The following is a 57,671-nucleotide window of genomic DNA, read 5'->3' on the forward strand; positions in this document are numbered from 1 at the left end:
GACAAACAGATAGCAGTGATAGCGGAGGGACTTATATAACCTATAAAACTATTGTTAAATATAAATACCAACCAAAAGGAAGTCATAATACGTTAATAGGAAAAAGAATCTATAGAATTAACTCTAACGGTTTCACGACAAATAGAAGTGAACAACATTACACCTACCTTAAACTAACCAAAAACACCAAGCTAAAAGTATATTACAGCCCTACAAACCATGCCAAATGTTGTTTAATACAAAAAACAAATTACAACATCTATTATACTTTAGTTATTGGCATTGTATTACTAGGAATTGGCTTAGGTATATACATACAACACCCAGAAAATGATGGAATACATTTACTTATAGACACCATTAAAATACCAAAATAAAACTTTTAAATTTTAAAAGCTTAAGCATTTTTATACAAATCTATACTTTTGACTTCCTGATTAAACAATCATAAACTGACCAACAAAATTAATTATGACCAGACTAATTTTTATTTCACTTATATTATTTTCTACTATCTCATTAAGCCAAAACAGAAGAGGCAGTCTTAAAATAAATAATACAACCAAAAAGCAAGACGCTGTTTTTAAAGAACTAAAAGACAATAATGACGCTAATAAGTTAATGTACGTTGCTTTTCAAAAAAATCTTATGGAAGCATTAACTAAAGAACACCTCGATATTCTTCGTAACAGTACTATTAATGACACTTTAGTTATCTCTTTAGATCTAACACTTAACAAAAAAGGAATAATAACAAATCAGTACCTAAAAGATTCGAGGAATAACACCATTTTTACTGACACGGAGGTCACTGTTAAGAACTTGACATCATCCAAATTTTATATTGATAAAACAATAAAGAAAAACAGATCTTATTTCTATATTAACTACGATTTGTTGTTTACCTGGACTGACAAAAACAAATTAAACCTTTCACCTATTCCATTTGAAACCAAATACACTATTCCTAGACAATATATCATTAAAAACAATCCTGAAAGAATCAATTTAGTATTCAAGGAATGTACTGACACACAAGATGTAAAACTCTGTTTTTATAACACCATACAAGAGGCTATATTTTTACAATTACAGAATGCGAACAAAACTATTTTATTAAACGATGCTAATGATAATATTTTATCCGTCTTTATAAATATATACGCTAACAAAAAAGATTTACTGCTAAAAGACATATCCTTCCCAAATAACACTACATCCGACAAAATAATCCAAGATTACAATAGCCTTTTTAAAGATAAAACACTTGCTCACTTAAGCAAAATCATGCCTAATAATCTAAATTATTACAGCTCTGAGTTTAATGTCTTTTTCAAACTAGACACATTAGAGGATGGCACTTTAAAAATCGACAAGCTTCCTTTTGATTACACTCAAAAATTCTACAGAAATAAAACTGGAACAACAAGAAAAAACACACCTCCTATCCATCCTAATTGTATTAATTTGGATAACAATACTGCACAATTAAATTGTTTAGACAACACACTAAAACAACTAATTAACAGACAATTTAGGGTGCCTGAAAATGACAATTCAAATAGTTCTAATATGGATGAGCGTTTTATCTTAAAGCTATTTGTCAACAAAGAAGGTATTATAGATGTCCTTTCTGCTTATGGAGAAAAGAAGATAGAAAATCTAGAACAAGTTATTAGTATCATTCAAGGCATTCCTAAAATGACGCCAGCAAAGGACCAAAAAGGCAATCCTGCTATAAGTTTTTTAAGACTCCCTTTTAGACTGGTATATGATTAACAAACACTATAGGCAATTAACAATCCTTTAATAGTATTGTCTTTTGTTACTTTGTATCTTTAATCATAACGTCTTTATTATTTACAACACCCTTTTTATGACAGCAAACACAGGATTAACAATCGATTTCGGAAAGAACAAATCAGGAGATGATTGGCGTATTGTTAATGATGGTGTCATGGGAGGATTATCAAAATCCATCACGACTTTATCAGAAAACAGTATGGTCTTTAAAGGCGAAATCAGTCTAGAGAACAATGGTGGATTTGCAAGTATACGCACCTTAATTACTGCAGGCGCATTAACCCGTTGTAAAACAGTTAGTATCCGCTATAAAAGTAACCGTACAGATCGCACGTTTGGGGTGTCCTTAAAAAATAGTCAACAGTATTATATCCCCTATTACAAATCTTTGTTTACGCCAAACACAACAGATTGGATAGTTTTAACACTTAACTTATCTGACTTTAAACATTACCGTATTGGTGAAATTATTGGTGATCAAATGCCAACAAAAGCTTTAGATGACGTTTTTAATATAGTGATAATTATTAGTGATAAAAAGGCAGGTGCTTTTGATATTGAAATTGATTATATAACGTTTGAGTAAGCCATCTTTTTAAAACTAACATCTTATCTTCTAATTCTAAAACAACATTAATGGCAATAGAAAACATACCTGAAATCTACATAAAAGATAGCACAAAAAACTCAGATTTATTCGTGTATGATTTTAAAATGAGTAATGATGTTGTTAAAAGTAAGGTTAATTTAGGGATGAATATGTTTAGCTTTTTACAAGTAGGCAAAAAACAGGTTCACTTTTCAGGTAATACGGTTGCAGTAAACAAAGATCAATCCTTACTCTTAAAAAAAGGAAATTGGCTTTGGACAGAATTACTAGACACAGAAACTATTTACTATTGTAAACTCTTCTTCTTTTCTGAACAAAAACTCACTGATTTTTTAAGCAAATACACCAACAATGTCAAACCTTACAAAGAAGAAGTCCCTTATTTTGTCATTGAAAATGACGATTACATTGCTACTTTTATAAGCTCTCTATCTTCAAAAGCATTCGAAAAAAACAATTATAGCTCTGCTCTATTATCTTTAAAGTTTGACGAAATAATGTTATACCTACTTGATAAATATGGGAATCCATTTGAGTACTATTTACATGCTTTGATTTCAAAAGAAATATCCCCTTTTAACAGCACAATAGAAAACCATATTAATTCTAATCTTAAAGTTGAAGAAATTGCTTTTTTATGCAATATGAGTTTATCGACTTTTAAACGCCATTTTATTGCAGCTTACAATAGCCCTCCGGGACAATGGTTTCAAGATAAACGTCTTCAAAAAGCAAAAATATTATTACAGGAAGGTCATCTAAAACCTTCCGATATTTACTTAGATATTGGATACAACAATCTATCAAATTTCAGTACTGCCTTTAAAAACAAGTTTGGAATCAATCCAACAGAAATCTCTAATTAAGCACGCGCCTCTCCTTTTGTTACTTCATTAACAACCAAAGCTATGGCACCGTCCCCTGTAACATTACAAGCAGTACCAAAACTATCCATTGCAATATATAAAGCGATCATTAACCCTAACATTTCTTCAGAAAAACCTAACATTGATTGTAGGATACCCACAGCTGCCATTATAGCGCCTCCAGGCACTCCTGGTGCTGCAATCATAGCTATTCCTAACACAAAAATAAATCCTGCAAAGAGTGTGAAATTAAAAGGCATGCCTTGCAAAACCATTAAAGCCATAGCACAAGCAGTAATTTTCATAATACTTCCTGAAAGATGAATGGTAGCACATAATGGAATAACAAAGCCTGCTATTTTTTCAGAAACCCCATTCTTTAATGCTTGTTCTAAGGTTACAGGAATCGTAGCTGCTGAAGACTGAGTCCCTAATGCGGTAAAATAAGCAGGCATCATCGTTGCTAACAACTTTAAAGGATTCTTTTTTGTAAGAATACCTGCAATAGTATATTGAAGTAATAACAATAGAATATGTAAGGCAAAAATGACTCCAATAATACTTATAAATATAGAAAGGATTGAGAATACCTTTCCACTAAAAGACATACTTGCAAATATCCCTAAAATAAACAGAGGTAATAAAGGTACAATCACGTTTTCTATTAATTGCATTATAATTTTTTGAAAATCTTTTACCACTAATTTCAAACTAGATTGTTCCTGCGAGGCAAGTCCTAAACCAATTACAAATGCTAAGACTAAAGCTGTCATGACATCTAATGCTGGCGGAATATTAATACTAAAATAAGGTAATAATTCAAGACCTGAATCAGTAATCTGAGTTGCTTCATTGACATGAGACTCTAAAAGCATTGGAAAGATATTAGAAGCTGTAAAATAGGTCATAAAGCCAGAAAACAAGGTAGACCCATAAGCAATACCGGCCGTTAGCAATAACAGCTTACCGGCACCTTTGCCTAAGTCGGAAATGGCAGGCATTATCAAGCCCATTATTATTAACGGAATAGCAAAATTTAAAAATTGCCCAAAAAAAGCATTAAAAGTTGCAAACACACGGTTTATAGATTCCGGGAGATAATGTCCAAAAACAATACCTAATACTATGGCTAGAAAAACTTTAAATAATAAGTTTGAAAATATGCGCTTCATAAGATCTACTAATTGGTACAAAAAATAATAGTTTTTTATACGTTATTTTTAAGCTCGCTAATATACAACCAATCGCAGGATTGAACATTTAATAAGTTATTTATTTAAATTTTATACGTCCATAGCTTCGCTTTATAAAATAAGATTTAACGCAGATAATATTATTGCCACAAACCCTTTATTAGATCATCAATTTATGACTCTTAACACCTATAAAAGGCCAAACTACTTTTATAGGTACTTCAAAACCCCACAATCAGTCCATAAAACTCTAAAACAAAAAACACATAAATAGTAACAACCACAAAGTCAACACGCTACAATCTACACTTAATTTATTTAATAAGTAGCACAAAATATTGACCTGTTTTCATAAGTTAATGAACCATTTCAATAAATAAAGAACAAACAACCAAACTTACATTTGCACTATACTTACAAACATTAGTTTTTTGTAAGATTCAATTAAATAATAATTTAAAACATATAATTATGGCAAATGTAACAAAGCCTGTATTTAAAGAAAAATACGGGAATTTTATTGGAGGTAAATTCGTTGCTCCTGTTAACGGTCAATATTTTGATAACGTCTCCCCTGTAGATGGTAAAGTATTCACGCAAGCAGCACGTTCTTCTCAAGAAGATATAGATCTTGCTTTAGATGCAGCACATGACGCGTTTCCTGCCTGGAGTACATCTTCAGCTACAGAGCGTAGTAATATGCTATTAAAAATCGCTCAAGTTATGGAGGATAACTTCGAGTACTTAGCAACTTTAGAAACCATTGATAACGGTAAACCAATTAGAGAGTCTCGAGCAGCAGACATCCCTTACTGTATTGATCACTTCCGTTATTTTGCTGGAGTTATCCGCGCAGACGAAGGTAGTATTTCAGAACATGACAAAGACACCGTTAGTATTGTATTACATGAGCCTGTAGGTGTTGTTGGTGAAATTATCCCTTGGAACTTCCCAATGTTAATGTTAGCTTGGAAAATTGCTCCGGCATTAGCTGCAGGTTGTACTGCTGTTGTTAAGCCCGCAGAACAAACACCTACAAGTGTTATTATGCTAATGGAACTTATTGGTGACATTTTACCAGCAGGTGTATTAAACATTGTAACTGGTTTTGGTGCAGAAGCTGGTGCAGCTTTAGCAACCTCAAAACGTATTGCAAAATTATCGTTTACTGGCTCTACTGAGACTGGACGAAAAGTATTACACAATGCAGCAGAAAATATTATTCCTGTAACAATGGAATTAGGTGGTAAATCTCCAAACGTATTTTTCCCATCTGTAGCTGCTCATGATGATGACTTTTTTAGCAAAGCTATTGAAGGAGCGTTAATGTTTTCTTTAAATCAAGGTGAAATTTGTACAGCTCCATCTCGAATTTTAGTACACGAAGATATTGCAGATCTATTTATCGAAAAAATGAAAGTGCGCTTAAAAGCAATCAAAACAGGAAACCCATTAGATCCTGAAACAATGATTGGATCTCAAGTCTCTAAACCACAATACGATAAAATCCTTGATTATATCAAAATAGGAAAAGATGAAGGTGCAGAAGTCGTTGCTGGTGGGAGCGCTGGTAATTATGACGGTGAGCTTTCTGAAGGTTATTATATACAACCTACCGTTTTAAAAGGACATAATAAGATGCGTATTTTCCAAGAAGAAATTTTTGGGCCAGTTGTAGCATTAACAACATTCAGCTCTACTGAAGAAGCTATTGCAATTGCAAACGACACACCTTATGGCTTAGGTGCTGGGGTTTGGTCTCGTGATGCTCACGAATTATACCAAGTACCACGTGCGATACAAGCAGGTAGAGTCTGGGTCAATCAATACCATACCTACCCTGCTCATGCTCCTTTTGGAGGCGTTAAGGAGTCTGGTTTTGGTCGTGAAAACCATAAAATGGCTTTAGATCATTACCGTGTTGTAAAAAACATGTTAATCTCTTACGACAAGAAACCGATGGGCTTCTTTTAATAAAGACCTAATTATTTATATTTTACCTAAAACCTCAGAGACCTCTGAGGTTTTATTTTTCTTTTACAAGAAGATTGCGACGTCACACTTCTATGTAATGACAATCATATAAAAAACCGCTTTCAATTACTTGAAAGCGGTTTTTTACGTGTTCTATTTTTTGTCTACAATCTAAAATCCAAATCCTACAGAAAACTGCCATACTCTATTTTTAGGAGAGCCATCATCATAAATATCTCCTAATCCCAGATGGTAGCGCACCCCTAACGTCACGTTAGACTCTGTTTTAAAACCCACTCCAAAATTAACACCATAATCAAAATTGTTTGGCTCAAACTCTTGAGACGTGTCAAACAAATTAAAATTACTATCGTATGTTTCTTTATGAGAAATAGCATAACCTATTTGTGGCCCAGCTTCTAAATAAAACGTACTTACTGGATACAGTTTTAAAGACAACGGTAGATTTATATAATTTAATTTTTGTGTAAATGTCCCACCGTCCGTTTCAATTTGATACCCTTGTTGAGAATACAAAGCTTCTATTTGTATAGACGCAAAATCTGTAATATAAGATTCGCCATAAACACCAACATGAAAACCACTACGTTGTCCCGTTTCTGTATCGCCGTCATATTGTACAGCTGCTAAATTATATCCCGCTTTAATACCTCCGTTAGATTTGCTTTTAATGGTTTGTTCTTGTCCGTTTACTGAAAATAGAGCACCAAAAAATAGGGCCATTATTATATATTGCTTTTTCATAAGTAATTGTTTTAAGTAAATAAAATGTAATGTTTGCTTTAGTTATTTCCCGCCATTTGCCTGCAGATCTGCAATACATTGTGCATCTAATTGTGGTATCGTACCACCAGAGATCATGCCCATAGCACCGCCACCTGTTTCGGCCTGCCAGTACATTAAGCAACTATCAACATCACAATGTTTTGGATGGTCTGCATCTTCATGACTAGATTGCAACGCACTTCCTAAGTTTGTCAATCCTAATATATGTCCAAACTCGTGCGTGATTACCGTAGATTCTAATATTGGTGTTGTATTTGTAAAAGTTCCGGAGGTTAACTCCTCAATCGTTTCTTGGTAGATCACAAAAGAGGTATTGCGATAAGCGGTACCAAGTACGACACCTGTATCGGTATTATTTCCTGACTCACCATCCGCAAAAAAGGCCCAAACTGCAATTTGATTATTGTTATTATATAAGGTTCTATTATCGTCTTCGATAGCAGCTATTTCTTCATTAGAATAAGGAGATTGTCCTGGAGATGAGATTGCCCGTTTTTGTACCGTAACTCCGTCTGGCTTATGTGTTCTAGCCTCTAAAAAAGCAACAAAATTATTTACTGCTGTTTCGGAAGGTTCAAAGCCTTCAACATAAACAAGCTCTATAACTAAGCTAGAAAAGGTTGTATCAGACAACAAATCGTTTGCAGACACTCCCACAGATAATTGGTTTGCCATCTCAGTAGTATTAGAATCCGATGGCGTATCGTCATTACTACATGATAACAATACAAACAACACTATACTTAAAACGCTTATCTTTTTCATCTTTATCCTTTTGTTTTTTAACGGTACTGCTACACGATTAAGTATAGCAGCACTGTTAAAAGTAATAATAACCACTTAACTTAACGACTTTATATTTGGGTTAACACTAAAGTTAACGCTGCATTTGTTGTGCTTTGTAAAGAAATTGAAGTACTACTAAAACTAGTCACTGCCCAGTTTTGATTTAATAAATTAAAAGCTAAGTTTCCTGTAAACGATAAGTTTAAAAAGACTTCTGTCTCAGAGGTTACTTGGTAAGTCCCTAATACATCTTGTACTGTTGTACTTACTACATTCTCCGCAACTACTGATAAATCGTTAGCAAAATCTAAAGTAAACTCTGCAAAATCTATAGCTGTATCCACTCCTGCGTCAATAACAGATTCTACTTGAAAAACACCATCTACTAAAATAAGTTCTAATTCATCTGCTGTATTTTGTGCTTGCTCCTCTAGTCCTTCAATACCAAGACAATCTGTAATGGCAGCCTGTAATTCGGCATCACTATTAAAAGCTAAAGATTGTGTACTATCACCTTCAACAGTTGCTGTAATTGGGTAATTAATTGCAAATAATTGATCATTACCAAAGTCATTCATATACGTATATAATTGTTGCTCAGTATCGACAACAACACTACCGGTTTGTTCTAAACCTAAACTATACGTTAAAATAGTGATAGGAAAATCAAAGGTTACACATGCTATTGCAGATTCGCCCGCTGCCTCTAAACCCTCACAAACTGCAAGAATTTCGTCATAATCGGATTGGCTAGCAATAACTACCTCTGTATAGTTACTTAGTGTTACAGCAAATGGAAACTGTAATACAACAGAATCGTCATCCGTATTAAACTGCCCTAAAATATCGATAACCTGTTGGTAATCCGATTGGCTTATAATTGACACTTGCACACCATTAACTGTAGCTACAACAGGTAATACTACAGAAGAGCAAGACGTATCATCTAAAAAGTCGTCAAAAGACCCATCATATGCAGAAGCACGTTCTAGATTTTTTGCTGTTTCAGAATTAGCTGAATTTGTATTTGGGTTATTTCCGTTTTCGTTATCAATTTCATCTTGACAAGATGTAAACGTTAATAATGACGTTAAAAATAATGCTGTAAATAATTTAAGATTTTTCATAATTTAAAAGTTTGTAAAGTTAATTCTTCTTTTGTTGAATTGTAAATTTCTTTTTGAGAGCCTTTTTATTGCCTGTCTATAAGTAAGACAACTGGGTTATTTTTTACCCTACCCTAAAATGTTAAATAATTGATTTATAATATAAATTGAAGCTGCACAGCTTGATAATAGTATGATCAATAAAAAAGTTTCTACTATTGTGATTAATTTTTCGGTTTCCATTTCTTATCTTTTGGATTAATACGACCTTAAGACAACACAAAATAATTTTACCCTACTTTTACAAAAAAATAATTCCCAAAAAAGAGTATTGAATCGCTTAACCTAATTTATGATTGACAGTAAAAACAACCTTTGCGAAGAGCATTACTTCAGTAATTTTTATTTAGAGCACCTCCAATCGGCAAGTAACTTTGCCTATTACAAATGCGGAGACAATGCCAGATCTTTAGATTTAGTACAGGATGCTTTTTCTAAAATATGGGAAAATTGTTCTAAAATAGAGTTCACAAAAGCAAAGACGTATCTGTTTACCTCTATTAATAATATGTTTTTAAATACCATCAAACATAATAAGGTGGTTATGGATTACGCCAAAGCAGCACCTTATATAGATCAAGACAATCAAAGTCCAGAATACTTATTAGAAGAAGAAGAATTTAAAGTGAAGCTACAAAATGCTATTGCTTTATTGACGGATGGACAGCGTGAAGTGTTTTTATTAAATAGAATTGAAGGCAAAAAGTATCGTGAAATTGCTGTACTATTAGACCTCTCTCAAAAAGCGGTTGAAAAACGAATGTCTGCTGCCTTAAAAACATTAAAGCAACACATAGAAAACATTTAATAAAGTAGGGTAAACTAGTATTTAATTGTCTTAAGATTGAAGGATTTATAAAATGAAAGAAGAAAACAACATATTAAAATGGTTTAATAATGACTTGTCTAAACAGGAGCTTGACGATTTAAAACAATCCGAGGACTTTAAAACTTTAGAAAAAATCAAGCATTATAGTGCACAAATGCAAGCTCCAAAAGTGGATGCACAACACGCATTAGAGGCTTTTAATAATAGAAAACTAACTAAAACAGAACCTAAAGTCATTCCGTTGCACTTTAAAACCTTTTTTAAAGTTGCTGCTATGGTTATTGTTTTATTGGGCGTATCCTACTTTGCCTTTTTTAATAACACGACCAATTTTACCACACAAATTGCAGAGACAGAAACGTTACAGTTACCAGATCAATCCGAAGTGATATTAAACGCAAAGTCTAGTTTATCTTATAATAAAAAAACTTGGGATGATCATCGCGATTTAACTTTAGACGGAGAAGCCTTTTTCAAGGTTAGTAAAGGCCAAAAATTTACTGTGACCACAGACGCCGGAATTGTTCAAGTGTTAGGAACACAGTTTAACGTCAAAGAGCGTGACCATTATTTTGAAGTCATTTGTTACGAAGGTTTAGTTAGTGTCACCCATAATAATAAAACTGTAAAATTATCAAAAGGCAAAGGCTTTAAGGTGGTTAATGGTGTTATCCAATTAATAGACAACGATACTACCACAATGCCATCATGGTTGCAGGCCGAAAGTAGTTTTAATAAAATAGCACTACAAGAGGTCATTGCAGAGTTAGAGCGCCAATACGACGTGACTATCAAGGCACCAGCTATTGATATCAAACAATTATTTACCGGTACGTTTACACACAACAACCTAAATACCGCTTTACAATCTATTACAATCCCTCTTAAAATAAGTTTTAAAATTGAAGGAAAAACAGTCACATTTTATAAATATGAAGGGTAATTTCTGGCTAACCTGTTTTTGTTTAGTCTTAGTTACTGTCAGTTTTAGTCAGACAGAAAAACTGCCACTTGCAGACTACATTAAAACGCTTCAATCAGAATTTAATGTCAAGTTCTCTTACGCGGTGGAGGATGTTGCTAATATTATAATTACAAAACCAGATACCGTATTAAATCTAGACGACACGCTGGATTATTTAAACGCCAATACACTTTTAAATTTTAAGACTATTGACCAACGTTACATTACGGTTTCGGTATTAGAAAAAACAATTTCTATTTGCGGTACGGTATATTCTGCAACAGCAAACCAAAGTCTATTAGGCGCTTCTGTAATTATAAAAGGGACCACCAAAGGGACGACAACAAACTATAATGGTCAATTTCAGTTTAGTGATCTGCCATTAAATGCTACGCTTTCTATTTCTTACTTAGGGTATGAATCACAAGATGTGCTTGCTAAATATTTTTTCTCCGACAGTGAGCCCTGCAAACCAGTACGTCTAATTGAAAATAACGAAATGCTTAACGAGGTACTAATCACCAAGTATCTAACCACCGGTTTACAAAAGCTAATGGACGGAAGTCTGTTATTAAACACGGACCAATTTGGTATTTTACCAGGATTGATAGCGCCTGATATTTTACAATCCATACAAGCTCTCCCGGGAATAGAAAGTGTTAATGAAAGCATTGCCAATATTAATGTAAGAGGTGGTACTAACGACCAAAACCTTATGCTTTGGGACGGTATTAAAATGTACCATTCAGGACACTTTTTTGGATTAATATCCGCTTACAATCCCAACTTAACCAATAAAGTTGTGGTTACTAAAAACGGAACAAGTAGCCAATATAGCGATGGGGTATCTAGTACCATTAATATGTTTACAAAAGACGAGCTTTCGCATACCATCTCCGGAGGTGCTGGTATAAACTTAATAAGCGCAGATGCTTTTTTAGAATTACCGATTACCAAAAAACTAGAGTTACACCTTTCCGGAAGACGGTCTATCACAGATGTATTTACCACACCGACTTACGATAATTATTTTGAAAGAAGTTTTCAGGATAGTGATATTAATACCAACGCTAGTATTACAAATAGTAACACCCAATCCGATTTTGTGTTTTATGACTATTCTGCAAAAGTATTATTCGATTTAAATAAAAACCACAAGTTTAGAGCTAATGTTATTGGTATTAATAACACTTTAGATTATGCCGAAAGTATTACTGATAGCGAAAATACAACCACATTAAAAACTAGTAACCTCTCACAAAACAATTTAGGTTACGGCGGAAATTGGCAAGCACAATGGACCGATAAATTCAGCACTATTGTGGCAGGAAGTTACTCGCTATACAATGTAGATGCTTCAGATTTACGTGTCCAAACGGATCAACGTTTAACGCAAGCTAACGAGGTTTTAGAAACTGGAGTTCAGTTAAAAACCCAGTGGGCAATCACTAGTAATCTATCCTTTTTAAATGGATACCAGTTTGACGAAATCGGTATTCTAAACGAAACCACAGTTACAGCACCGTCTTATGACCGTACTAAAAAAGACGTCTTACTTAATCACGCCTTATTTTCTGAAGTCGAATACAATAAAAACAACACCTATTTCAGGATCGGTGTCCGTGCCAATTACTTTCAAAAGTTTAACCAGTTATTAATTGAACCTCGCTTAAATATCAGACAAAAACTAAATAACCAATTCGCTTTAAAATTGGAAGGCGAATTTAAAAATCAGTCTGCCACACAAATAGTCGATTTTCAAGATGATTTTTTAGGTGTGGAAAATAGACGTTGGATTTTAGCGGATAATGAGGCCATACCAATCTCTAAAAGTAAACAAGCCTCCTTTGGTGTCGATTTTAAACAGCATAATTTTAGTATTGATGTGACTAGTTTTTACAAAGTCGTTAACGGTATTACTGCCAGAAACCAAGGCTTCTATAACAACTTTCAATACCTCAACGCAACGGGTAATTACACCGCTAAAGGTCTCGAGTTTCTAGCCAATAAAACGGCGGATAATTTCAGTACTTGGCTAAGTTACACGTATAGTATTAACGATTACGAGTTTGAAAGTTTTACGCCTTCCGTATTCCCAAACAATGTTGATATCCGACACTCCGTATCCTTGGCATTTAACTACACCGTATTAGATAACTTACAACTCTCCCTTGGTGGGACTTGGCGCTCTGGTCAACCCTACACTAAACCTTTGGAGGATAATCAAACCATTAAAATCAACAATAATTACTATGTTAATTATGACCAGCCCAACAGTCATAATGTAGCTCCCTTTTTTAGGATTGACACCTCTGTTAGTTACGACATAAACCTATCCGAGCAAACTAAATTGACTTTAAGAGCAGGTGTTAGAAATCTGACGAATCAAAATAATATAATCAATCGGTATTTTGAAGTCGATCCAGAAGACACTAACCAAACGATTGAAATCAACAACAAATCTTTAGGCTTAACCCCAAACGTTAGTTTGCGTGTTAGTTTTTAATGGGCTACCTTTCTACATAGCAAACGGTTACAACAATAACCCCGTAAACTTACAGACTAATAATCCATATGCCTTTTTAAGATGAATAAAATCCTAACACTACTCCTCTTTCTTTTAACAGTAACGTCTTGTAAAAACAACAGCGTCCAAGAAACGCCAACCACAGCTGAAACTCCGGATTATATAGAACTTATAGAAACCGATTACCAATTGTATAAACCAACACAAAAAGCAAAAGCGGTACTAGTGCTTTTTGGAGGATTCCCTGAAACAGCAGAAGACATAAAAAGAGAATTCAAAATTCTTGACCTTGCCAAACAAAATAGTATTGCTGTTATTTTTTCTAACTACAACAAAAAATCATGGTTAGAAACGCAAGAAAAACACCAACTAGCCGCACAATTACAAAAAATTATAGCCGATAACCAATTACCAACAGATGCCATTTATATTGGTGGATTTTCTAGCGGTGGCGTGGTAAGTCTGCTATTAAGTGATTTTATAATCGGTTTAAAACAGTATTATATTGATCCAAAAGGCGTGTTTATTGTAGATTCTCCAATAGATTTAGCAGCTTTATATACCTCATCAGAAAAAAATGTAAAACGTACAGATCCTAATATTTCCAATGAAGAAAGCCAATGGATATTAAACACATTAACAGATGCTTTTGGTCATCCGGACCAACACCTTGAAAACTACCAGAAACATGCCGTTTACACGTCTAGAAGTAATTACACCACTAACCTAAAACGCTTAAAAGACACCAAAATCAGACTCTATACTGAGCCAGATACACTTTGGTGGAAAACCAACCGTAAGGCAAATTACGACCAACTAAATGCTTATTACATTAAAAAGCTATCCCAAAGTTTAGAAGCACAACAATTTAAACAGGTAGAATATATTCCGACTACTAATAAAGGCTACCGATCAAACGGAGACAGACACCCACATAGCTGGTCGATTATTGACACAGACGATTTGATTGATTGGATTTTAAAGGACTAAAGACGTATAAAAAAATAGTAGAAGACTTATTAAACACTGTTAAATGAATTTAACTAACAATATGAGACTTCACTATATATTCCTATTAATTACAATTTGCTCTTTGAATTCCTGCAAACAAGAAAAAAAAATATAACGATTTAACTTACAAGAAAGAAAATGTTAATACAACGTTTTTAGATTTTATCGCAATGGAAGGTATTAAAATCATATATTTCATTGATCATGATTTATAAAAGTAATTTACCCTACTAAAAATACTAAATATTTTATTCGAGAGAATAAATTTGTTGAAAAAATAAATTATGATCGCGAACATAAAGAACTAGAGATTCAGTACGATGACAACCTAGATAGTATAACCGCTAACGCTTATGAAAATATAGTTTCTGCAATAAAATTCACCTACCTAGATAAAATATCAAAAGTTGAATATTATACCGATATAGAAAAACGAAAAAAGCATAAAACCTTAGCCTTGCAAGAGTATTATCTTAATGGAAATATTGAAAAAGTTATATTTGAAACAGATAGCTTGGTGAATAATAAAATAGATAGTTTACCATGCCATAACCTTGTTAGTACGTATTTCCAAAATGGGCAACTAAAATCGAAAGGTTGTGGAACAAATTATAAGGCATTAATGACGGGAGGAACTCCTGTCGCGTTTTACAACTATTATGATTCTACCGGACTAGAAAAAAATCAATCTTTTATCATGTAAATGATAAAGTATTTAAAGGTTACAAAATAATAACACAATATGATAAAAAAGGAACCATAATATCTAAAGTAAAAACATTAAATGAATGGTTAGATGATATTGATGCCGACACTTTAAAAGTTTACAAATAATGTCATACTTGCTAACAAAGAAAAGCAAGACTATTTATAATGCCATTATAAATCTAATAAAATGAAAACAACAATTTTAATATTCGCATTAATCATTTTGAGTTCTTGTAAACATCAAAATCAAGTAAAGAGAAACGACAATTCTAATATTCCCTCAACAGAAATAAAAGAAAAAGACAGCTTACTTATATCTGAAAAAAAAATAAAACAATTTTTAGCAAACACTAAAGACATAAGAATAATAGAATTTAACAAAAGCATGATAGAAACCTCTATGCCTGATAGTGTCGTTTGTAAAAAATGGAACTTAAAAAAAGAGGACGTCATTGAAATAATAAAAAAAAACAAATCAATTAGCAAGGAAGAGCTACATTACCTATTTGATATGAATACCTGTGTCTATAATGGAAAAATGACTTACAACAACAAAAACTACGATTTCACCATTAACTCCGGAGGTTATATTTATATAAATTACAACAACATACTCCTAGGTTGCTTTACAGGTGATTGCACTAAATACTTTTTAACTACTGGAGAGGATTAAATAATCTAATTATAACCAATTTAAAAAACAGGAAATAGAACTAATCATTATTTATTATCCTATATAGGATCTGGAGGGTAATACGTTTAAAATAAGCAGCTAAAAGACTAACCACCCCGCAATCACCTCCAACCCCAATACAAAAACCAAGACCAATCCTACATTAAAACGAACCTAAAATAGACCAACTACAATAATTAAAAAAAGTTGATTATTTGACTTACATCAAACAATTTGATCAAATACAACTTTAATTTTGCATTTAAATTAATACTAAAAATTTAAAATGGCACTTACAGAATTAAAGACACTAGAAAGCGTTGACACCACAAGTCAAGAACGTGTAGAAAACGCACTAAATCATATTCAAAATGGTCACGGCGTTATTTTAACTGATGATAAAGACAGAGAAAATGAAGGCGACTTGATATTCTCTGCGCACCATATGACTAACACTAATATGGCACTCATGATTAGAAAATGTAGCGGTATCGTTTGCCTGTGCTTAACTAATAAAAAAGCTGACTTACTAGAACTGCCCTATATGGTAAAAGAAAACACTAGTAGTTTTCAAACCCCTTTCACTATTTCTATTGAAGCAAAAAAAGGAGTCACCACAGGAGTATCGGCTAGTGACCGACTAAAAACCATCCAAGAAGCGTGTCATGATAATGCCACAAGCGACGACTTAGCAAGACCAGGTCATATCTTTCCTTTACGAGCCCGTGACAATGGTGTGCTTGAAAGAAAAGGCCATACTGAAGGCAGCGTAGACTTAATGAAACTAGCAGGTTTAAAGCCAGAAGCCGTGTTGTGTGAATTAATGAACGACGACGGAACAATGGCCAAAACCGATACAATTATAGCATTTGCCAAGGCCCATAATTTGATTGTCTTATCAATACAAGATATTATCCATTATCGTAAATTTGTGAGAGACTACAACTAAATGACAAACTACACAGCACTCACTAATTTTATAAAGAAGACTATTACTATTGACGCTAAAGATTTAAAAGTCGTGTTATCTTATTTTAAATTGATTAAAAAAAGTAAGCATGACATTTTACTATCTAATGGAAAAAACAGTCAGGTTAGCTATTTTGTAAAAAAAGGGTGTTTAAGACTCTTTTACATAGACGAGGAAGGCAAAGACATTACGCGTTATATTGCTTTCGAAAATCAATTTGCTACAGAATTGGTTAGTTTTATATCAAACGAACCCGCACAAGAAACCATTCAAGTGATTGAAAACAGCGAATTACTATACATCACACATGATGATTTTAGGCATTTAATGAAAACAATCCCGAAATGGAAAGAATTTTACACTCTCTATTTAGAAAAAGCATACGTTAATAATTCAAAACGATTAATTTCATTTACCACGCTAGACGCAGCAGAAAGGTATAAACAATTATTCAAAATAAACCCAAATATTGTCAAACGCCTACCAAACAAAATAGTGGCGTCTTATATTAATATCTCACAAGAAACCCTAAGCAGAATAAAATCTAAAATCTGATTTTAAACTTAAAAAACGCTTTCAAATCATTGAAAGCGTTTTTTAATATAGGTACATCTTAGGGTTTGGACACTTCTAAATTTTAATACGTTTACTAATTTTAAGATTTTACTTGTCGGCGTTATTAAGGATTTATTCTAAATGCAACTTACCTTTAAATTATTTTAAAACACTAATTGCTAGTGGTTTTCACAAAACAAATCTACGTAGTTCTACGTATAGTTTTTCTAACAGAAATCACCTAACTTCGTTCGACTATGGATAAAAAACATTAAGACGGTTTTTTATCTGTGAAATATTGTACGCCATTAAAAAAACATAGATAACGAATGTCTGAAATAAGAATAAATACAATTTCAATACAAAATTATAGATCTTTTAAAGACCGTCAAGTTTTCAAATTCCCTGATAAAGATTACTTAAAACCAATCTCAATTATTGGCTACAATAATTCCGGAAAAACTAATTTAATGAACTCAATACTTTACGGTATTGGAAATAAATACACGACAAAAGACACCTTCACTATTAATGATTTTTATAATCGAGATATAAATAATGTTCCAGAAATTATAGCATTAACAGAGAGTACTCGTGAACAAAAATACGATGGAAAATTAGCTGATTTAACTGGCTATAGTAGACTTAACATTCAAACAGATGGACGTGAAATTGAAGGCGCTAAATTTGATTATCTAAAGCCAAATTATTCAGACACTAACTGGGACGCATTCGGAGCAAATAAGTACTTTAATATCTTCTATATTAACTTTCATAATATAAAAGAAGAAATTTCCACTAAGAAAACTAGCTGGGGAAATCTAACATCATTCTTAGCGAAACACATAAAAAAATTAGTCGAAGGAGATTCTGAAATGTCTGCAAAAAAAGAAATTTTTAATTCAGACACAAAAAGAGCTACTGAAACCGTTCTAGAAAATTCTGATTTAAAAGAATTTATATCAAAAATAAAATTAAACTACACTAACAACTTAAGGAATAATAATTGTCACGTTGAATTTGGGCTACCTAATTATGAAGATATATTTCTTCAAATGGTTTTTAAAATAGGCTTAAACGGAGATAATGAAAAACAAATACCTCTCAGTCAATTCGGTGATGGGTATATTTCCATGTTTGTTATGGCCGTAATTCAGGCAATCGCTGAATCAAATACTGAAGATAAGTGTTTATTCTTATTCGAGGAGCCGGAAAGTTTTTTACACGAAAATCATCAAGATTATTTCTATAAAATGGTTTTATGCCCTTTAGCTTTAAAAGGACATCAAGTTATTTACACCACTCATTCTGATAAAATGATAGATATTTTTGACACTAAAAGTATCATACGATTAGAATTTGACGAAACAGAAAAGAGAACTATTAATAAATATAATAAACTAGATGATTTTGTTCCTAATGTAAAACCCATAATTTCATTAGAGAATTACAACAGCTACATAAAGTCAGTCGAACCAAATTTAAATAAGATATTATTCAGCAGGAAAGTAATTCTTGTTGAAGGCCCAAATGACTTATTAGCTTATAATTTTGTAATTGAAAAAACAATAAGAGGTATTATAGATGATGTAAATTATTCCAAATCCTATCTGAATTTTAGAAACATTAGCATTATTCCTCATCACGGGAAAGCAACAGCTTTATTGTTGATAGATTTATGTAAACATTTTGGATTAGAATACTTCGTCATTAACGACTTAGATTTTTCTAAAAATTTCATTGACCAATTAAATGGTTTTGAAACAATAGAAGAATTAAAAGAAAGTGATTTATACCTTAATGAAAATGGAGAGCCTAGAAGTTCTAATAAGAAAGGAATGATAACAACTAATTGGAATTTAATTAAGAATGCCAATTTAAGTAATATTCATTTTAATATACCGAAACTTGAAAATGTCTTAGGCTATGAAAGTGATGATAAAAACAGCTTAGGCATATGGGCTAAGTTAAACGAAATTGAAAATTTTGATGAGAACTTTTTCCCTGTCAAATTATCCTCTTTTTTGGAGTTTGATAGTATAGAAGAAATATCAAATGAGTAGAAAACGCACGTACAACAATGGCAATAATTAATACGGGTTTTGATCTTAAAATGAAGTCCGAAAAATCATATATTACGTTCAAATCACAAGCAATTAAGAAAACAATTAAGCATTAATTTAGTCATCCCAAAATAACATATCTTTAGGGCGATCTATAACTTATACCATAATGCAAAAAACAATACTCTCTTTTTCTATATTAGTAGTCTTACTTTTCTCTATAACCAGCTGTAAACACACGGAAGACAAAGCCCATGCAGACAATAAAATAAAAAATGAAGTTTTAGTTTTAGGTACAATCCACGGAGGTCACCTTACCGATAGTGTTTACACTACAGCTTATTTAAACAAATTAATCACCAACATAAATCCAGATTATATACTTACTGAGATTCCTCCAAATCTTTTTAAAGCAGCTATGGACGGGTTTAAAAGAGACGATAGTATTTCAGAACCTCGCACGATGCGTTTCCCTGAATATGTCGATGTTATATTTCCATTATCAAAATCCATGGGGTTTGAAATTATTCCAACAGCTGGATGGACAAAATCTATGGCTACAGCGCGTGGCGAAAAATTAAGAGCCATTAGACAAGACACTTCTAGAACAAAGGATTGGGCCCAATATGTAAAAGGGAATAACCTTTCGGATTCAATATATCAAGCTAGTGGTAAAGTCAATGATCCCTATTTTATACATACTGACACTTATGACAGTATTCAAGATATAGCATTACAACCTTATAATAAATTGTTTAATGACGAGCTTGGTCTTGGTGGTTGGGAAAATATTAATATTGCTCATTATTGGAATATTGAAAAGGCATTAGAAAAATACCGCTATCAAGGAAAACGAATACTAATTACGTATGGCGCTGGACATAAAGGCTGGTTTTTAAGAGAATTACGCAAACGTGATGATATCCAGTTATTAGAGATGGCACCCTTTTTAGATGCTATCCAATAACGTATATTATAAAGACGCTTTACTTTTCTAAAAAAGGAATACGACTGTTCTTGTAGTTTCAGATCGTTAGCTTGGCTCTGCTATAAATTATTTTACTTCTAAATAGTTCTCGATACCATTTGCTCATGCTTCACAAATCACTCAAACTGACGGGATGTGTTTACTCTGGTGTGTGTGAGTGTGTTGCTGACATAAATCTACTTAAGCCATACTATTTATTTAAACACATGAGTACTCACGCATCGTCAGTTCGAGTGTTTATTTTTGAAGTGATAACGTAAAAGATAAATGTATCGAGAACCTTATTTTTTTTTTAAATCGCTTTACGTTTAAGCTACACGTTCCGACCTTACTCAAGAGCAGAACTACGTCTTATTAACCTCTAAATAGTTCTCGATACAATTTGCTCATGCTTCACAAATCACTCGAACTGACGGGATGTGCTGACTCTGGTGTGTGTGTGTGTGTGTGTGTGTTTCTGACGCTAATCTATTTAAGTATCCCATAGTCTTTATTTAAACCACATGAGTGCTCACGCATCGTCAGTTCGAGTGTTTATTTTTGAAGTGATAACGGAAAAGATAAATGTATCGAGAACCTTATCCTTTTTCAAAACAATTTCACGTTTAAGGTAAACGCTCCGACTTACTCAAATGAATAACTACGTCTTTTTTTACTTCTAAATAGTTCTCGATACAATTTGCTCATGCTTCACAAATCACTCGAACTGACGGGATGTGCTGACTCGGCTGTGTGTGTGTGTAATGCAAGTTCTAAGCTATTTTAACCTTTGATAGTATTCAATTAAACCACATGAGTACTCAAGCATCGTCAGTTCGAGTGTTTATTTTTGAAGTGATAACGTAAAAGATAAATGTATCGAGAACCTTATTTTTTTTTTAAAATCGCTTTACGTTTAAGATAAACGCTCCGACTTACTCAAAAGAGAAACTACGTCTTTTTAACCTCTAAATAGTTCTCGATACAATTTGCTCATGCTTCACAAACCACTTGAACTGACGGGATGTGCTGACTCCGGTGTGTGTGTGTGTGTGTGTGTGTGTGTGTGCTGCTGACGCTAATCTATTTTAGAATCCCATAGTATTTATTTAAACACATGAGTACTCACGCATCGTCAGTTCAAGTGTTTATTTTTGAAGTGATAACGTAAAAGATAAATGTATCGAGAACCTTATTTTTTTTTAAAATCGCTTTACGTTTAAAGTAAACGCTCCGACTTACCAATGTAAAAACTATCACTCTTTAGCTAAAGTGTACTTCTTCACACAACCATACCTCAAAGCCACACACACACACACACACACACACACACACACACACACTAGACTCTAACAAACAAGTAGTTACATTAAATATACGTAGTTCTACGTATTGTTTTTTCGCCAAAATGATAGTAATTTTGTAAAACCATTGTTAGCAAACAACAAGGAAACCAAACTAACCAAAATCAAATAATTATGAAAAAAATACTTTTTATTTGTTCTTTATTTATTTTAACAAATTCTTTCGCACAACAATACAAAATACCAACGGAATTAGTTAAAACTTTTATGAAAGATCAAAACCCAAAAACAGGTTTAGACATAATAGTAGAAACGAAATTAGGTGACGACAATTTTTACGAAATTATTGTAAAGTATTCAACGAATACCGAATCATTTAAATTAAGACCTCTTACATATCTTAATTTTGAAGTTAAACTTAAACAAGCTATAAAAGATGTTATCGAAGCTACACAAATTGATGAGATAGGTTTAAAAACTAAAATTCCGAATGACAATATAATTGAGAAAAACATCCCCTACGTTTTTACTCAAATTGTCAGCTATCACAATACCGAAGAAGAAAAACCAGTTGTAGCTACAATCTATTTAAAATCATCAGATATTCCAGTATTTTATGGTGACAATAGCCTTTTTGAAAAAACCAAGGACACTTTACTTAATACAATTAAAAAAGTATCTGTGGAAATTTCGTTCTATGGAGGATTCATTGAAAAAATACAACTACAAGGAACTATTAAGGACATACCATTAACATTTAATAACAAATATTCTATTGGTATAAGTTCAACAAAAAATATCCAACAACTAAGCGGCTACAGACTATTTTCAGATAATATTTTTACTGATATTGAATTAAGTAATTTGTCAAAAACAGATACCCTTTCTAATTCCAAAGAGAACCAAGAGTACTCTAATAATGGTAAAAGATTAAGAATTAATGTTTCCGACATAATAAGATATGTAAAAAAAGTTGATGTTAATGCAAATGATGTTAGTCCTGTTCCTCAATTATTAATATTAGACAGAAATCAAACAGAAAGTAAATTATATAGAGAAGAAACTTCAAAACTATTTGAAGCAGCAGTTTACTCTGACTTTTTAGGGTTATTCAATGAAGACAATCCCAATGGAATCATTCAAACAGAAATAAATAAACGCTTTAATATCAATACGAAAAGAACAGATGTTAATAAATGGTTTGGATTATTATTTCCTCCTCTTGCTATTAGTGAAGGCATAGGTGTTTTTCAATTTTTTGATGCCAATTTTCAATATTCAAAAATAGAATCTGATAGTAAATTTGTTGTACCTAATTTATTTAATGTATTAGATGATTCTGGAGCAATAATTGAGTCTGTGAATTATTATTCACCTATATCATTATTACAGCGTAGAAATTTTTCAATTGGAGGTAATCTGAATATTTTAACTTTGGAAAATCAAAATTCCAAATTAAACATGTATTTAAATGCAGGTTTTCTTTTTGGTAGAACAGCTCTGAAAAATGACATCAATGATATTGAAGGTTTTTACACTAACAATTTAGAAATACCGATTGAATATATATTTCATATTTTACCTGAAAGACGAGTAAGTTTTTCCTTCTCTGATAGACTTTCTTGGTTTGAAACCTTTGATTCAAACATTAATCTAAAATCGATTGAAGATAATTTATTATCATCAAAGAATAGATGGTTAAATAGTTTCAATATAGATCTAAATGTAGATCTTTCAAGTACAGGTAGATTATTTTTACGTTATAAACTCACTCACGAATGGGACAATATCAATAATAATTTCTCAAGATTTCAGTTTGGATATTCTTTTTATTTGCTAAAGAATAATGGTGTCAAAACTAAATTGAATTGAAACATTTAAAATGTCCCTTTAATTTATTACTAATTCTAATTTAATTACACAAATAAATCAACAAAAAAAAACGCTTTCAAATAATTGAAAGCGTTTTTTAATATAGTAAAATTTTAAACCTACATACGTTCTGGCACTGCCACACCTAATAAGCTAAAAGCATTTTTTATAGTATTTGCAACTGCTTGAGATAACTGTACTCTAAATATAATTTCGTTCTCAGTATCTGCCCCAAGTATAGACACGTTTTGATAAAAGCTATTAAAGGCTTTTACCAGATCGTAAGTATAATTAGCAATTAATGCTGGACTATGATTAGTCGCTGCTTGCTGGATAACCTCCGGAAATAATTGCAACTGTTTGATTAACTCACGTTCCTTATCTTCTAACGTTACTTGATCCGCGCTTAGCGTTACCGTAGCGTCTACTCCTGCTTTACGCAAGATCGATTGGATTCTGGCATACGTATACTGTATAAAAGGCCCTGTATTACCCTGAAAATCGATTGAGTCCTTTGGATCAAACAAAATACGTTTTTTAGGATCTACTTTTAAAATGTAATATTTTAAAGCTCCTAAACCAATCGTTTTATATAAATCTGTTTTTTCTTGTGCTGTATAGCCTTCTAATTTTCCTAAATCTTCAGATATGGTTTGTGCGGTGTCCGCCATTTCGACAATTAAATCGTCAGCATCTACAACAGTCCCTTCTCTACTCTTCATTTTTCCTGATGGTAAATCCACCATTCCATAACTTAAATGAAATAGATTTTTAGCCCAATCAAATCCTAGCTTTTTAATAATTAAAAATAGCACTTGAAAATGGTATTCTTGCTCATTACCCACCGTGTAAACCATTCCGCCAACATCCGGATAATCTTTAACACGTTGGATAGCGGTTCCAATATCTTGCGTCATGTACACTGCTGTTCCGTCCGAACGTAGTACAATTTTTTCGTCTAAACCATCGGCAGTTAAATCGCACCAAACCGATCCATCTTCTTTTTTAAAGAATACACCTGATTTTAAACCTTCGGCAACAAACTCTTTACCTAAAAGGTAGGTTTGACTTTCGTAATACAAATTATCAAAATCAACCCCTAGGTTATTATAAGTTTCTTCAAACCCTTTATAAACCCAACCGTTCATGGTTTCCCATAATGTCACAACGTCTTTATCTCCTGCTTCCCACTTTTGAAGCATGTGTTGTGCGGCAACTAAAATTGGCGCTTCTTTTTTGGCCTCATCTTCGGTTTTACCCTCCGCGATTAAAGCCGCAATTTCCTTTTTATATTCTTGATCAAATTTAACGTAGTAGTTACCAACTAATTTGTCACCTTTTAATCCTGTAGATTCAGGAGTTTCGGCATTTCCAAAACGTTGCCAAGCCAACATACTTTTACAAATATGTATCCCTCTATCGTTTATAATCTGTGTTTTATATACTTTTTTACCCGACGCTTTAATTATTTCAGCCACACTGTAACCCAATAAATTGTTTCGGATGTGTCCAAGGTGTAATGGTTTGTTTGTGTTTGGCGAAGAATACTCTACCATAACGGCCTTATTTTCCGCGGAAGCGTCAACAAAACCAAACGTCTCTTGATCCTTAATACTATTAAAATAGTTTACAAAATAAGACGCCTGAATCTCTAGATTTAAAAACCCTTTAACCACATTAAACCCTTCGACTTCGGTCACATTTTCTAACAAATAATTACCAATAGCCTCTCCTATTTGCACAGGATTACCTTTAACCACTCGTAGCATTGGAAAAACCACCACAGTAATATCTCCAGCAAACTCTTTACGTGTTGCTTGAAACTCTACCGCTGGTAAATCTGCGCTATAAATTGACTTTACGGCTTGTTTAACGTGTTGCTCTAAGGTATTTTGAAGACTCATTTGTTGTATTTTTTGAAAGCGCAAATATAGCATTTATTGCGTGAAAACGATAGATTTAATCCTGCTTATTAGTCCCCGTTATAATAACTTAAAAATAAAACTGTCGCTTTTAAAGCAGTAAATAAAACGAGTGATTTACGTCAAAAAACTAAAACCTACCGTTAGTCTAATTTATAGGTAGTACCGCTTAAAAATTATGTAATCAACATTTTAATAGCCAAATTTAGCACTAGAAGAGAAATCCCTTAACATCTTTTCTGCAAAATTACTAACTATTATAAGTCACTGTAATGAGTTAAAACAATTTGCTTTTTGCACTTTTTTTTACGATTTACGATGCTACCCCCTTAAATGAAGCGACTGATTGTGCTTTTTTGCCTACTCAATTTTGCGTTTAGTTTTTCACAGGATGAAGAATTAGAGCGCTTAACTATTCAGTTAGCCTATCAAGACCCCGGTACTTCCAAAATAAAGACGTCCGTTAGTATTATTAAACTACTATTTGAGTCTAAAAAATATAGTAAAGCCTTAAAATTTGTACATCAAAGCGAAAAGCTAGCTAAAGATCTAGGGTACAAAAAAGGCTTAGCAGAAATCCTTTATTTTAAAGCTAAAATAAATAACAAAGAAGGTTACCCAACTAAAGCTGTCTTGGATTTTAAAGCCGCAAAACGAATCTTCCAATTGATTAATGATACTATTGCTGTCGCTAAAACGAATAGCAATATTGGTGTTTTAGAAATTAAGAATGGTAATTATCAGACTGGTATGACTTATGCCCTGTCTGCAATACCAGAATTGGAAAAACGTGATTTGTATAGCCAGTTATCTCTGAACTACGAAAGCCTTGCCCATGCTTATGAAACGTCTGGAGACTTAGAAAAAGCGATTACTTTTAATCTAAAAAAACTAGAAGTAGATAACAAAGACAATAATATTGAAGGACTAATCAACACTAACAAGTCGTTAGGGACTCTTTACACTAAAAAAGAAGACCATAAACAGGCCATTAGTTACTTTGAAAGTGCTTTAGGCTATGCCAACTCTAATGACGAGCAGTTAAGAGCACAAATATTACCGCATTTAGGACATGCTTACCTAAAAGACAAGGACTACAGCACGTGTACTAGATATTTAGCCGAGTCTATTAATTTGAATCGCCGTTTTGATAATAAACCAGAAATTTTAATGGCCCTAAATAGTTTAGGCGAGGTCAATCTGATACAAAACAGACTAAATACAGCTGAAGCACAATTATTGGAAGCTGTCAATTTAAGCCGAATCATAAAAAATGATGAGCAATTACTACGTAATTATAAGCTCATGAAAATATTGGATTCTACAAACGGTAAGTTTGATACTGCTTTTGTTTGGCAAAGTAAATACTATAGCCTTAAAGAAAAAATAGAGGCTAAAAATAAGCCTGTACAAATTGAGACCACTATAGACACGACCTCTAATACTGATGCTTTATTATTTCCCATCAAAACAAATGACAGCGTTATTAGTAAAAAGAAATACGATAAATTCAAATTGATTTTTTATGCACTACTGGCTGCTTTTGCTGTTGTACTAACCTTTTTTGTCTTGTTTTACTTAAAGCGAAATAATAGCGCTAAGTACACAAAAGCACTTGAAGAGAAAAACAAAAAAATAGAATTACAAAACGAAGCTATTTTAGAACAAAGTAAACATTTAGAAAGTATTAATCGGGTTAAGGATAAATTATTTTCTATAGTATCGCACGATCTAAAAGACTCATTAACCTCAACAAAGGGATTTATCGATTTATTAAAAGAGGGACAGTTAACACAAGACGAGTTTCATAGTTTATTACCAGAACTAAGCGAAAGTGCAAATAATGCGTCTTTACTATTGTTTAACTTATTAAACTGGTCTAAATCTCAAATGCAATCGTTAGATCCAAAACCGACATTATTTAATATACAAGCGGTTTTTGCTGACAAGGTTAAGCTTATAGATCAAAAACTAGACTCCAAAGGCGTTAGTCTAATCGATAACACAAGTCGTGATTTTGTGTATGCGGATCAAAGTATGATTGAAATTGTTATACAAAACCTACTTGCTAATGCTGTCAAATTTTGCAATAGAGGCGATAGCATTACCATGTCTAATCAAATTAGTAATGGCAATGTGCTGCTAAGCGTCTCCGATACTGGTGTTGGAATAGACAAAGCTAATCAAGCTAAGTTATTTGGAAACAACACGTTTACAACACGTGGTACTAATAAAGAAAAAGGGACCGGCTTAGGACTGACTATTTGCAGAGAATTAGTGACACTAAATAAGGGCACTATTTGGGTAGAAAGCGAACTAAATATAGGGAGTACTTTTTATGTAGCACTCCCTAGAAATAAGATCTAAACTGACGATAAAATTAATCTTACACCTTTGGTAGAAAAACCTCAGCCATCATACAGCGAGCACTTCCACCGCCACAAGTCTCAATAGTCTCTAAACTACTTGACAAGATTGGACAATGCGCTTCAATATCTGCTTTTTGAGCCGGTGTCAAACTATCATGAGCCGCTTGACTCATTACTAAATACAAGGCCTCATCTTTTCCTCTTAACTGTAACATATTACCTGCAAATTGATTCATTTGCTCTTCTGTAATAGTAATTACTTTTTTACCTGTGTCTTTTAGATGAGACAACACATTTTTACGTTCCTTTTTATCATCAATCGTATCTAAACAAATAACCGCAAACGTTTCTGCCAAACACATCATGACATTAGTATGATAAATTGGTAAACGCTTATCTTCTACCGTTTGATTGGCAGTAAAAACAACTGGCGTATATTCAAAATCCTCACAGAATTCTATAAATAAATCTTCGTCAGCTCTTGGTGATAATGCACAATACGCAATACTATTAGCTCTATCTAATAATAAACTGCCTGTACCTTCCAAAAACACACCTTCTTCTTCAGCCGATGTGTAATCTGTAATATTGTTAATTTTATAACCTTCTTTTTCTAATCTAATAAAAATAGCTTCACGTCTTTCTTTTCTTCTGTTTTCTGCAAACATCGGATACATAGCAACATCGCCATTCTGATGAAAACTAACCCAGTTATTTGGAAAAATAGAATCCGGTGTATCTACAGATATATCATCATTTTCTACAATAACAGTAACACCAACAGCTCTTAGTTTTTCTACAAACGCATCAAATTCTTCTTGTGCTTTTGTATTAATTTCTGCATTTTTAATATTAATATCTTCTTGAAAATAATTATTAACTGCAGTTTGCTCGTTCATCCTGAAATTTACAGGACGGATCATTAATATGGTGTTTGTTGTTTGCTTCATTGTCTTGATTTTTGACAAAAGTAAATTAATTTAAAATGAGTTTCATTTAAAAAAATAAGTAAATTGAAATCTGAAATCAAAGGCATATGGAATTTGTACAACACTATTTACAAAGTGAACGCTTACTAGGTTTAAGTGCAGGAATTATTGGACTATTATCTATGGCAACTGGCGCTATATTTTACATTAGTAAACCCCAGTTTAAAATATTTGCGATAACACTGCTTATCTTAGGACTAATAGAAGCTAGTATTTTTATAACTGGTTATTTTATTGTGAATAACCAAGCTAATGTTACACGTAAGATAGAGCGCTTTCAAGAGGATACTATTACTTATTTAAAAGCAGATAAAATTGTCGTTGACAAAAACTTGAGCTCCTTTTTTATACTAAAATTAATTTATGGAATGGTATTTATAGCTTTAGCTATCGTCCTTTCTAAACTGAATTTAAAACCGATCTATTTTGGTGTTTTCACCGCCCTAATGATCCACTTAGCAGTAGCCATTGTGATTGATACTTTTGGAGAGCGTTATACTAAGGCATACAAAGCTAGCATAGAGCAGGCATTACAATTATAGGCGCATTACAAAAGTGTATTCAATTAACCTTTTTTCCATTTAATACCACATCCCATACTTGGTTGTTGTTCCGCCAACGGTTGCGCATTATCTAAAACAGCTTCCATCGCTTTAATTAAATCCTCACCACTCACTGGTATACCATTTCCAGGTCTAGACGTATCTAATCGACCATGATAGGTCGCTTTTAATTGGCTATCAAAAAGATAAAAATCAGGAGTACAAGCAGCATCATAAGCTTTAGCCACGTCTTGAGTAGGATCATACAAATAAGGGAAAGGATAGCTTAAATCCTTGGCTAACTGTTTCATTTTATCAGGACCATCTTGTGGGTAATGTTCCACATCATTACTACTTATCGCAATAAAGTTGATTCCTTTTTGTTGATAGCTATTTGCTAACGTAACCAACATCTCATTAATATGAATGACAAAAGGACAATGATTACATATAAACATAATTACAGTCCCTTTTTGTCCTTTTAGGGAATTCAAGTTAAGCTTTTCTTGGGTTATAGTATCAAATAATAAAAAATCGGGAGCGGTAATCCCTAAAGTCAGCTGGTTAGAAAATGTTAAAGCCATGGGGAAAATGTTAAAAATATGAATTAAAGCTAGTTATATGTTTGGATTTAATCAAAAAAAGTGGTTTCTTGCTAGCATCCTAAAAGAACTTCTAAACAAACAACCTACTAATTAACAATGAGATACGCTACTTTTCTCCTGTTTGCACTGTGTTTAAACACGATACATGCGCAACAAAACGTCGTCAAAAATACAAATCCTATTGATTACTTACAAGTAACACGATACGGACTTAACTCCGAAGTTCTGACTATTGAAAACAAAATAGATTCTAACAAAGAATTTATACAAATCAATTATAATCAAATAATTAGCTCCACTAAGAATTTTAAGTGCTTGCAACCCAAAAAGACTGATGTTTTATTCTTTTACGGTATAAATCCTCGTACCAACAAAAGTAACATGTCTTTTAAGTTATCGGCTAACATAAAAAAGATCTACAAGATAAAAGACAATAAGCAATTGATACAAGTCATTAAAGTCTTTGAATATAACATTTTTCCTGAAAACCGTTTTACAACCTCTGAAGTTTATGCTTCTCTATAACGCAATAAGCTAGAGGTACTAGTATAAAAAAAGCAGCTGATGTATTATTAATCAGCTGCTTTTTTTATTTATGGCGTAGAACTAGAGACTTGTAGTAGCTTACCATTATACAATTGCTGTCCTGTTAAAGCAAAATTAGCCATATAATCTGCTATTTGTTTTGCTGTATTCGGCGCTTTATAACCAGGGAAAGCTTCCTCTAACATTTCTGTTTGCACAGCTCCTAACGCCAGCACGTTAAATGAAGGGCCAGTGGCTTTGTATTCTTCCGCTAAAAGCTCTGTAAGCGTTATTACAGCTCCTTTACTAGAACTATAAGCCGACAGTCCTGCAAACTTCATACTGCCCTGTACGCCACCCATTGAACTAACCGTAACAACGTGACCGTCTTTGTTCATAAACGGAATAACTGTTCGTGTCATTTCTGCGACTCCAAAAACATTAGTACGATACACGTTTTCAAAGGCTTCCATCGTCGTCTCCGCAAAAGGTTGGTTTAATAGTGTCCCTGCATTATTTATTAAGACATCAACATGTTTCCACTCGTCTTTTATAAAAGCAGCTACTTTTTTATAATCATCTTGATTTCTTAAATCAAAAGAAAAAGAGGTTATGTTATCAAAATGGAGATTATTTACGGGTTGTGCATTTCTAGACAAGGCTAATACGTTGTGTCCTTGATTAGCAAAAATATGCACTAGCTCAAAACCAATACCTCGACTAGTACCTGTTATAATTATATTTTTAGCTTTCATTTAATTTAATTTGATTTCTTGTGTTTCTGCGTTTGCCATTTTCTCAATAACGGGCGCTAATGTATTTATAAGAGACGTCATAAAAGGATAATCTAATTGATCGACCTCATCGTTAACATGGTGATAAAAATCGAAGTTAGTTAAATCGCAAGACGACACTGTATGACTCGGCACATTAAAGGCTTCATAAAAAGCAAAATTGTCCGAACGCTTAAACAAGCTATACTTTGCTGCAACATCAGAAAATCCTACAAATTTTTCACCCGCATAAGTATTCATCACTTCGGCAAGATTGGATTTATCATAACCGGTTATAAACGCCTGGTAATCTCTATCTTTAAATGACACACCAATCATCTCTAAATTAATCATGGTATACAAATTAAGATCTGCCTCTTTTAAGCGTTGTGCTAAATGTTTTGATCCAATTAACCCTTTTTCTTCAGCCGAAAAAGTGACAAATAGCAAACTTCTTTTATTACTTTTTTTAGCCCCAAAGTATTTTGCCATAGCTAAGACTCCACTTGTTCCAGCAGCATTATCGTTTGCACCATTAGCAATACTATCGTTTTCTACGGTAGTAATTTGACCAATATGATCGTAATGTGCACCGATAACAATAAATTCGTCCTTTAAATCCGCATCAGTGCCTTCTAAATATCCAACGACATTAAAGGCATCTAAATCCCCTACTTTAAAATCGTCACGATACGTCTCAAAATAAGGTTTCACTCCATAAGACTTTAGTTTAGTCTCCACAAAAGTAGCCGCATCGGCAATACCTTGGCTTCCTACGTCTCTACCTTTTAAATCGTCAGAAGCTAAATAAGATACGATATCTTTTATTTCTTGCGTGGTTACTGTATACTCTTCTGTTTTTAAAGTCTCACTGACTTTAGTCTTACAAGACACTAAAACAGTAAAAACAGATACTAATAAAATTATTTTTTTCATTTGAATGGATTTGAGTTTAAAGATAAAAAAATCCCAAATCAATTATATTGAAATGGGATTTTATATGATTTTTAATTCCTTTAAAGCGAAACTATTAAACTAACATAGTCACTGGATTTTCAATATATCCTTTTAATGTTTGAAGAAATAGAGATCCCGTTGCACCATCCACAGTTCTGTGGTCACAAGCTAGTGTTAACTTCATTGTGTTACCTGCCACAACTTGACCATTTTTAACTACTGGCTTTGCTACAATAGCACCAACAGATAATATTGCCGAGTTAGGTTGATTTATAATAGATGTAAAGCTTTCGATACCAAACATTCCTAAGTTAGAAATAGTAAACGTACTCCCTTCCATCTCGTCTAAAGATAATTTTTTCTTTCTAGCACGTCCTGCAAAATCTCTGACTGCTGCACCAATTTGAGGTAAAGACTGCTCATTAGCAAATTTTACAACTGGTACTAGTAATCCATCTTCTACAGCCACTGCTACACCAACATGTACATGGTTATTTAATCTCATTTTATCATCAAACCACTGTGAGTTAACTTGCGGATGTTGACGTAATGCTAAAGCACAAGCTTTAACAATCATATCGTTAAATGAAATTTTAGTATCTGGAATAGAGTTATACTGCGTTCTAAATGCGATAGCATTATCCATATCAAACTCCACATTTAAGTAGTAATGAGGTGCTGTAAACTTAGACTTTGCTAAGTTTTTAGCAATTGCTTTACGCATTTGCGAGTTAGGTTTCTCATCAAAATCTTCTTGTCCTGAAGCTACAAATTTAGCCACTGGCGCAGAAGATTGTGCTACTGCTGCAGCTGGAGTAAAGTTTTCAATATCGCGTTTTACAATACGTCCGTTTTCTCCCGATCCCTTAACCTGAGCTAAATCGATTCCTTTTTCTTCAGCCATTTTTTTAGCTAAAGGCGATACAAATATACGTCCTGTTGCTGTATTTGTATTTTGTACTGGAGGTGCTGAAACTGTTTTAGTCTCTTGCTTTGGTGTTTCCGTTTTAACTGCTGTTGTTTTTGGAGCCTCTTCTGTTTTAGCAGAATCATTTCCTGAAGCTTTAAAGCTTTTGGCAATACCTGAAACCTCTGTTCCTGCAGGGCCAATAATAGCTAATAAAGCATCAACCTTAGCAGAATCACCTTCTCCTAATCCAATATATAATAACGTACCAGACTGGAACGATTCAAATTCCATAGTCGCTTTATCTGTTTCGATTTCAGCTAAAATATCGCCTTCCTCTACTACATCTCCTACTTTTTTCAACCAAGTAGCAACGGTACCTTCTTCCATGGTATCACTTAACCTTGGCATAGTAACAACGACTACACCTTCTGGAAGTGTTTCAGACCCTGAAGTTGCTTCATCAGTATTTGACGTCTCTTCTTCTTTCTCTTCAACAGCAGCTTCCGCTTGTTTATCCTCAGCACCACTTAATAATGCTGAAACATCTTCACCTTCTTCACCAATTATAGCTAAAAGTTGATCGACTTTAGTTGTTTCTCCTTCTTGAACGCCGATATATAATAAAGTACCTTCGTAAAAAGATTCAAACTCCATTGTTGCTTTATCAGTTTCGATTTCTGCAAGAATATCGCCTTCTTCAATTTTATCTCCTACTTTTTTTAACCAAGCAGCGACAGTCCCTTCTTCCATGGTGTCACTTAAACGTGGCATATTTATAATTTCTGCCATAGCTTATTTTATTTTGTGGTCTATAAATGGATAATCTTCTTGATCGTAAACAACATCGTACATCACATTTTTATCTGGATATGGCGATTCGTCTGCAAATTTCTCACACTCTGCAACTAACTCTTTCACACGCTTGTCGATAACTTTAAGATCATCTTCTGTTGCGTACTCTTCTGCAAGAATAATATCTTTTACTTGCGTAATAGGATCTAGTTTTTTGTATTCTTTAACTTCGTCTTTTGTTCTATAATGTTGTGCATCAGACATTGAATGTCCTCTGTAACGGTATGTTTTAACTTCTAAAAACGTTGGTCCATCACCACGACGTGCACGTTGTATTGCCTCATCAAATGCTTCAGCAACTTTAATTGGATTCATTCCATCAACAGGTCCACAAGGCATTTCATAACCTAAACCTAGTTTCCAGATATCCGTATGGTTTGCTGTACGTGCTACAGACGTCCCCATGGCGTATCCATTGTTCTCGCAAACAAAAACAACTGGTAACTTCCAAAGCATCGCTAAGTTAAACGTCTCATGTAAAGACCCTTGACGTGCTGCTCCATCACCGAAACAACAGATAGTAACACCATCTACACCATGAAACTTATCTCCAAAAGCAATACCTGCTCCTAAAGGGATTTGACCTCCAACGATACCATGCCCTCCATAAAAACGGTGCTCTTTAGAAAAAATATGCATAGAACCACCTAAACCTTGAGAGGTTCCTGTCGCTTTTCCAAATAATTCTGCCATAACACGTTTTGGATCGACACCCATACCAATTGGTTGTACGTGATTACGATATGCGGTAATCATTTTATCCTTTGTTAAGTCCATTGCATGTAAAGCTCCTGCTAATACAGCTTCTTGACCATTATACAAATGAAGAAAACCTCTAACTTTTTGTTGAATGTAGACAGCTGCAAGCTTATCTTCAAACTTCCTCCAAAATAGCATGTCTTCATACCATTTTATATACGTTTCTTTTGTTACTTTTTGCATTGGTGATGTTTGGTTTTTTTTAATCTAATAACAAAAGTAACACTTTAGTTATTAACGAAAAAACTGAAAATAGTTATTTTTATTACGAAAACGATATAGTTACAGTGCTGATTTGTCAAAAAGTAGTGGAAGTAAGTTTCCTAACGAATTTGAGCGCACGACTTTACCTGTTTCTCCCATAAAATACAATTCTATCGGAGTGTCTTGTTTGACTTCGTATTCTGCAATAGCTTGACGACATGCTCCACAAGGTGGTATTGGCGTTAAAGTTGGATGCAATTGCGATCCCGCAATTATAGCCATTTTTACAAATTTTGCTTTTGGGTATTTTGCACCAGCATAATAAATAGCGGTACGCTCTGCACATAACCCTGACGGATACGATGCATTTTCTTGATTACTACCAGTAATTACTTCTCCGTTATCTAATAACAACGCAGCGCCTACACTAAATTTTGAATACGGTGCATAAGCCTTCTGTCTTGCTTCTGATGCCTGACTCATTAAGGCCTGAAGCTCTTCAGATAGCTCTTTAATATTGTCAAAGACTTGTAATGTGGTTTCTATTTTTACTTCCTTCATAAATTAAATATACGTAACTATTTTAGACAAAAAAACTATTGCTTTCACAATAGTCTTTTTTTTGATATTTAGTAATTCTATTTTTAAAATTCTTTATACGTTCCTGCTCCTAAATTAAAGGTTAAAGAAAAACGCAATGTACTTTCTAATGGACTCTGTACTTGTGATGCAGAGAATAAATAAGATAAATCTACATTTATAACATTGTATTTAAAACCAGCACCTAAAGCAAAAAACTTACGTGCTCCTTTTGTTTCGTGCTCATTAAAGTATCCTGCTCTAAAAGCAAAAGACTCTTGATAAGTATACTCGGCACCTAAAGCATAAGTAAATTCTTGTATCTCTTCTTTAAACCCACCCGGAGCATCTCCAAAAGATTGGAATACACCTGATAAAAATGGTACATCAGGATCTTGTCCTGACACAATATATGTTGGCTCATCAGCATCCTGAACACCATCCTCATCTGTATCATCAAAACCTAAAAGTGGTGGTGTTGGTACTAATAACTTAGAAAACTCAGCAGTAACTCCTACCGTATTATATTGATCCAATATAAAGTCAAAACCGACTCCTAATCTAAGGTTAGTTGGTTGAAAATTTTCTTGACCTTCTTCATCATACTTAAATTTAGGTCCTAAATTTTGAATGGCGAATCCACCTCTCCAACGACCATTAAAATCGTTATAAGCTTCTTCTTCTCCTTGATAATACCCTGTAATATCTGCACCAAAACTACTGGCAGCTGTAGCATCCGTATCACCTGTTTGTAATTTTAAATCAGATCTTAAATATCTTAATCCAACAGCCATACCAAATTGATCACTAAATCTTAATGCATAAGAAACATCTAGTGTAAATTCATTTGGCTTTTGAATTACTGGTGTAGAAAACTCATCTTGAACAAATTCAATTTCTCCTAAAGAAAAATATCTAAATCCAACTCCAAAAGCACTATTCTCGTCTATTCTATTAAAATATGAAACCGACGCTAATCCTATATCGTTAACCAACTTACTTAAGTACGGCGTATAACTAAGTGTTATTCCTGACTTATTAGTATTAAACACATTTTTTGAAGCATTCCAAAACTGAGAATATCCATCTGGAGATGTTGCGACACCCATATCTCCTAAACCAGCAGCTCTAGCATCTGGAGCTATTAAAGCAAAAGGGATACCTGTAGTAATTACACGTGAATCATTAGGGTTTGTAATTGTCGTTTGCGATAGTCCTTTAAGCGATAAAAAGAAAGCTACAGCTATTAAAATTTTATTTTTCATGCATCAATTTTAGTTAACAAATATAATTTTTTATTAGAGGATTACAAGTTTCTCTATTTTTTCTACTGATTTATTAGTGCTTTGTGAATGCACTTTTAATTTGTAAATATACGTTCCTTTTCCTATTTTTTCTCCAAAATCATCACGACCATCCCATACAATATCTCTAGAAGTCGATTTTATAGATTTCCCACCAGCCAAAGCTGTTTGTCCATTTAGCGTTCTAACCAGTTTTCCTGAAACCGTAAATATCTGAACAGAAATATCTAAGACCTCAGAACTATTATGACTAAACCAAAACTCCGTATAATTAACAAACGGATTAGGATAGTTTAGTACGTTATTAATAACTAAACTTTCATTTTCATTAAAAACAATAAATTGTATTTCGGCTGTAGCCGAATTATTATAAACATCCCAAGCTTTTAATGTCAGAGTGTGTAACCCTGGCTCTAAATTTCTAAAAGGAAAACTCAATGCGCCTTTTGTATAGTCATCAACCTCTGTCAGGTAATAATCGTTAAGCACGTAGGGATTAATTTCGTCTCCATCTAATAAAGCGACAATATCATGTCCAATACCACTCGCTGTGTTAATCCCGTTTTCATCCTCAAAATTAGCTAATAACAAAGGGGACTCATTAGTTATACCTCCTGAAACAAATGCTTCGTCATTCATATACAACTGAATTGTTGGCCCAATATTGTCTTCGGCAGCATTAGGATTTATTCCTCCAATTTTTAAAACCTCTATACTTGCACCTGTCTTATCCTCCAGTGCGTTTTCTTGTGTTGCATAAAAACTAATTTTTCCTGTTCCTACAGGAATACCAATATCTTTAGGAACTATAAAATCAAATTCAAATTGACCATTCGTAACTGTTGCTTGTCCTCTAAAAACATTAGCTCCTAAAGTCGTATAATTAAGTTTTATTAATCCACCAGAATTTGTTGTATTGTCATTCGCCAAAGTTTCTCGTGCAATCTCTTTATCATAAATAGTCGTTGTCACAATACCATTATAACCATTAAGCACATTCCCATTAACATCCGTAACTTCTCCTGCCAGCTTCGCATACCCTAAGGCCTGAAGCACATCAGTCTCTTGAGTAATAGGCACATCATTTATCGTAGTTAACCTAATATTTGGTTCTGGAAAAGCCAACGTAAGTGCTGGATCCCCTATATAAAATGCTAAACTTTTTTGAGCATCAGAAAAACTTGGATCATTTTTAGCCAATCGTAACGCCTCTGCAATCGTCGGATACTCATAATCAGAATACGTATCATTAATACTATAAGAGAACAAATACTCTTTTAATATTTTATTAAAATCTTTTCCAACCTCTACAAAAATCTGCCTTGTCGTTGTTATTAGAGCAATAGAACCAGCGTCTTTATTCCAATAAATCAATTCTCCTGCAGTCTCTCTAAGTGGGTTATCAAACCTAGTAAACTCACAAGTTACGGTAACAAATAAATTTAATTTACATACGTTATTCAAGGCTGCTGCATCATCCTTTTGAAAAATACGTTCGTGAGCCAATCCGTCCTCTCCTCCATGACCAAAATAATTAACCATTAAAGCACCTTTTTCAATCGCATTAGTCAACGCTTCTGTCACTCCTGGATAACGATCTCCTCCCGCTGATGCTTGCTGTTCATAAGCATCTGAATGAATCTTAGTCACATTTACAAAAGGTTTAAACAAAGTCACTTCATCAGCAATTTCATCTGTTGTTTGCTGTAGTGTTGCTTCCCAAGCTTCATCCACATCATCAGACACAACAATAAAATTATTTCTCCAACTTCCTAAAGCGCCTTTTGAATAGTAAACTTCAATCTTATCTACCATTTGTTTAGCGCGCTGCGGAGAGTCTGCGATAATCCTACCCACTGCAATATCTAATTTATTAGCATTATTAAATTGATCCAAAACTCCTTCATCTAAATCTACGTATGCATAATAATCATCTGAAATAAAAGAACTGGATAAATTAAAACTACTATACGCATTCCAAGTTGGAAAGTTATAAGTATTAGAAGAGATACGTCCTTTATAATCAAAAGAGGAATCACCAAAAATACACAAATATTTTACTCTATTTTCCGGAGCGCTAGCGTTATCATACACGTATTTAACAAAATTCCGAATTCCTGTGATGTCTGGGTTTCCTGAAGAAAACTCGGTATAAATATCATCGACAACGACCACTTTAACATTTAAGTTTTTCTTATCTCTGTTAATTTGAGCAAGACGTTGGGCTTGTGCTAAATGGGACTGGGTTGTTAACATCAAATAGTCGATATCCTGAAAACCACCTTGGTTATTTAAAAAAATAGTCCCTTTTAAGTTTTGATTATTTACAGTGCTATTCTGAGCTAAAACAGGTTCTAAATAATGTTGAGAACTTACTGTAATAAACGTTTTTAAATCCCCCATGGATGCATTAAAACTTAAAGTGTTGTTCGCATCAATATTTGTAATACTACTGACATCGTACAAATCACTAACATCCCACACCTCCTGTACTTGTGACGCATTAGACAATACATAATTAGCAATACCACTCCCTGAAGTAGCTTCATTATTTTTAAAATGAAATTGACTCCCGTTAAACGTAAGCGCTCTTGTGGCCTCCACTGAAATATAATCCAGATAAGCTTCTGCACTAGGGTTTCCTTGGTTATTATAATCCAACGCTACACTAACAATATCACTAACGACATTAGTTGACTGATTAAAAGTACCTCCTGTAACGTAAACACCATTTGTCGTATTAGTTGCTGATAACGATACAGAACCTAAAGCGTTACTATTAGCACTAATTAAAAAACTACTAACACTTGAAGATGTTGTTGCTGTAACAACTTTAATATTAACAGGTTCTGAAGTGACTAAATTGGGAAATTCAAAATCAAAGGACTGTGAATTCTCGACACCAAATTGTTCCCCAAACCAACGTCTTCCAACAAAAATAATATTATTTGCATCAATTTCGTGAAACTGGTACTCTTGAAAGCTATTAATAATTGTTGTTACACTACCCGTAGGTTGATTAAAATTTTGAATACGTTTTCCTTGCCCTGAACTTATATTAATATAGTATACTGTTTTATCGGTGTACGGATTTATATTAGTGTTTATATAAGATACATTAACATCCGCGGATGGCCCTTGTGCATAAAATAAAATATAATCATCGTCATCAAAAACACCATCCTCTTCTCCAATAATTTTAATTGCATTTTCCGTAGGATCAAACGGAAAATTTGCATTAGTAGCGAAAGGCATCATCTTTCCACCATTACCATATAATTTTATATTCCTTGGGTCAAAACCATTAAGATTAATACCCATTTGATTTAAAAAAGATTTAGATATTTTATATACCCCAGATTTTTCAACCTCAAACTTATACCAATCACCATTGGCCAAAACCGAATTAGTGATCACTTGATTAGCCGAACTTCTATAACTTGAAGTATTATTCATACTATAACTTATATTAAAGGACAACAACTTTTTATAACTATTCCCTTGTTTTATAATAGGACTTACTGTTAAAACAGCATAATTAACCTCTCTAGCTGATCCGTTTTTTAAAGACACCTTTAAAGTTTCTGGAATAGACTGTGTACTTAAATTTTTTAAATCATCTTTAGACATTGGTAAATACACCTCGTCTGACACCACTAAGGAGTTTTCATTAACAAAACCATCAACCTTCCATTGTTCCACAAAACGGATACCATTAGCCATATCAAAAGAAAAGTTTTTTGCAGGCGTAAAAGTTGGAATAGTCACACTATAACTATCTGCCGAATATATTTGGGGAGCACCCCACATTATTTTAATACTTTTTTCTTGAGAAAATAATGGTATACTATAAAAGGTAACCAATAATAGAAATATCTTTTTCATTGAAATAATAACGTCTAATTGTCATTGATATTATTTAATTCTTAATAATATCTTAAAACAAATCAAAATTACGATAATATTATCAAAAAAAACACGTTATATTGTTCGAAACGCGCAACAAAACCAAAAAATAAAATCGTTGTAGCGTAAAAAAATGGGACAAAATGCAATTTAGTTTAGTCAAAAAAATGATTTTTAGTTGTTTTGTTATGTTTAATTCTTATATTGCGTCTCCAAAAAATAACATTATTTAGGTTACTTAAACGTATTAATATGAAAAAAATAATTGTATCAAGGCTATTATTAACTCTAGCAGTTTCGTTGACCTTGGTTGGTTGTAAAAGATCTGGTAGTGGCTCAAATACCTCAAGAGCAACGGGATGGGACATCAATTCTAAAGATGGAGGTTTTCAGTACAACACTAACTTTAAAGAGCAAGAAACTGCTCCTGGATTAGTTTTTGTTGAAGGAGGAACTTTTACAATGGGACGTGTACAAGATGATGTTATGCATGATTGGAACAATAGTCCAAATCAACAACACGTTCAATCTTTTTACATGGATGAAACTGAAGTTACTAATAAAATGTACCTTGAGTATTTAGACTGGATTAAAAGAACTTACCCACCAGAAGAAGAAAATTTTAGAGCTATATACCACGGTGTATTACCAGATACTTTAGTTTGGAGAAACCGTTTAGGTTACAACGAAGTAATGACTGAAAACTATTTACGTCACCCTGGATATGGAGAATATCCTGTCGTTGGAGTTAGCTGGATGCAAGCAGTTGAATTCGCTAATTGGAGAACTGACCGTGTAAATGAATACTACTTACAACAAGATGGTTACCTAAAAGAAGGTAGTCAATTAGAAGCTACTGCAGATGCAAACTTTAGCACTGACACTTATATCAACGCACCAACACAAACTTTTGGTGGTAATGAAGATATTTTAAAAGGAGGAAACTTAAAACCACAAACTAATGCAGCTGGAGACGAGATTAATGTTTACGCCTCTAGAGAAACGGGTTTAATTTCTCCAAAGTATAGACTACCAACAGAAGTTGAATGGGAATATGCCGCTTTAGGATTATCTGAAATTAGAAGCTATAACGTATACAGAGGGCGTAAAAAATACCCTTGGGATGGACAATACACACGTTCTGGTAAACGTAAAATAAAAGGAGATCAATTAGCTAATTTTAAGCAAGGAAAAGGAGATTACGGTGGAATAGCAGGATGGTCTGATGATGGTGCTGATATTACTGCTCAAGTAAAATCTTATGCGCCTAACGACTACGGTCTTTACGATATGGCAGGTAACGTTGCGGAATGGGTTGCCGATGTTTACAGACCTATTGTAGATGATGAGTTTAACGACTTTAACTATTATAGAGGTAACGTATATACTAAAAATGTTATTAACGATGATGGAACAGTAAAAATTGTTACTACCGATGAAATCGTATTTGACACCTTACCAAACGGAAAAGTTTTACCTAGAGATTTACCTGGGTCAATAGCAACTCAACCTGTTGATGAAGAGGAAACGTACTTAAGAACAAATTTTGACAGAAGTGATAACCGTAACTTTAGAGATGGAGATGCTCAATCTTCTCGTTATTATGCCGACAGATTTGGAGATGACGAAGGTGATATTACTCAAGACGCTTCAACAAGAAAAATGTATAATGCACCAAATCACAACATAGAGATTGATTCTGCAGGTAACATAATCAGAGAATATGACAAATCTAACAAACGTACCTCATTAATTAATGATGAAGTAAGAGTTTACAAAGGTGGATCATGGAAAGATAGAGAGTATTGGTTAGACCCAGCTCAAAGACGTTACTACCCTCAAAACATGGCTACAGACTATATTGGTTTTAGATGTGCAATGTCAAGAGTAGGATCTAAATCTAAAAATGTAAACAAATCAAAAAACTAAACTAATTTAATTAGTTAATATATTAAAAAGTCCTAACAAATGTTAGGACTTTTTTTATACTTTTATTTTATGAAAATAGATGCTTTACATACACTTTTTCTAGATTGTAATGCTGTGAGTACAGACACTAGAAAAGTAGATTACAACAATATGTTCTTTGCTTTGAGTGGAGATAACTTTAATGGAAACACTTTTGCAGAAGAGGCTTTAAAAAAAGGTGCTAAATATGCCATTATAGACGATGTCAATTTTAAAACATCAGATAATACTATTTTGGTTGAAAACACGCTTAAAACACTGCAACAACTCGCGACATACCATAGAGAATACTTAGGTGTTAAAATAATTTCGTTAACCGGAAGCAATGGTAAGACGACTACCAAAGAATTAATAAACGCTGTACTCTCCCAAAAATATAATACGACTGCCACTATTGGTAATTTTAATAACCACATTGGTGTGCCACTAACCCTACTCTCTATGACTAAAGATACAGAAATTGGAATTGTGGAAATGGGTGCTAATCATAAAAAAGAAATAGAATTTTTATGTCAAATTGCAAAGCCCGATTTTGGTTATATTACTAATTTTGGAAAAGCACATTTAGAAGGCTTTGGAAGTACAGCAGGCGTTATTGAAGGCAAGAGTGAATTATACACCTATTTAACGAATAACAACAACCCTGTTTTTTTCAATGCTGATGACGCCATTCAATTTGAAAAACTGAATAGTTATGTCAAAAAAATTGGCTTCAGCCAAAATAATTCAAACGACTTTAAAATCAAATTAGTAGAAGCCAGTCCTTTTGTATATTTTACAACTGAAGACACCTTAATTAAGTCCAATTTGATAGGCGAATACAATTTTACAAATCTATGCGCTGCCACTATTATTGGTAAATACTTTGATGTCGACTTGACAAAAATCAAAGAAGCTATAGAAGCCTATACTCCTACCAATAATCGTTCTCAAATAATAAATAAAGCTAGTAATACTATTATTCTAGATGCTTATAATGCAAACCCTTCAAGTATGGATGTTGCATTACAAAACTTTGGTAATCAAACCAACAAAAATAAAATAGCAATATTAGGTGACATGTTTGAATTGGGACCTTCCGCATCCAAGGAACATCAAACTATTGTAAACTTATCAAACACCTTAGATATTGATCATGTTATTCTGATAGGAGAAAACTTTTACAAGACACAAATAAACGGAAGTAAGACGAAACAATATAAATCCTTTGAAGATTTCAAAACCAACTACACGCCCATAAAAGATTGCTTTGTATTAATAAAAGGGTCCAGAGGAATGGCCTTAGAAAGAATCTTAGACTTATTATAAATAAAAAAATCCGAAACATAAGTTTCGGATTTTTTTGTGGGCGACAAGGGATTCGAACCCCTGACCCCTTGGGTGTAAACCAAGTGCTCTGAACCAACTGAGCTAGTCGCCCTAATTATTAGGAGTGCAAATATACATTACATTTAAATTAAAAACAACACTTAATTATAATAATTTTAAAACAATTACCTATACCATTTGATTTACAACACATTACTGCTTCTAAAAAAACAAAAAAACTTTTAAAAGAAAATGTAACTTCGACTTATTAATAAAAAAAGCAAGCATTACTCTATAAATAACAGCCAAGCAGTTTAACTTTATGGCACAAAAAAATCCAAAACATATGTTTTGGATTTTTTTGTGGGCGACAAGGGATTCGAACCCCTGACCCCTTGGGTGTAAACCAAGTGCTCTGAACCAACTGAGCTAGTCGCCCTAATTATTAGGAGTGCAAATATACATTAGTTTTTGTCATCTCAAAACCTTTTATTGAAAAAAAAATATTTTTTTTTCAATAAATAAATTAACTCTTTAATTTATAGTGATTAACACATCACTAAATTATAAATATTTTAATATTTTTGAATCAAAATAAGCTCCAAACTTGAACTACATATCATTAATAGACGAACTAGGTATAGATATTAATACACTAACCACCTTAGATGACGCTAAAATCATTAGACTTCAGAAGCAACTTAAAGCCAAAGCTGTTTTAGATAACAAAAGCAATCTAGGTGAATTAGCGACTATAATTGATGAGCTTAAAAATGACAACATTCGACAACATCATATCTTTATTGAAAAGCACAAATGGATAAAGCAAATAATTAGCGGCGAATATAGTAACATCCCTCAAAACTCTACCTCCATTTATCATGAAGCTATTGCGGACCCTGAAGGTTTAAAACACTTTTTGTCGCCATATTTAAAAGAACACTTAAAACCTTTTTTATCTGAAACACTTAGTAAAGGGAAATATATCTTATTACTTAATGTGGTTAAAAGCAATGTTCTATTTACTGAAGAAATCGAACAGATTATTATTAACCTATTTAGCTCAAAACTAAATTACGCTAAAGTATATATTGAAACTGGTAAATTAAAAGACAAATATCACCCTCTTGGCTATATAACTAATAGAAATTTTATAACCTGCTTAAGCCAATATCCTAACTCATTTTACGACGAGGTTAACGAATTAAATTCGGTTATTATAGACACCTATAATTCAAAAAGAAAGCATCTTAGTGATGACATCTTTATTTTCTCAGCTAAAACAATGGTTGCTTTTGGAGAATTAGACATTTCTAATTACATGTTAAAAGATGTTTTAATATCTAATGCAGCAATTGCCCAACCTTACGCTTTTAACTCTCCAAAAAAATCAAAATCAAAATCTGGATCAAGTGTTGGTATTTGGAGTGTTATTGTTTTTCTAATTTTAATTGTTAGAATTACAACTAAAGTGTTTAATAATGATAACAATACTCATAATTCGTTAAATCAATATGAACGTATTAATCTACAAAATATGAAATCTGATCAAGAAAGACTTATAGAAACTATTGGAGAAATACAAGAGAACAAAAAAAACAATACCCATATCTACAAAATCAAAGAAACGTCCTACGGAGAAACAGAAGTTGAAGAAACCATTTTAGAACCAACTGATACTAATCCAAACAATGTTAACCATAACATTACGCTCCAAGATTATAATTCGAAATACAAAGCTAAAGACCACACCCGTTTTATATACAGTTTAAAATTAAAAACCGAGCGTTATGTATCTTATGAAGGCGGATATAATGGAACCGATTTGAACGCCTTTACAAACCCATACCCAAAGACCTTTAACCTATTAGAATCTGGTCCTTCTAAAAACAACACTGCTTTTAGTTTACTAAAAAACAATAGTAATAAAGACTTAATTGTATTTAAATTGACAAATGGTATTGACGAATCTATTTTTATCCCTAAAGATAAAAACAGGTATTTAAATATAAAAGAGGGGGATTCTGTTTTATTTTATACAGGAGAGTATTTCTTACCCACTCGTTTTTCTCATTTCACCTATACTCCTGGACTGTCTAAACTATATGTCATTACTAACTTCAAGGGCACTGATACTAATGAAATTAATATTTTACCATACACCGTAAAGATTGAATTCAATAAAAACTTCAGTACTAATAACACAACATTAGATACGACCATAATAGATCATATCGAAACAAATAAAATACATTTCAATCCTTTAAACATTGATAGTATTTATACAAAATGGTACCGAAAAAAGTACAACTAACGTTTATCTTAAACCTGTTTTACTATCATCTTTAAATGTTTTCTGCTTTGCTTTTTCACTATCTGGTAATAAAGCAGACAATGCATAGACAATATGTTTAATAGACTTATAATCGTTGCGTTCTAAGGCTTCATCTCCGTCCTTGATAAGTTTTTTTGCTTTCCTTGCATCCTTAAATTCTGAACTATATTTTATAGCTAAATAATAACCAATAAAATTCTCGTCACTAGACTGTATTACCGAATTATAAAACATATCCAATTCCTTTATTTTAGCTCTAATCAAATATTTATCACCCGAATTAATAACTTCTTTTTCGTTGGTAATTATTTTAAGATATTTAGGTCTGTAGGATTCGTTTTCTTCCTTATTAACCTCCCATTCGACACTTTCTTTAGAGTTATTATATTCCTCAATCTCTAAAGCAATCACCTTATTTCTTGTTAAGGAATCAAACTCCTGTATAAGCTTTCGTTTAATGTCATCTAATTGATACTTTTTATCGGACACATCGTCTTCGTCAAGTAAGGTTGTTTCAATCTGGATTTCAATCAAACCAATTCGTAATTGTTCTAATTTACTAGAATACTCAAAATTTTCATCAGCGACTTGCTCTCTAATTAAATGTTCAACATCAGACAGTACAGCATTAATTTCCATATTAATTTTACCAATACTTATGGTCCGTTCAGACTCACTAAACACATTTTTAAATTCTTGATCACAAGCTTGTAAATACACATTAATTTTCAAATCTCTAGATTCTGTAATCTCCAATTCAATCTCTATATCTGTACCTTTAATTAAGTCCTCTTCCAGGTCTTTACCCGTAAACTCAATATACCCAATACTTAAACCAGAACTAGGCAACCCTTTAGATTGACCTTCCACAATATTAATAATCAAATTGGCATCAGATCCTTTAAGTATCGTTTTAGATGCCGTTTTGTAAATTTTCTTTTTTAAAGGTAAAATACTTCCCTTTCTAAAAATTTGTTCTAAACGTGTTGCTGAAGCCTCAATATCGTCAATTTCCATACAAATATCAATAGGCAATGGTTGTCCTAAAACATTATAACTTCCTTGATTAATTGCTACTGTATTTATTGACTTTAAAGGATTTAAATCCGCATCTAAAACCTGAATTTTAAATCTATTTAATTGCCCTTTTAATAACGGAACAAACTCAGAAAATCCATTGTTTTCAATCGTTTTGATTCCAGAATCATAACCGCCATCCGTTCTTGTGATTCTATATTTTAAATTATCACCGTCTACCTTACAAGTAATTAACTCTTCTAAATCTCTTGTGTTCTGCTCATAAAAAATTTGAGTATCAATAGGACTTACGTCTTCTTTTTGTACGACACTTGTTTCTTCTACTGACGTCGGTTTAGATCCTGCAAAGTAAGCAGCACCATCTACGACAGCTGACGTTGGGTCGATACTAGAATCTACTAAAATTCCCGTTTCCTCTTTTATTCTCTCTTTAATTAAGGGCACATAAGTACTACCTCCAATTAAAATTAAACGTTCTATTTGAGAATTAATTAATTGATTTTGAGAAATCACTTTTTTTATAAACGTAATGGTTTGTTCTACTTTAGATGAAATCACAGCTTCAAACTGTCCTCTAGTAATCACTATTTGATCAAATAAATTGGTATCCTCAAAATCTATATCTATTTCAATTTCTGTTTCAGGATATATTGATAATTCCTTTTTGGCTTCTTCTGCTTTTTTAAGCAGCTCAAAATATAGTCCTTTATATTGACTTGACTTCGTTTTAATATCTTTCCAAAGGTTAGTAATATTAGCTTTCGCTTCAATTTGAGGTACTATAATTTTTTCAACAATAAGATTATCAAAATCTGCGCCCCCTAAAAAATTATCTCCTTCGTTATCTATAACCTTTAACTCTCTATCATTAACTTCTACCAAAGCCACATCAAACGTCCCTCCCCCAAAATCGTACACAATCCAATTTTTAGAAGATTCAATATCCAAATTTGATTGATTTGCAAATGCTAGGCACGCCGCGATAGGTTCTTGTAACAAAACAACCTCTTTAAAACCAGCTAAATACCCTGCTTTTTTAGTTGCATTAGATTGAATTGTATCAAAAGACGCAGGTATTGTAATAACTGCGGCATTTAATTGATCACCATCAGAGACAAAATTCTTCAACTCTTTTAAAATTAAAGACGATAATTCTATTGGTGACACTTCCCTATCAATTGAAGGTATAAAATAGGTCTCTTGAGTCCCCATTTTACGTTTAAATAGCATACACACGTTTTCTGCATCCTTTTCTAAATAATCCAACGCCTTATCTCCAATAATGGTCCTGCTACCTCTAAAAGCAACGCAAGATGGTAAGGTTTGTTTTAATCCCAATGGATTATTATAGATTTTGACAGCTCCATTATTATAATGGGCAATTAAGCTATTGGTCGTTCCTAAATCTATTGCAATATTAATGGTCTTCATGGAGTCTTATTCTACAATTACAATTCCTTTTTGCACTAAAGTAGTCTCCTCATTTGTCTTTTTATAGACAATCGGTTTTAATACTTTAACAATTTTCATCTTACTATTAAAATCACCAGTAATATTAGCTTCAACATCGGTCATTTCATTTCTATACGTTTGTCCCAAAGGATTGATAATATGAAAACCTAAAGCTTCAAATTCGTGATTAATTCTATCAATATTTCTATTGAAAAGCGTTAAATCTTCTTTATTACTTTTAAGCTGAATAGAAAAAACTTGATTGATTATTTCTAACATTTTTTAGATGAATTAAATGAACGTGTAAGATACAATTAATTGGAAATTAAACCACTTCAGCAACCACAAAAGTACTCCCGCCAATATAAATCACATCGTCATCCGAAGCTAATTTTAATGCGTACAGATAAGCTTCATTAACTGAAGCATAAGCATCACCAAGAAACCCATTAGCTAGAAATACCTCTTTTAAAAGTCTCGCATCCAATCCTCTAGGCACACCTGGTTTACAGAAGTAATACGTTGCTTGTTTAGGTAATAATGGTAAAATAGACACTAAGTCTTTATCATTTACAACTCCAAAAACAATGTGGAGTTTCTGATACGGTTCCTTTAACAATTGTTGAATTGTTACCGTTAAACCTTCTGTATTGTGAGCAGTATCACAGATTACTTTTGGCGTTGTTTTCAAAATTTGCCAACGTCCTTTTAAGCCTGTATTTATAATAGAATGCAGTAATCCGTTTTTAATATCTTGATTAGAAATTTTGAATCCTTTATCCTGAAGTATTTTGATACTCTCTAAAACGCCTTGTATATTTTTAGACTGATAACTTCCTTTTAAATCTGTTAAAAATGTATCGTGTTTAATGTGATCTGCAAATACAATTTTACTGTTATTTTTTTCCGCTACAGCGTTAAAAACAGGTTTAGTCTCTACTTGTGTCTCACTAATTACAACAGGAATTAAAGGTTTTATAATACCCGCTTTTTCTGAAGCTATTAATGCTAGAGTATTCCCTAAAAATTGAATATGATCCAAACCAATATTAGTTATTAAAGACACCTCAGGCGTAATAATATTAGTAGAATCTAATCGACCGCCTAGTCCCACCTCTATAATAGCTATATCTACTTTCTGTTTTGCAAAATAATCAAAAGCCATACCTACTGTCATTTCAAAAAAGGACAATTTATGCGACTCTAAAAAAGTTTTATTACGTTTTATAAAACCAATAACAAATGCCTTACTAACTTCTTTGCCGTTAATCTTAATACGTTCTCTAAAATCTTTTAAATGCGGCGACGTGTATAAGCCAACTTTATATCCCGCTTCTTGAAGTATAGAGGCTAGCATATGACTACTAGACCCTTTTCCATTAGTTCCAGCAACATGTACAGACTTAAATCTGTATTGTGGGTTTTTAAGATGCTTAGCTAATGTTATAGTATTAGTTAAATCTTTTTTAAATGCAGTTTGACCTTGTTTTTGATACATTGGAAGTTGAGAAAACATCCAATTGACCGTGTCTAAATAAGTCATGATAATTTATTGACCTAATTTAAAATTGATACTTACGTATCCTATTTGGCGCTCTGGGGCTTTACTATCTGGCGCCCATTTGTGTGTTAAAGCCATTTTTCGTGCCGGCTCTAACAAACAGGCTGCTGTATTTTTAGTTCCTTTAACGCCTGGCTCTGCTTTTACAACTTTACCGGAACGGTCAACTTCGATTCTAACGACAACTAAACCTGATTCGTTACACTCTTGTACTATTTTTCTATAGTCTGGTTTCCCTCTACCATTTAAACCATAACCAACACCATCTCCGTTTCCTTGACCTGATCCATCACCAAATTGACTTGTCCCATAAGAGTTACCCGAACCTGAACCATTGCCAGGCCCATTACCTGGTCCGTTACTATTTGAGTCGGATGCGCTATCAGAATTACTAATACCATTAATTAAAGCATCATTAGCTTTTCTAATATCATCTTGTCTCTTTTTCTCGGCTGCTTCTGCAGCAGCTTTAGCAGCTGCCTTTGCAGCTTTTTCTGCCTTTTCTTGTGCTAATTTATCGGCCTTAGCTTTTTCTTTAGCATCATTTTCTTTTTTAGCCTGCTCTTGTTGTTTCTTAATTAAAACAGCCGCTTCATCTTCTTGAGTTATAACATTTTCTTGAGAGGTTGGCGTAGCCGCAGCTTCTTGTTGTTCTTCTTGAGGTTCAGTTTCTTCTGGTTGAGTTTCAGTTGGGGGTGCTGCCGCTTGCGCTGGTGCACCTCCTCCTCCTCCAGAAGAACCTCCAAAGTTAATGGCTACACCAAATTCTTCTGGTGGATCCGTATAATTTTGACCAACCACAAATAATAGCAATATTAATATCAGCATAATTAATGCTGTTATTTTTGCCGAGTTTTTTTCGTGTTTGGTTTTTAAATATTTCATCTTATTGTGCTTTTACTGCCAATGTCGATTTAATCTTGTTTCTGTTTGCAATATCCATTATAAAAACAACATGTTGCATTTCTACCGTTTCATCCGATCTAATAGTAATTGTTGGTGATTCTACATTACCAACTTTTGCTATTACCTCTGCTTCCAATTGCGCTTTTGATACTTGCTTCATATCTACATAATAATTGACATCTTTGTCAACACTTACAGATACATTTTTAGTCTGAGTTGTCTTACTTGTAGATTTAGGTAATAATAAATCTATAGCCTCTGCAGACACCAATGTTGAAGCAATCATAAAAAAGATAAGCAACAGGAACACAATGTCCGTCATAGACGACATGTTAAATTCTGGTGATACTTTATTTCTTCCTCTTAATCGCATATTAGCTAGGTTCGTTTAATAAGTCTAAAAACTCTAAAGAATGTGCTTCCATTTGGTACACTACTTTATCTGTTTTTACAACTAAATGATTGTAGGCTATATATGCGACAATACCAACAATTAAACCACCAACAGTAGTTGTCATTGCAGTATATAATCCATCTGCCAATGTTTTTATGTCTATTGACCCTCCTGAATTAGCAATCTCAAAGATAGATAGTATCATTCCAATAACGGTTCCAAGGAAACCAATCATTGGTGCTGCTCCAGATATAGTTGCTAAAACACTTACGTTTTTTTCTAAACTATAAATTTCTAATCGTCCTGCGTTTTCAATAGCTGTATTAATATCATCTAAAGGTTTACCAATTCGGGAAACGCCTTTACTTATTAGTCTAGATACTGGAGAATCTACAGTAGTACATAAGTTTTGAGCGGACTCAATCTTACCATTACTAACATAGTCTTTTATTTGATTCATAAAATTTGAATCAATTTTTGAAGCCTCTTTTATTGCAAATATGCGTTCAAAATAAATATAAACCGCCATTACTAATAATACAAAAAGCAATGCTATTATTATTATTCCTGCTGTACCTCCTGTGGTAACTAGTTCAATTATTGATAATGTTTTCTCAACTGGCTCTCCTTCTAATAAAGGATCTACCGCTTGAGCAGTCTCTTGAATTAATGTACTTATCATAGTATAAAATTAGATACGTTTATAACGTTGCTTTTTTGTTTTCAGTATATATTAAAATAAAGTTCTTGTCCAAAAGAATACTAATGTCCCAGCTAAAAACCCTACTAAAGCTAACCATGATATTTTTTTGAAATACCAGAAGAAATCAATTTTTTCCATTCCCATAGCAACAACTCCTGCAGCAGAACCGATAATTAACATACTTCCTCCTGTTCCTGCAGAATACGCGATAAAGTGCCAAAGCTCGTTATCCAATGGTTCTGAGAACATCCCTAAACTAGCTGCTACTAATGGTACATTATCAATAACTGCAGAGCCAATACCTAGTAAAATAATAACTAAATCAGAGACACCTTCATGATGTAATTCTGTTCCCATCATTGGCATACTATCTTGTAATGTAGACGCAAATCCGAATAAAATACCTAAAGATTCTAATGCTGCAACAGCCATTAAAATTCCTAAGAAAAATAAGATACTTGGTAATTCAATTTTTGATAAAGAGTGGTGTACAGGACTATGGTGTGCGTGTGCATCACTTTCTTCAGAATCATGATTAGATAAACTAAATTTAGCTGAACTATAAATCTCAGCAAAAATAGCAACAACTCCTAACGCTAACATCATACCGACATAAGGTGGTAAATGTGTTATTGTTTTAAAGATTGGCACAAATACAATGGCTCCCAATCCTAAATATAGCATTGTTCCGCTAAATCTACTTTTTGGTTTTTCTATTGTATCTTCTTCCTCTGCTAAATTACCTTTAAAAGCAGGTAAGAACGATGCTATAAATGTTGGTACTAACATACACATTAATGATGGTAATAATAAATACCCCATTAAATGTCCTGTCGTTACTTTTTTACCAATCCAAAGCATTGTAGTCGTAACATCTCCAATAGGAGACCAAGCACCACCTGCATTAGCGGCAATAATAATTAAACCTGCAAACCAAATACGAACATTTCTGTCGTTAACAATTTTTTGTAAAATTGAAATTAATACAATAGTTGCTGTTAAGTTATCAATTATAGCAGAAAGAATAAATGCTAAAAAAGCAAAAATCCATAAAATCTTACTTTTTTTCTTTGTTTTAATAAAGTTTTTAATAGTCGAAAAACCATCAAAATAATCGATAATTTCTACAATAGTCATAGCTCCTAATAAGAATACTAAGATCTCCGCTGTCTTACCTAAATGATGCAATAAGGTTTCTTCCATTAAATGCATCTTGGTCTCATGCTCTAAAGCGGCATAACCTTCTACTAATCCATGATTAGCAGAGTCAAACCATTCTGTAAAAGAATCTAAACCTAAAGATATTAATGCCCAACTAATAGCCATCATGACTAATGCAGGGATTAATTTATCTATTTTTATATTGTGTTCTAACGTTATGGCTAAATAACCTAAAACGAATACTAAAATTATTACTGTTTCCATATTATACTAATTGTTTTAATGCTATTTCAAAAGCAGTTTTACTAATCTCTTTTTTAGAAGAACTTTTTGCGTGTACGTTTTCAATTGCTTTTCTAATAATGTTTGAAGTATCATTAAAAATAGCTTCATCAGTCATTTGTACTTTACGCTCCATAAAATAAGCAAATACACGAGCCATACCACAGTTTGAAATAAAATCTGGTATTAAACTTACACGCTCATCTGTTTGTTCCATAATCGATCCAAAGAAAATCTCTTTATCTGCAAACGGTACATTTGCTCCACAAGAAATAACTTCTAAACCAGTACTAATCATCTGATCAATCTGATCTTGAGTCACTAGTCTAGACGCCGCACATGGTGCAAAAATCTCAGTTTCTAATGACCAAATACGTTCATTCATTTCTGCAAATGGAATCATATTATCTGCTGCTAATGTATTTCCATCTTTGGTTAAGAAAAAGTCTTTAATTTCATCAAAAGAAAAACCTTCTTCTTTAATCACTCCTCCAGAAATATCAATTATTCCAACAACTTTAGCTCCCATTTGAGCTAAATAATACGCTGCTGCAGAGCCTACATTTCCAAAACCTTGCACTACTGCACGTTTCCCTTTTACGCTTCCACCGTAAATCTCATAATAATGTCTAACAGCTTCTGCTACACCATATCCAGTAATCATGTCTGCAACCGTATACTTTTTAGCAACATCTGGAGAAAAGTTAGTGTTTTCTAAAACTTTAATTACCCCTTGGCGTAATTGACCAATACGATTAATTTTATCGGCTTCAGTAGGCTTAAAGTGTCCATTAAAAACACCTTCTTGTGGATGCCAAACTCCTGACGCTTCAGTAATTGGAATTACTTCATGGATTTCGTCTACATTTAAATCTCCTCCTGTCCCATAATAACTTTTTAATAATGGTGATACTGCCTTGTACCAACGTTCTAAAACACCACGTTTTCTTGGGTCTTTTGGATCAAAATTAATACCTGATTTAGCACCACCAATAGCTGGTCCAGATACTGTAAACTTCACTTCCATTGTTTTTGCTAGAGATAAGACTTCATTCATGTCCAATCCTTTTCTCATTCTAGTTCCACCACCTGCTGCTCCTCCTCGTAATGAGTTTATAACCGTCCATCCTTCTGCTTCTGTTTCAGAATCTTTCCAGTTAAATATAATTTCAGGGTTTTTATTTTCGTAAATTTTTAATAAGTCTTTCATCTTTGATTTTTGAGTTCTACTTTAATATTTATCTCTTTTGGAATAACATTTAAAGTAGCTAAAGTTGATTCATCTTATGAAGTATTAAATTAATTAGTTGAACAAATATAAAAAAACAAAATATGGCTTTTAATAGTAAAGTCATTTTTATTATAATAATTTATTGTTAAGCGTTATTTTTGTTAAATAGTTGTCCTTATAATGTATCTAAATAGTTTACTGGATATACTTTTCCTGAAGAATGATCTTGAGAAGCTCCCGTTACAGATTTCAAACAATTAATTTCTTCTCTCAGCTTTAAAACTCCTAAAAATCCAAAAATTAGAGCTTCTTTAAATTCAATAATTTCAGAAGAAGGAATAACAATTTTGTTTGACGTTAGTTTTGTGATTTCTTCGATTAAAAACGTATTAAAAGCGCCACCTCCAGTAACCAAAATCGAAGCCTCATTTGTTTGATTTACAACTTTTGCTATTTGAAAAGCAGCATGCTTAACATAGGTGTGTAAAATATCTTTTGTGTGTAACTCAAAACTATTAATTAAGGGAATAATTTGTTGTTCTACCCACTCCAAACCTAGAGATTTAGGCGGTGTTTCTTTATAAAATGGCAACGCATTTAAATCTTCAAATAGAGTGTTATTTAATTTTCCATTTCTAGCTAATTCTCCACCATCATCATATTGAAACCCTAGACTTTCAACGTATTTATTTAACACAATGTTTACTGGACAAATATCAAAAGCGACGCTTTCGTTTTTTACTTCTGAAGAAATATTAGCAAACCCACCTAAATTTAAACACCAATCATAATCCTTAAATAACAAGCGATCTCCAATAGGTACTAATGGTGCACCTTGCCCTCCCAAATCCACATCTTGTACCCTAAAATCACAAATAACTAGTTGATCAATTAAGCTAGAAAGTTTAGGTAAATTACCAATTTGTATGGTAAACCCCAAACTTGGTTGATGTAACGCTGTATGACCATGAGAACAGACCGCATCAATATCAGCAATACTATTTTGTTTGATAAATGGATTAATTACAGTCGCTAAATAACTAGTATAGTCTTCATCTATATTAGCTAATTCTGAGCGTTCTAAACTTATTAAGTTTTTAAGCTTATTAAACCAATGTTCAGGATACGATACTGTTTCTGCCGCAATAATATTAAAGCTCCAATTAGTCGATTTTTTAAACGAAATAAGCGCAAGATCAATACCGTCCAAAGACGTACCAGACATAACACCAATAACATTATACACGTCTTTTATCATATCCCGTAAAAATAACTATAACGATTGAAAAAATGCTAATAAAAACTTATCTTTGTATACAATTTTTATTAAATCAACAATCTTATATAAATTATGGATTTTAGCCTTACTGAAGAGCATATCATGATTCGCGATGCCGCTCGCGATTTTGCACAAACAGAATTATTACCAGGAGTTATCGAACGTGATAACGCTCAAACGTTTCCAAATGAATTGGTACGTAAAATGGGAGCACTTGGTTTTATGGGTATTATGGTAGACCCTAAATATGGAGGGAGTGGTATGGACGCTATTTCTTATGTATTAATTATGGAAGAATTGTCTAAAATAGATGCTTCTGCTTCTGTAATGGTATCTGTAAACAACTCTTTAGTATGTTACGGACTAGAAGCTTACGGTAATGAAGAACAAAAACAAAAATATCTAACAAAATTAGCTACAGGAGAATCTATTGGCGCTTTTTGTTTAAGCGAACCTGAGGCTGGAAGTGATGCCACATCACAAAAAACAACAGCTATCGATATGGGCGACCATTATGTAATCAACGGTACAAAAAACTGGATTACAAATGGTGGACGTAGCGATGTATATTTAGTAATCGCACAAACAGATAAAGAAAAAAAACATAAAGGAATTAATGCTTTTATAGTTGAAAGAGGGACACCTGGTTTTGATATTGGACCAAAAGAAGATAAATTAGGAATTAGAGGTAGTGATACACATACCCTACAATTTAATGACGTTAAAGTACCAAAAGAAAACAGAATTGGTAAAGATGGATTTGGGTTTAAATTTGCTATGAAAACATTATCTGGTGGACGTATTGGAATTGCTGCACAAGCTTTAGGTATTGCTGGAGGTGCTTATGAGTTAGCTTTAAAATATAGTAAAGAACGTAAAGCTTTTGGTACAGAAATTTGTAACCATCAAGCAATCGCTTTTAAACTAGCTGATATGTACACAGAAATCGAAGCTGCTAGAATGTTAGTCATGAAAGCTGCTTGGGATAAAGACCAAGGTAATAACTATGATATGTCAAGTGCTATGGCTAAGTTATACGCTAGTAAAGTAGCTATGGAACAAACTGTAGAAGCTGTACAAATACATGGAGGAAATGGTTTTGTTAAAGAATACCATGTAGAACGTATGATGCGTGATGCTAAAATCACTCAAATTTATGAAGGTACTTCAGAAATACAAAAAATTGTAATTTCTAGAGGTATTATTAAA

General features: G+C 33.0%; 46 protein-coding genes and 2 tRNA genes (2 of these 48 only partly in view). 23 read left to right on the forward strand and 25 right to left on the reverse strand.

Annotated features, from left to right (window positions below; genetic code table 11):
- The 4 genes from H0I26_RS19330 to H0I26_RS19345 all read left to right on the forward strand — a co-directional run.
- A protein-coding gene (locus tag H0I26_RS19330; protein ID WP_218700451.1) for a DUF3592 domain-containing protein crosses the window boundary here: on the forward strand, window positions 1–377 show its 3' portion. The gene continues 136 nt to the left of window position 1, outside the view; 377 of the gene's 513 nt are visible here — the last part of the coding sequence; its start codon lies off the left edge, out of view; the stop codon is at window positions 375–377.
- Between the two features lie 94 nt (window positions 378–471).
- Entirely contained in the window at window positions 472–1,779 is a 1,308-nt protein-coding gene (locus H0I26_RS19335; protein ID WP_218700452.1) for a hypothetical protein, read from the forward strand.
- A gap of 97 nt (window positions 1,780–1,876) precedes the next feature.
- Window positions 1,877–2,389 (forward strand): CIA30 family protein, encoded by a 513-nt coding sequence (locus H0I26_RS19340; RefSeq protein WP_218700453.1) that lies wholly within the window; start codon window positions 1,877–1,879, stop codon window positions 2,387–2,389.
- A 50-nt stretch (window positions 2,390–2,439) separates the two neighbouring features.
- Complete coding sequence (locus H0I26_RS19345) at window positions 2,440–3,279, forward strand: helix-turn-helix domain-containing protein (RefSeq protein ID WP_218700454.1); 840 nt, start codon at window positions 2,440–2,442, stop codon at window positions 3,277–3,279.
- Here the strand turns inward: H0I26_RS19345 and H0I26_RS19350 are convergent.
- Window positions 3,276–4,451, reverse strand: coding sequence for a dicarboxylate/amino acid:cation symporter (locus tag H0I26_RS19350; protein ID WP_101020676.1), 1,176 nt, complete (start codon window positions 4,449–4,451; stop codon window positions 3,276–3,278). The two genes, H0I26_RS19345 and H0I26_RS19350, sit on opposite strands and share 4 nt — an antisense overlap.
- A 492-nt stretch (window positions 4,452–4,943) precedes the next feature.
- On the opposite strand from H0I26_RS19350, the gene H0I26_RS19355 reads away from it, so the two are divergent.
- The gene (locus H0I26_RS19355; RefSeq protein ID WP_101020678.1) at window positions 4,944–6,446 is read left to right on the forward strand and encodes an aldehyde dehydrogenase family protein; all 1,503 of its coding nucleotides are present in this window, start codon (window positions 4,944–4,946) and stop codon (window positions 6,444–6,446) included.
- Between the two features lie 171 nt (window positions 6,447–6,617).
- Here the strand turns inward: H0I26_RS19355 and H0I26_RS19360 are convergent, their stop codons facing one another.
- From H0I26_RS19360 to H0I26_RS19370, 3 genes are all read right to left on the reverse strand, one after another.
- The gene (locus H0I26_RS19360) at window positions 6,618–7,211 is read right to left on the reverse strand and encodes a porin family protein (protein WP_218700455.1); all 594 of its coding nucleotides are present in this window, start codon (window positions 7,209–7,211) and stop codon (window positions 6,618–6,620) included.
- A gap of 42 nt (window positions 7,212–7,253) precedes the next feature.
- The gene (locus H0I26_RS19365) at window positions 7,254–8,018 is read right to left on the reverse strand and encodes a membrane metalloprotease (RefSeq protein WP_218700456.1); all 765 of its coding nucleotides are present in this window, start codon (window positions 8,016–8,018) and stop codon (window positions 7,254–7,256) included.
- Window positions 8,019–8,107: 89 nt separating this feature from the next.
- On the reverse strand, window positions 8,108–9,166 hold the full coding sequence (locus H0I26_RS19370; RefSeq protein ID WP_218700457.1) for a hypothetical protein: 1,059 nt from the start codon (window positions 9,164–9,166) through the stop codon (window positions 8,108–8,110).
- Between the two features lie 331 nt (window positions 9,167–9,497).
- Here H0I26_RS19370 and H0I26_RS19375 point away from each other — a divergent pair, with 331 nt between their 5' ends.
- From H0I26_RS19375 to H0I26_RS19425, 11 genes are all read left to right on the forward strand, one after another.
- On the forward strand, window positions 9,498–10,013 hold the full coding sequence (locus H0I26_RS19375; RefSeq protein WP_218700458.1) for an RNA polymerase sigma factor: 516 nt from the start codon (window positions 9,498–9,500) through the stop codon (window positions 10,011–10,013).
- Between the two features lie 52 nt (window positions 10,014–10,065).
- Window positions 10,066–10,977, forward strand: coding sequence for a FecR family protein (locus H0I26_RS19380; RefSeq protein ID WP_218700459.1), 912 nt, complete (start codon window positions 10,066–10,068; stop codon window positions 10,975–10,977).
- The gene (locus tag H0I26_RS19385; protein ID WP_218700460.1) at window positions 10,967–13,504 is read left to right on the forward strand and encodes a carboxypeptidase-like regulatory domain-containing protein; all 2,538 of its coding nucleotides are present in this window, start codon (window positions 10,967–10,969) and stop codon (window positions 13,502–13,504) included. The genes H0I26_RS19380 and H0I26_RS19385 overlap by 11 nt, the downstream gene beginning before the upstream one ends.
- 81 nt (window positions 13,505–13,585) lie before the next feature.
- Window positions 13,586–14,515: a hypothetical protein gene (locus H0I26_RS19390; RefSeq protein WP_218700461.1), complete on the forward strand. Its 930-nt coding sequence runs from the start codon at window positions 13,586–13,588 to the stop codon at window positions 14,513–14,515.
- 478 nt (window positions 14,516–14,993) lie between these two features.
- Complete coding sequence (locus H0I26_RS19395) at window positions 14,994–15,239, forward strand: hypothetical protein (RefSeq protein WP_218700462.1); 246 nt, start codon at window positions 14,994–14,996, stop codon at window positions 15,237–15,239.
- 192 nt (window positions 15,240–15,431) lie between these two features.
- Window positions 15,432–15,917: a hypothetical protein gene (locus H0I26_RS19400; protein ID WP_218700463.1), complete on the forward strand. Its 486-nt coding sequence runs from the start codon at window positions 15,432–15,434 to the stop codon at window positions 15,915–15,917.
- A 286-nt stretch (window positions 15,918–16,203) separates the two neighbouring features.
- A complete protein-coding gene (gene ribB, locus H0I26_RS19405) occupies window positions 16,204–16,866 on the forward strand; it encodes a 3,4-dihydroxy-2-butanone-4-phosphate synthase (RefSeq protein WP_218700464.1) in 663 nt (220 codons plus the stop codon).
- Complete coding sequence (locus tag H0I26_RS19410; protein WP_101020698.1) at window positions 16,867–17,442, forward strand: Crp/Fnr family transcriptional regulator; 576 nt, start codon at window positions 16,867–16,869, stop codon at window positions 17,440–17,442.
- 329 nt (window positions 17,443–17,771) lie between these two features.
- A complete protein-coding gene (locus tag H0I26_RS19415) occupies window positions 17,772–19,505 on the forward strand; it encodes an ATP-dependent nuclease (protein ID WP_218700465.1) in 1,734 nt (577 codons plus the stop codon).
- A 169-nt stretch (window positions 19,506–19,674) separates the two neighbouring features.
- On the forward strand, window positions 19,675–20,472 hold the full coding sequence (locus tag H0I26_RS19420; RefSeq protein ID WP_218700466.1) for a hypothetical protein: 798 nt from the start codon (window positions 19,675–19,677) through the stop codon (window positions 20,470–20,472).
- A 1,571-nt stretch (window positions 20,473–22,043) separates the two neighbouring features.
- Window positions 22,044–23,648: a hypothetical protein gene (locus H0I26_RS19425; RefSeq protein ID WP_218700467.1), complete on the forward strand. Its 1,605-nt coding sequence runs from the start codon at window positions 22,044–22,046 to the stop codon at window positions 23,646–23,648.
- Between the two features lie 119 nt (window positions 23,649–23,767).
- On the opposite strand, the gene argS is transcribed toward H0I26_RS19425, so the two are convergent.
- On the reverse strand, window positions 23,768–25,552 hold the full coding sequence (gene argS, locus H0I26_RS19430; RefSeq protein ID WP_218700468.1) for an arginine--tRNA ligase: 1,785 nt from the start codon (window positions 25,550–25,552) through the stop codon (window positions 23,768–23,770).
- A 351-nt stretch (window positions 25,553–25,903) separates the two neighbouring features.
- On the opposite strand from argS, the gene H0I26_RS19435 reads away from it, so the two are divergent.
- A complete protein-coding gene (locus H0I26_RS19435) occupies window positions 25,904–27,937 on the forward strand; it encodes a tetratricopeptide repeat-containing sensor histidine kinase (RefSeq protein ID WP_218700469.1) in 2,034 nt (677 codons plus the stop codon).
- 19 nt (window positions 27,938–27,956) lie between these two features.
- On the opposite strand, the gene ctlX is transcribed toward H0I26_RS19435, so the two are convergent.
- Entirely contained in the window at window positions 27,957–28,889 is a 933-nt protein-coding gene (gene ctlX / locus H0I26_RS19440; protein WP_101020713.1) for a citrulline utilization hydrolase CtlX, read from the reverse strand.
- An 86-nt stretch (window positions 28,890–28,975) separates the two neighbouring features.
- On the opposite strand from ctlX, the gene H0I26_RS19445 reads away from it, so the two are divergent.
- Window positions 28,976–29,470, forward strand: a complete 495-nt coding sequence (locus H0I26_RS19445) for a hypothetical protein (RefSeq protein WP_218700470.1) — start codon at window positions 28,976–28,978, stop codon at window positions 29,468–29,470.
- Between the two features lie 23 nt (window positions 29,471–29,493).
- Here H0I26_RS19445 and H0I26_RS19450 read toward each other — a convergent pair whose 3' ends face one another.
- Complete coding sequence (locus H0I26_RS19450) at window positions 29,494–30,054, reverse strand: thioredoxin family protein (protein WP_218700471.1); 561 nt, start codon at window positions 30,052–30,054, stop codon at window positions 29,494–29,496.
- Between the two features lie 117 nt (window positions 30,055–30,171).
- On the opposite strand from H0I26_RS19450, the gene H0I26_RS19455 reads away from it, so the two are divergent.
- A complete protein-coding gene (locus tag H0I26_RS19455) occupies window positions 30,172–30,600 on the forward strand; it encodes a hypothetical protein (protein ID WP_218700472.1) in 429 nt (142 codons plus the stop codon).
- 68 nt (window positions 30,601–30,668) lie between these two features.
- On the opposite strand, the gene H0I26_RS19460 is transcribed toward H0I26_RS19455, so the two are convergent.
- The 7 genes from H0I26_RS19460 to porU form a co-directional block, all read right to left on the reverse strand.
- Window positions 30,669–31,355 carry an SDR family NAD(P)-dependent oxidoreductase gene (locus H0I26_RS19460; protein ID WP_218700473.1) on the reverse strand — a complete coding sequence of 229 codons (687 nt, stop codon included), beginning with the start codon at window positions 31,353–31,355 and terminating at the stop codon, window positions 30,669–30,671.
- Window positions 31,356–32,309: a M28 family peptidase gene (locus tag H0I26_RS19465; RefSeq protein ID WP_218700474.1), complete on the reverse strand. Its 954-nt coding sequence runs from the start codon at window positions 32,307–32,309 to the stop codon at window positions 31,356–31,358.
- Between the two features lie 94 nt (window positions 32,310–32,403).
- Window positions 32,404–34,029, reverse strand: a complete 1,626-nt coding sequence (locus H0I26_RS19470; protein ID WP_218700475.1) for a 2-oxo acid dehydrogenase subunit E2 — start codon at window positions 34,027–34,029, stop codon at window positions 32,404–32,406.
- 3 nt (window positions 34,030–34,032) lie between these two features.
- Window positions 34,033–35,034 (reverse strand): pyruvate dehydrogenase (acetyl-transferring) E1 component subunit alpha, encoded by a 1,002-nt coding sequence (gene pdhA, locus H0I26_RS19475; RefSeq protein ID WP_101020729.1) that lies wholly within the window; start codon window positions 35,032–35,034, stop codon window positions 34,033–34,035.
- A gap of 99 nt (window positions 35,035–35,133) precedes the next feature.
- Entirely contained in the window at window positions 35,134–35,616 is a 483-nt protein-coding gene (gene cdd, locus H0I26_RS19480; protein WP_136583473.1) for a cytidine deaminase, read from the reverse strand.
- A gap of 83 nt (window positions 35,617–35,699) precedes the next feature.
- The gene (gene porV, locus H0I26_RS19485) at window positions 35,700–36,899 is read right to left on the reverse strand and encodes a type IX secretion system outer membrane channel protein PorV (protein ID WP_218700476.1); all 1,200 of its coding nucleotides are present in this window, start codon (window positions 36,897–36,899) and stop codon (window positions 35,700–35,702) included.
- Between the two features lie 33 nt (window positions 36,900–36,932).
- Complete coding sequence (porU, locus tag H0I26_RS19490; protein ID WP_218700477.1) at window positions 36,933–40,823, reverse strand: type IX secretion system sortase PorU; 3,891 nt, start codon at window positions 40,821–40,823, stop codon at window positions 36,933–36,935.
- A 273-nt stretch (window positions 40,824–41,096) separates the two neighbouring features.
- Between porU and gldJ the strand changes: the two genes are divergently transcribed.
- Both gldJ and H0I26_RS19500 read left to right on the forward strand, forming a co-directional pair.
- Window positions 41,097–42,773 carry a gliding motility lipoprotein GldJ gene (gene gldJ, locus H0I26_RS19495; RefSeq protein ID WP_218700478.1) on the forward strand — a complete coding sequence of 559 codons (1,677 nt, stop codon included), beginning with the start codon at window positions 41,097–41,099 and terminating at the stop codon, window positions 42,771–42,773.
- Window positions 42,774–42,842: 69 nt separating this feature from the next.
- Window positions 42,843–44,120, forward strand: a complete 1,278-nt coding sequence (locus H0I26_RS19500) for a UDP-N-acetylmuramoyl-tripeptide--D-alanyl-D-alanine ligase (RefSeq protein ID WP_218702123.1) — start codon at window positions 42,843–42,845, stop codon at window positions 44,118–44,120.
- A 37-nt stretch (window positions 44,121–44,157) separates the two neighbouring features.
- Here the strand turns inward: H0I26_RS19500 and H0I26_RS19505 are convergent.
- Window positions 44,158–44,232, reverse strand: a tRNA-Val gene (locus H0I26_RS19505).
- A gap of 252 nt (window positions 44,233–44,484) precedes the next feature.
- Window positions 44,485–44,559: transfer RNA gene (locus H0I26_RS19510), tRNA-Val, on the reverse strand.
- Between the two features lie 168 nt (window positions 44,560–44,727).
- On the opposite strand from H0I26_RS19510, the gene H0I26_RS19515 reads away from it, so the two are divergent.
- On the forward strand, window positions 44,728–46,434 hold the full coding sequence (locus H0I26_RS19515) for a hypothetical protein (RefSeq protein ID WP_218700479.1): 1,707 nt from the start codon (window positions 44,728–44,730) through the stop codon (window positions 46,432–46,434).
- 3 nt (window positions 46,435–46,437) lie between these two features.
- Here H0I26_RS19515 and H0I26_RS19520 read toward each other — a convergent pair whose 3' ends face one another.
- The 9 genes from H0I26_RS19520 to H0I26_RS19560 form a co-directional block, all read right to left on the reverse strand.
- Entirely contained in the window at window positions 46,438–48,924 is a 2,487-nt protein-coding gene (locus tag H0I26_RS19520; RefSeq protein WP_218700480.1) for an Hsp70 family protein, read from the reverse strand.
- Window positions 48,925–48,930: 6 nt separating this feature from the next.
- Entirely contained in the window at window positions 48,931–49,224 is a 294-nt protein-coding gene (locus H0I26_RS19525) for a hypothetical protein (RefSeq protein ID WP_218700481.1), read from the reverse strand.
- A 46-nt stretch (window positions 49,225–49,270) separates the two neighbouring features.
- Window positions 49,271–50,488, reverse strand: coding sequence for a bifunctional folylpolyglutamate synthase/dihydrofolate synthase (locus H0I26_RS19530; RefSeq protein ID WP_218700482.1), 1,218 nt, complete (start codon window positions 50,486–50,488; stop codon window positions 49,271–49,273).
- A 6-nt stretch (window positions 50,489–50,494) separates the two neighbouring features.
- Entirely contained in the window at window positions 50,495–51,391 is an 897-nt protein-coding gene (locus H0I26_RS19535) for an energy transducer TonB (RefSeq protein ID WP_218700483.1), read from the reverse strand.
- Window position 51,392: 1 nt separating this feature from the next.
- A complete protein-coding gene (locus H0I26_RS19540; protein ID WP_101020754.1) occupies window positions 51,393–51,785 on the reverse strand; it encodes an ExbD/TolR family protein in 393 nt (130 codons plus the stop codon).
- A 1-nt stretch (window position 51,786) separates the two neighbouring features.
- Window positions 51,787–52,488 carry a MotA/TolQ/ExbB proton channel family protein gene (locus H0I26_RS19545; protein WP_136583710.1) on the reverse strand — a complete coding sequence of 234 codons (702 nt, stop codon included), beginning with the start codon at window positions 52,486–52,488 and terminating at the stop codon, window positions 51,787–51,789.
- A gap of 51 nt (window positions 52,489–52,539) precedes the next feature.
- On the reverse strand, window positions 52,540–53,934 hold the full coding sequence (gene nhaD, locus H0I26_RS19550) for a sodium:proton antiporter NhaD (protein WP_101020758.1): 1,395 nt from the start codon (window positions 53,932–53,934) through the stop codon (window positions 52,540–52,542).
- A gap of 1 nt (window position 53,935) precedes the next feature.
- Entirely contained in the window at window positions 53,936–55,162 is a 1,227-nt protein-coding gene (locus tag H0I26_RS19555; protein ID WP_218700484.1) for a Glu/Leu/Phe/Val dehydrogenase dimerization domain-containing protein, read from the reverse strand.
- 196 nt (window positions 55,163–55,358) lie between these two features.
- Window positions 55,359–56,441 (reverse strand): anhydro-N-acetylmuramic acid kinase, encoded by a 1,083-nt coding sequence (locus H0I26_RS19560; RefSeq protein WP_218700485.1) that lies wholly within the window; start codon window positions 56,439–56,441, stop codon window positions 55,359–55,361.
- A 93-nt stretch (window positions 56,442–56,534) separates the two neighbouring features.
- On the opposite strand from H0I26_RS19560, the gene H0I26_RS19565 reads away from it, so the two are divergent.
- A protein-coding gene (locus H0I26_RS19565) for an acyl-CoA dehydrogenase (protein ID WP_218700486.1) crosses the window boundary here: on the forward strand, window positions 56,535–57,671 show its 5' portion. The gene runs 6 nt beyond the window's last position; 1,137 of the gene's 1,143 nt are visible here — the first part of the coding sequence; its start codon is at window positions 56,535–56,537; its stop codon lies off the right edge, out of view.

It is taken from the genome of Olleya sp. HaHaR_3_96 (assembly GCF_019278545.1).
GTDB lineage: Bacteria > Bacteroidota > Bacteroidia > Flavobacteriales > Flavobacteriaceae > Olleya.

Excerpts from the sequence above, each read along its gene's own strand:
- H0I26_RS19555 (WP_218700484.1), bottom strand. The coding sequence starts at position 55,162 with ATGAAAGACTTATTAAAAATTTACGAAAATAAAAACCCTGAAATTATA.
- H0I26_RS19365 (WP_218700456.1), bottom strand. The coding sequence starts at position 8,018 with ATGAAAAAGATAAGCGTTTTAAGTATAGTGTTGTTTGTATTGTTATCA.
- H0I26_RS19415 (WP_218700465.1), top strand. The coding sequence starts at position 17,772 with ATGTCTGAAATAAGAATAAATACAATTTCAATACAAAATTATAGATCT.
- cdd (WP_136583473.1), bottom strand. The coding sequence starts at position 35,616 with ATGAAGGAAGTAAAAATAGAAACCACATTACAAGTCTTTGACAATATT.
- H0I26_RS19410 (WP_101020698.1), top strand. The coding sequence starts at position 16,867 with ATGACAAACTACACAGCACTCACTAATTTTATAAAGAAGACTATTACT.
- H0I26_RS19500 (WP_218702123.1), top strand. The coding sequence starts at position 42,843 with ATGAAAATAGATGCTTTACATACACTTTTTCTAGATTGTAATGCTGTG.
- nhaD (WP_101020758.1), bottom strand. The coding sequence starts at position 53,934 with ATGGAAACAGTAATAATTTTAGTATTCGTTTTAGGTTATTTAGCCATA.
- H0I26_RS19355 (WP_101020678.1), top strand. The coding sequence starts at position 4,944 with ATGGCAAATGTAACAAAGCCTGTATTTAAAGAAAAATACGGGAATTTT.
- H0I26_RS19345 (WP_218700454.1), top strand. The coding sequence starts at position 2,440 with ATGGCAATAGAAAACATACCTGAAATCTACATAAAAGATAGCACAAAA.
- porU (WP_218700477.1), bottom strand. The coding sequence starts at position 40,823 with ATGAAAAAGATATTTCTATTATTGGTTACCTTTTATAGTATACCATTA.
- H0I26_RS19340 (WP_218700453.1), top strand. The coding sequence starts at position 1,877 with ATGACAGCAAACACAGGATTAACAATCGATTTCGGAAAGAACAAATCA.
- H0I26_RS19390 (WP_218700461.1), top strand. The coding sequence starts at position 13,586 with ATGAATAAAATCCTAACACTACTCCTCTTTCTTTTAACAGTAACGTCT.
- ctlX (WP_101020713.1), bottom strand. The coding sequence starts at position 28,889 with ATGAAGCAAACAACAAACACCATATTAATGATCCGTCCTGTAAATTTC.
- H0I26_RS19450 (WP_218700471.1), bottom strand. The coding sequence starts at position 30,054 with ATGGCTTTAACATTTTCTAACCAGCTGACTTTAGGGATTACCGCTCCC.
- H0I26_RS19420 (WP_218700466.1), top strand. The coding sequence starts at position 19,675 with ATGCAAAAAACAATACTCTCTTTTTCTATATTAGTAGTCTTACTTTTC.
- H0I26_RS19545 (WP_136583710.1), bottom strand. The coding sequence starts at position 52,488 with ATGATAAGTACATTAATTCAAGAGACTGCTCAAGCGGTAGATCCTTTA.
- H0I26_RS19350 (WP_101020676.1), bottom strand. The coding sequence starts at position 4,451 with ATGAAGCGCATATTTTCAAACTTATTATTTAAAGTTTTTCTAGCCATA.
- H0I26_RS19535 (WP_218700483.1), bottom strand. The coding sequence starts at position 51,391 with ATGAAATATTTAAAAACCAAACACGAAAAAAACTCGGCAAAAATAACA.
- pdhA (WP_101020729.1), bottom strand. The coding sequence starts at position 35,034 with ATGCAAAAAGTAACAAAAGAAACGTATATAAAATGGTATGAAGACATG.
- H0I26_RS19520 (WP_218700480.1), bottom strand. The coding sequence starts at position 48,924 with ATGAAGACCATTAATATTGCAATAGATTTAGGAACGACCAATAGCTTA.
- H0I26_RS19525 (WP_218700481.1), bottom strand. The coding sequence starts at position 49,224 with ATGTTAGAAATAATCAATCAAGTTTTTTCTATTCAGCTTAAAAGTAAT.
- H0I26_RS19560 (WP_218700485.1), bottom strand. The coding sequence starts at position 56,441 with ATGATAAAAGACGTGTATAATGTTATTGGTGTTATGTCTGGTACGTCT.
- H0I26_RS19470 (WP_218700475.1), bottom strand. The coding sequence starts at position 34,029 with ATGGCAGAAATTATAAATATGCCACGTTTAAGTGACACCATGGAAGAA.
- H0I26_RS19370 (WP_218700457.1), bottom strand. The coding sequence starts at position 9,166 with ATGAAAAATCTTAAATTATTTACAGCATTATTTTTAACGTCATTATTA.
- H0I26_RS19385 (WP_218700460.1), top strand. The coding sequence starts at position 10,967 with ATGAAGGGTAATTTCTGGCTAACCTGTTTTTGTTTAGTCTTAGTTACT.
- H0I26_RS19335 (WP_218700452.1), top strand. The coding sequence starts at position 472 with ATGACCAGACTAATTTTTATTTCACTTATATTATTTTCTACTATCTCA.
- H0I26_RS19460 (WP_218700473.1), bottom strand. The coding sequence starts at position 31,355 with ATGAAAGCTAAAAATATAATTATAACAGGTACTAGTCGAGGTATTGGT.
- ribB (WP_218700464.1), top strand. The coding sequence starts at position 16,204 with ATGGCACTTACAGAATTAAAGACACTAGAAAGCGTTGACACCACAAGT.
- H0I26_RS19530 (WP_218700482.1), bottom strand. The coding sequence starts at position 50,488 with ATGACTTATTTAGACACGGTCAATTGGATGTTTTCTCAACTTCCAATG.
- H0I26_RS19540 (WP_101020754.1), bottom strand. The coding sequence starts at position 51,785 with ATGCGATTAAGAGGAAGAAATAAAGTATCACCAGAATTTAACATGTCG.
- H0I26_RS19380 (WP_218700459.1), top strand. The coding sequence starts at position 10,066 with ATGAAAGAAGAAAACAACATATTAAAATGGTTTAATAATGACTTGTCT.
- porV (WP_218700476.1), bottom strand. The coding sequence starts at position 36,899 with ATGAAAAATAAAATTTTAATAGCTGTAGCTTTCTTTTTATCGCTTAAA.
- H0I26_RS19445 (WP_218700470.1), top strand. The coding sequence starts at position 28,976 with ATGGAATTTGTACAACACTATTTACAAAGTGAACGCTTACTAGGTTTA.
- H0I26_RS19425 (WP_218700467.1), top strand. The coding sequence starts at position 22,044 with ATGAAAGATCAAAACCCAAAAACAGGTTTAGACATAATAGTAGAAACG.
- H0I26_RS19455 (WP_218700472.1), top strand. The coding sequence starts at position 30,172 with ATGAGATACGCTACTTTTCTCCTGTTTGCACTGTGTTTAAACACGATA.
- H0I26_RS19400 (WP_218700463.1), top strand. The coding sequence starts at position 15,432 with ATGAAAACAACAATTTTAATATTCGCATTAATCATTTTGAGTTCTTGT.
- gldJ (WP_218700478.1), top strand. The coding sequence starts at position 41,097 with ATGAAAAAAATAATTGTATCAAGGCTATTATTAACTCTAGCAGTTTCG.
- H0I26_RS19375 (WP_218700458.1), top strand. The coding sequence starts at position 9,498 with ATGATTGACAGTAAAAACAACCTTTGCGAAGAGCATTACTTCAGTAAT.
- H0I26_RS19360 (WP_218700455.1), bottom strand. The coding sequence starts at position 7,211 with ATGAAAAAGCAATATATAATAATGGCCCTATTTTTTGGTGCTCTATTT.
- H0I26_RS19465 (WP_218700474.1), bottom strand. The coding sequence starts at position 32,309 with ATGAAAAAAATAATTTTATTAGTATCTGTTTTTACTGTTTTAGTGTCT.
- H0I26_RS19435 (WP_218700469.1), top strand. The coding sequence starts at position 25,904 with ATGAAGCGACTGATTGTGCTTTTTTGCCTACTCAATTTTGCGTTTAGT.
- argS (WP_218700468.1), bottom strand. The coding sequence starts at position 25,552 with ATGAGTCTTCAAAATACCTTAGAGCAACACGTTAAACAAGCCGTAAAG.